Here is a 57,671-nt window from a genome sequence, read left to right as displayed (position 1 = left end):
GCTCGCCCAGGGATTCTCCGCCGGTGGCGAGCAGGCCGGTGCCAATTCGCTCACCCTGGAACACGCGCCACCGAACCGCCGTGCCTTCTACACCAGCTGGACCCTGACCGGGACCCAGGCCGGGTTCATCCTCGCGAGCCTGATGTTCCTGGCGGTGTCCACGCTGCCCGATGAGCAGCTGTTCGCGTGGGGGTGGCGCATTCCGTTCTGGTCCAGCGCCGTGGTGGTCGTGGTGGCGTACTGGGTGCGGCGGCGCCTGGAGGAGCCCCGGGAGTTCACGGAGAAGAAGGCGCACGATCGCACCGCGCGCCTGCCGGCGGTCGCCGTCCTGAGGTCACAACCGTGGGACGTGCTGCGGGTGGCGCTGTGCCAGTTCAACTCCGTCGGCGGCAGCATCTTCTCCGTCTTCGCCCTCGCCTACGCGACCGGGGACGACGTCGGGCTCTCGCGGACCACCATGCTGTGGGTGGCCATCTTCGCCAACGTCCTCGCCCTGGTGATGCAGCCCCTCGCCGCGCTGCTGGCGGACCGGATCGGCCGCAAACCGGTGTTCATCGGCGGGGCGCTCGGCTTCGCGGCGACCATGTTCCTGTACCTCCACGCGCTGTCCACCGCGAACCTCGGGTACATCTTCTTCGGCGCGTTCCTCGTCACCTCGTGCTTCTACAGCTGCCTGAACGCCACCTGGCCCTCGATGTACGGGGAGTGGTTCAGCACCCCCGTGCGTTACTCGGGAACGGCGATCGGCACCCAGGTCGGTATCGGCTTCGCGGGCTTCGCGCCCACCATCGCCTACGCGATCCTCGGCGACGGTCCCGGCGGCTGGATCCCGGTCGCCCTCCTGGTCGCCTTCGCCATGGCCGTCGCCGCCACCTCGTGTGCGACCGGCAGGGAGACCTACCGGACCCCCATGTCCGGACTCGGCAAGCCGTCCGCCCCCACGGCCACGCCACAACCCCAGCGGCCGACCGTCACCCGATAGAGCCGTCCGTCACCGCGACAGAGCCCCGCCACCCGACAGACAAGGACCGAGACCGACCATGACCCGGACACTCCGCGTGGGAATCATCGGATGCGGCAGGATCGCGCTGAACCACGCCAAGGCGCTGCTCGCCAACGACAACGCCGAGCTGTACGCCTGCTGCGACATCGACGGCGCACGGGCCGCGGAGTTCGCCACCCGGTTCGGCATCCCCCACGCCTACGACAACACCGCCGACCTCATGCGCTCCGGCGTCGACACCGTCACCGTCTGCACGCCCCACCCCTCCCACGAGGCCACCGTCGTCGCCGCGGCCCGCCACGGCCTCGACGTGCTGTGCGAGAAGCCGATCTCCATCTCGCTCGCCGAAGCGGACCACATGATCGAGGCCACGGAATCCGCCGGTGTGACCTTCGGGGGCCTCTTCCAGCGGCGCTTCTGGGAAGCGTCGCAACGCGCCCATGAGGCCATCCGGAACGGCCGCATCGGCACCCCCGTCTTCGCGAGCGTCGCCCTGCGCCTGGGGCGCGACGCCGCGTACTTCACCTCCGACCCCTGGCGCGGGACATGGGACGCCGACGGCGGCGGCGTCCTCATCAACCAGGCCATCCACTACATCGACCTCATGCAGTGGTGCGTGGGATCGCCCGTCGTGCGGGTGAGCGGGAACATCGCGACCCTCAAGCACGGCGACCACATCGAGGTGGAGGACACCGCCGTGGCCACCCTCGAATTCGCGAACGGCGCCCTCGGCGTCATCCAGGCCGGTACGACCTTCGCCCCCGGCCTCGGCACCCAGGTGCTGGTCACCGGGGACAACGGCGCCACCGTCAGCATCACCGAATTCCCCGAGGGCGAACCGGCGTTCAACGACATCTGGACCGTCGCCGGAGAGGAGAGCTACCGGCCCGTCCACTCCACCGAGATCGACTCCGATCCGTCCCTCGCCACGATCCACGAGGGGCTCACGCCCTACCACGCCCTACAGATCGACGACTTCATCGACGCCGTCGCCCAACGCCGCGAGCCGCTCGTCACGGGGCGTGAGGCCAGGAAGGCCCTGGAGATCGTCCTCGCGATCTACGAATCCGCCCGGACCGGCGGGCCCGTGGACCTCGGCGCGGCCCGCCCGGCACAGCTGACGCACCGGTGAAGGGCGGCCGCACCATGACATCTGACCAACTCGCCCTGGGGGCCATGACCTTCCGTGGCCGGGACTTCGAAGCCTCCTTGGACGCGGCCCGGCGCAGCGGATTCCCCGCGGTCGGCATCTCGGTGGCCCAGTGCGTGGCGTGCCTGGAGCGCGGCATCCCGCCCGAAGCCATGGCCGAGGCCCTCCGCGGCCACGGGCTGCGGGTCGCGGAACTCGAACTGATCCGCCTCGGCGAACGCGGCATCGCCCGGCACCTCAACGCCCTCGTCATCGACCTGATCGGCATCCTGAACCCGGACCGGGTCCATGTGGCCGCGTTCTCGGGGACGGTGGAGGACGTGAGGCGGGAGTTCGCCACCCTGTGCGAGGAGATCACCACCGCCGACGTGGCCTTCGAGTTCATGCCCTACAGCACCGTCCGCGATCTGCCCACCGCCGTGGACCTCGTACGCGCCACAGGCTCCCCGAGGGCGAAGCTGGTGCTCGACGTCGTGCACTTCTTCCGCTCGGGCGCGGAGGTCACCGATCTCACGCCCGACGTCCTCGACCTCACCGCCGGTCTCCAGGTGTCCGATCTCGTGCCCAGGCCGGGCAAGAGCCTGGCCGAGGAATCCCGCCACCTGAGGGCGTTCCCGGGTGACGGCGTACTCCCGCTGGCCGACTTCCTCCGCGCGGCTCTCGCCGCCGGTGGCGACACGCCACCGCCGGTCACGGTCGAACCCGTTTCGGACGCGCTGGAGACCCTGCCCGTGGCGTGGGTCGCCGAGCGCGCGATGCAGTCGACCGCGCGCCTGCTCACCGCGGCGAACTGGCCGCGCTAGGCGGTCGGCGACCCAGACCGACCCTCCTCCCCCCCCCCGACGACGGAGAACCCGATGATGCGAGCCGCAGTACTCCACGGCCCGAACCTGAACCGGCTCGGCAAGCGCCGCCCCGACAAATACGGGCACGCCACCCTGGCCGACATCGAGCGCGACATCGATGACACCGCCGCCCGTATCGGTGTCGCCGCGCAGCACTTCCAGTCCAACCACGAGGGCGCACTGATCGACTGGCTCCATGAGCGTCAGGACGCCCTCGACCTCATCGTCGTGAACCCCGCCGGACTCACGCCCTACGGCTACTCGCTGCTGGACGCCCTCAACGACACCGGCCTGCCCTTCGCCGTCGTCCACATCTCGGCCTTCGCCGCCGTGGACGGCAGGACGCGCGAGGACATCTTCGCCGCGTCCGCGGCCGTCTACGCCTCGGGAATGGGATGGCGCGGCTACGCCCACGCCCTCGAGGCGCTCACCGCCAAGATCACGGGTGCGCCCGCTCCCGGATCAGACGGGCCCCGGGAGCGGCCCCAGGCGCTCGATGAGGCGCTCACGTAGCAGCAGGTACTCCGCCCAGCGGCGGCGCAGCGGACCCGGCGGGCGCGGGACGACACGGGCGGCCGTGATGGTCTGCCCGTCCTGGAACTGCTCCCGGGTCAGGTCGAGTTCGACGCCGCTGGGCAGCCGGACCCACCAGTGGGAGCCGCGCCGGGAACCGTCCTTGAGATACACCTCGCCGACCACGAGGTCGCCGCCGAAGACATCGGTGACGACCAGGGACGTGATGTCGCAGTGCCCGCGGGCCGGGTTGCCCGGCTGCCATTCGGCCAGGTCATCAGGTGAACAGGTGTCGGCGGCCCAGCTTGCCCGCAGCGCCTTGTCGAGGTCGAGCAGATTCCAAGGGGTCATGACGGCAGCATCGCAGCCGGCACTGACAACGCCCCCTGGGCAGCTATCCGGCCGACCGCACCGGGATCCTCAGTCCGGGTGCGGCCTGCCGGACAGGGCCGGAGAACTCGCTCGTGGCGGTCTTGGCCAGATGCGCGAGCCATTCCGGCTCGTTGGAGGCGAAGTGGGTGAGCACCAGCTCGCCGACGCCCGCGGCGTGCGCCGTGCGGCCCGCGTCCGTACCGGAGAGGTGGCCGTGGTCGCTGTCGTCGGGCTCGGAAAGGGTCGCCTCGGCGAGCAGGAGGTCCACTCCGGCGGCCAGTTCTGTCAGCGCCGGGGTGACACCGGTGTCCCCGGTGTACGCCAGGGAGCCGGACGGGGCCTCCACCCGCAGCCCGCAGTTCGGCAGGACATGCCGCAACTCCCGGGGCGTGACGGTGCAGTCGCCGACCCGGAAGCTTGTCCCGGGGGTGTACTCGCGCACGTCGAACGCCACCTCGAAGGCCCGGTCCAGCAGCGGCAGCGTGGCCACCGGAAACAGCGCGCCCCACCTGGCGAACAACTCCCGGGCGTCCGAGGGGACGTACAGCGGTACGGGGCGGAATTCGCCCGTGCGGCGCGGCGGGCCGCCCTGCACCTCGACCAGGCCGTTCAGCAGCGATTTGCCGATCGGCAGCAGGTCGTAGCAGTGGTCGGAATGGAAATGCGTGATCACCACCGCGTCCAGGGAGGTCGGCGCCGCGACCGCGCCCAGGGCGACGGCCGTACCCGGTCCGCAGTCGAGCAGCAGTCGCGCCCCGGCGGTTTCCACCAGGTACCCGGAACTCGGCTGTCCGTCCGCGGGCATCCCGGCCCGGCATCCAAGAACGGTGAGCTGCATGTGATGTCCGATCTAGTCGATGGTCAGAGATCCAGCACCAGGTGCGGGGAAGCGGCCCGGGACACGCAGAGCATCATGGTGGTGCCGTTCTCCCGCTCGTCCTCGGTCAGCACCGAGTCGCGATGTTCCACGTCGCCGTCGAGCACGGTGGTCTCGCAACTGGCGCAGGTCCCCTCGCGGCAGGACGACGGAACGTCGACGCCCGCCGCGCCGAGGGCGTCCATGATGGACTGCCCGGGGCCGACCCGGACGGTTCCGCCCGTGGTGGCGAGGCGGACCTCGAATTCCCGGTCGGGGACGGTGGAGGGCTCCTGGGCGCGGGCCTGGAAGCGTTCGATGTGCAGGGTGCCCGTGCGCCGCTCGCCCCACAGCCGTTCGACGGCGGCGAGCAGCGGTTCGGGGCCGCAAGCGTAGACGGCGGTGTCCGGCCGGGCGGTGTCCAGGATTCCGGCCAGCGGCAGCAGCCCGTGTTCGTCCTCCGGCAGCGCCCGCACCCGCTCGCCGTGGCCGCCGAGTTCGGCGAGGAACGCCATCCGCTCGCGCCGCCGCCCCCCGTAGTGCAGCTCCCACTCCGCGCCCCGGGCCGCCGCCGCGTCGAGCATCGGCAGCAGCGGCGTGATGCCGATGCCGCCCGCGATGAACAGATAGCGGGGGGAGGCGACGAGCGGGAAATTGTTGCGCGGAGTGCCCACCAGCAGCCGTGCACCGGCCTCGATACGGTCGTGCAGAAAGCGCGAGACGCCGCGGCCGTTCTCCTCGCGCAATACCGCGATCCGGTAGCGGCGGCGGTCATCGGGATTTCCGCACAGTGAATACTGGCGTACCGATTCGGGATCGGCGTCCGGGGCGAGCACGTCGATATGCGCGCCCGGTGCCCATTCCGGCAGAAGCCCGCCGTCCGGATCGACCAGTTCGAATGAGCGCACTTCCGCCGCCTCGTCGCGGACGGCCACGACCTCCAGGGCCGTCCGGTCAGCCAAAGTCGCCACGGTATTCGTCCTCCTGATATCGGCGCGGAATCGGCGGGCACCGGAAGTCTCTCCGAAGGAGAGCGGCGGAGAACGCGCGGCATTCGGTCTCCATTCGGCCGATTGGTTCTGGCAATGGCACGTATCCCGCGCGCGGAGGTCTGGCGGAATGGTCGCGACATACCGATGGCCACGACACACCGATGGTCGCGACACACCGATGGTCGCGACATACCGATGCTCGCCCAGCCGAGGAGGAGTCCGCGGTGCCCAGTCCACAGGAACTCGCCGCCCGTACCCGCGCCTTCGTTCACGACCGCGTCCTCCCCGTCGAGCGGGAGGTGGTGGTGGACGGCCGCCCCATGGACGACGCCCTGCGCCTGGAACTCCAGAAGGCGGCCAAGGATGCGGGCGTCTTCGGGCCGATGTCCGCCGTGGAACACGGGGGTCTTGGCCTGGACATGCGTGGGGCGGCGCTGGTGATGGAGGCGGCGGGTACCAGCCTGATCGGCCCGCTCGCCGTCAACTGCTCGGCGCCCGACGACGGCAACATCCATCTGCTGGCGCACGCCTGCGACGAGGAGCAGAACCGCCGCTATCTCGCCCCGCTGGCCGCGGGCGAGGTGCGCTCGGCCATTGCCATGACGGAGCCCGCCCCCGGCGCAGGGTCCGATCCGCGCATGCTGATGACCGTCGCCGAGGAGACCGACGACGGCTGGGTGATCAACGGCAGGAAGCACTTCACCACCGGGGCCGAGGGCGCCGCGTTCACCATATGCGTGGCCAACACCGACGACGGCGTCACCCTGTTCCTGGTCGACCAGGACAACCCCGGCATGAAGGTGGGCCGCCGGATGCCGACCCTGGACCACAGCAACCCCGGCGGCCACAGCGAGGTGGCGTTCGAGGACTGCGTCGTCCCTGACAGCGCGGTGCTCGGCGAGGTCGGCCGGGGCCTGGACCACGCCCAGGCGCGGCTGGCCCCCTCCCGGCTGACCCTGTGCATGAACTGGCTGGGCCTCGCCACCCGCGCCCATGAGCTGTCCGCCCGCCACATCGGGGGCCGCTCCGCCTTCGGCGTGCCCATCTCCGAACACGGCATGGCACAGGGGCTGGTCGCGGACAACGAGATCGACATCGCCGCCTCCCGGGCCCTGATCCACTCCACCGCCACCGTCCTCGACGAGCGGGGCCCGCTCAGTTCGGACGCCCGCCACGCCGCATCCGTCGCCAAGACCTTCGTGGCCGAGGCGGTCTGGCGGGTCTTCGACCGGGCGGTGCAGCTGCACGGCGGGCTCGGGGTGTGCGAGGACCATCTGGTGGCCCGCTTCCTGGTGGAGGCCCGGGCGGTACGGATCTACGAAGGGGCGTCCGAGGTGCTGCGCTGGTCCATCGGCCGCCGGGTGCTGCGCACCGTCCAGCGCGATGCGTGAACCGAACACTCAGCGGCCGATCACACAGGCACCCATCACTCAGCCACCGATCAAGCAGGGGATGACGAGCGTGACCACCGACGTGAAGACCCAGCCCGGCGGCGCCTACTCGGCGGCGTTCGGCCACATCGACCCGGCCGATCCGGACTACGACGAGATCCGGCGCGTGTGCACCACCCTCGTGCCGTTCGGCAACCACGCCGGAGTGCGGGTCACCGAGATCGGCCCCGAGCGCGCCGTCGTGGAGGTGCCCGACGCGGAGCATCTGACGAACCACATGGGCACCGTGCACGCGGGCGCCCTGTTCCTCGCCGCCGACATCGCCGGTGCCGCCGCGTTCCTCGGCGCCGCCGCCACCCGGCTGCACACCATCCGCCGCTTCGTGCTGCGGGACAGCAGGACCGCCTTCCGCAAGCCCGCCATCGGCCGTATCCGCGCCCTCGGGCTGATCGACGAGCGGGCGATCCGCGAGGTGCTGGCCGCCGAGGGCGAGCTGCGGATGGACGTGGACGGCAAGGCGCTGATGTACGACGACGCCGACGTCCTCGTCGCCAAGGCCACCTTCGACTACGTCGTGGACGTGGCCACCGGCGCGGACCAGGAGCGCTGATGACCACGCCGAGCAAGAGCGAGGAGCGCCCCTCGGAGTTCGGCGCGCTCGAAGAGCTGCGGCCGACCACACCGGACGGCGCGGGCTTCGTCATCCGGCTGCTGCCGCACCAGGACCCCGCCGCGCCGGTGGTGCTGATGCTGCCCGCGATGGCGATGAAGGCCAAGTTCTACCTGCCGATGGCCAAGGCTCTGGCCGCAGCGGGCTGTTCCGTCGCCACCGTCGATCTGCGCGCCCAGGGCGAGTCCACCCCGAAGCTGGGCGACGCGCCGAACTTCGGCTACCGCGAGCTGCTCGAGGTCGACATGCCCGCGATCGTCGACGCCGTGGTGGAGCGCTTTCCGCAGGCGCCGCTGCATCTGTTCGGGCACAGCCTCGGCGGCCAGGTGGCGCTGCTGTTCAGTGCCACCGCGCCGCACCGGATCTCCAGCGTCACCATCATCGGCACCGGCAGCGTGTACTGGAAGGCGTTCGAACGCAGGCGCTGGTTCGAGGCGCTGTGGAAGATCCAGTGGATCGGCCTGGTCGCCCGGATCACCGGGCGGTGGCCCGGCGGAGTGCTCATCCCCGGCGCCATGCAGGGCCGGGTGATGGCCGACTGGTCCCGCCACTCGCTGACCAGCCACTACCGGCCCCGGGGCGGGTCGTACGACTACGACCGCAAGCTGGCAGCGCTGAAGCTGCCGGTGCTCGCCATCTCCCTGGACGAGGACCCGCTGGGCCCGAAGTCCAACGTGGACTTCCTGTGCGGCCGGACCGCGACGGCCGACATCACGCGCTGGCACATCGACGCGTCGTCGGCCGTCGTCCACCGCGACCACTTCCAGTGGATCAAGGACAGTACGGTCATCGGACCCCGGATCGCCGCATGGCTCCGGGACGGACAGCCCCCGCGATGAAGCTCTACACGGGGGCGTGAGCCCGCTCGGCATCGCCACCGGGGCCGCCGCCTACCGTCACGGCGACGCCTGGCTGGCCGGGGTGCTCCGCACCCTGGACACCAACCGGCGGCTGCTCGCCGACCTGCTGGGCGAGCTGCTGCCCGCCGTCCGCTACCGCCTCCCAGAGGGCACGTATCTGGCCTGGCTGGACTTCCGGGGCCTGCAACTTCCCGCCGAACCAGCGGAGTTCTGGCTGCGCGAGGCCAGGGTCGCGCTCAGCGCGGGCCGTCTCTTCGGCGCGTCCGGCGCGGGCCACGCCCGCCTCAACCTCGCCACCTCGCCGCACATCCTCGACCGGCTCGTACGGGCCATGGCCGACGCAAGGGGACACCGAGCGTGGAACTGAGCCTGGTCCGGTACGCCTGGCACACCGCCGAACCGGTGCACGCCGTCCTGTACTACGCGCCGGAGACCCAGGCGGCCACCGGGCCGCTGGGGCTGCCCGGCCGGTGGATGTGGTACTTCGGCTGCCGCGCCGCACCGCTGGGCGCCATCGGCGCCGCCGCCGCGACCTCGGTGTTCTACCACCTGGCGCCCGCCATGGTGTCCCGTTCCGTGCCCGCCCTGTGGGACCACGCCACCCCGCACGACGTCCTCCGCGCCAGGCTCGCGGCCATGGACGCGGCGCTGCGACGGCTGGCCGGGCCGGTGCTGGACGCCCCGGGCCTGGTCCGGGCGGCCGAACTCGCCACGGCCGCCGCCACCGTCGCGGACGGCGCGGGCGGGCGTCCGCTGGGCGCGGCCAACGCCGCGCTGCCGGTGCCCGACGCGCCGCACCTGGCGCTGTGGCAGGCGCTGACCACGCTGCGCGAGTACCGGGGCGATGGCCATGTCGCGGTGCTGGCCGGGCAGGAGATCGATCCGTGCGCGGCGCATGTGCTCTCCGCCGCGTCCGGCCGCTCACCGCGGTCCGACGCGGAGAAGTACCACAAGTGGACGGAAGCCCATTGGTCCGGCGCGCTCGGCGAACTCGTCCGCCGCGGCTGGCTGCGCGAGGACGGAACGCTGACGGCGGCCGGTGCCGGCGTCCGCGAGCGGATCGAGACGGACACCGACCGCCTGGCGGCGCGCCCCTACCGGGCGCTGGGGCAGGCGCGCACCGAGGAACTAGTCGCGTGTGTGCGCCCGTTCGCCGACCTCGTCATGACCGCGGGCGCCGTTCCGGTCCCCAACCCCGTCGGCTTCGACTGGCCGCCGCGCCGCTGACCCGGGCAGCACCACCGCCGTCAGCGCGGCGGCCAGGGCCGCGGCCACCGCGGTGGCCAGGAAGGTCAGATGCATCGCGTGGACCGTGCCACCGCGCTCCGGCGACAGGATCCCCGCCAGCGCGACCCCGTGGACGGCGCCGAACTGCCGGAAGGTGTTCACCGTGCCCGAAGCGGTCCCGGCCAGACGCGGGGATACGTCGCCCATCATGGCCTGGATCGCCACCACCCCGCTCGACAGCGGTACGCCCGCCCCGAGCAGCACCAGCGCCCAGGCGTAACCGGGGTAGCCGACACCGGTCTCCACCAGGGTCAGCCCCGCGAGCCCCGCCGCCACGCACACCAGGCCGGTCACCATCGTGCGGCGGGTGCCCCAGCGCGCCACCACGGACGAGGCGGCGACCGCCGCCACCGCCAGACAGCCGAACAGGGTGACGAAGCGCAGCCCGGTCTGGAGGGCCGACAGCCCGAGCGCACCCTGGAGATGGGTGGTGAGCAGGAACAGCACCGCGTACAGCCCCAGCAGCCCGAGGAAGTTGACGGCGCAGGCGATCGCCACGGTCGGGATGCGCAGCAGCGTCGGCGGCAGCATCGGCTCCGGCGTACGCGACTCCCACCAGCCGAACACCGCCAGCGCCGCCACCGCCACCGCAGCCAGCGCGAGGACCGTCGCGGACAGCCAGCCGAGGGCGCGCCCCTCGATGGCCACGAAGGTGAGCGCGGCGCCGCCGCCGGTGAACAGCAGCTGCCCGAGGGCGTCCACCCGCCGCCCGGCACCGGACGGCGCGGCGGGCGGCATGGTGGCGAGCAGCCCGGCCAGGGCGACCACACCGATGGGGATGTTGATCCAGAACATGCTGCGCCAGCCCGCGGCGTCCACCAGCAGCCCGCCCAGCAGCGGTCCGAGCGCCAGCGCCACCCCGCTGGTGCCGCCCCAGATGCCGATGGCCCGGGCGCGCTGCCGTGCGTCGTCGTACAGGCCCGAGGTCACCGCCAGCGACAGGGGCACGATCGCCGCGGCGAACACACCCTGCGCGGCGCGCGCGGCGATCAGCGTGCCGGTGTCCGGGGCCAGCGCGCAGCCCGCCGAGGCCGCGGTGAACCCCGCGATGCCGAGGGCCAGGACGTTCCGGCGGCCCAGCCGGTCACCCAGCGAGCCCGCCGTCAGCAGCAGACACGCGAACGACAGCGTGTACGCGTCGAGCAGCCATGGCCCGGCGGTCGTGCCGCCGCCCAGGTCGGCACGGATATCGGGCAGGGCGACCGGGGTGATGCTGGTGTCGAGATAGACCAGAAATGTGGCGGCACAAATGAATGCGAGGAGGGGCCGAGAGCGCATGGGTTCCATGCTGACCGGCCTCCCCTGTCCTCTTTCTTGTCAATTCCCTTCGCCACTCGGCTGATCGAAGAAATCAATCACCGCCCGGTGAGCGCATATCGTCAGGACTGGTTTACCTCGAATACATCTGTGGCTGTTGTGGTTCTCCCGCACGATAACCCGGCGGGAAAGGAATTGACTCGTGAGCCGATTGGGCATCGAAGGCGTGACCAAAAGCTTCGGCCGGACCGTCGCCGTCGACGGGGTCAGCCTGGATGTCGGGCACGGCGAGTTCCTGGTCCTGCTCGGGCCGAGCGGCTGCGGCAAGTCGACCCTGCTGCGCATGATCGCGGGGCTCACTCCGCTGTCCGCGGGCCGCATCCGCCTCGACGACACCGACATCACCCACACCCCGCCGCGCGACCGCGACCTCGCCATGGTCTTCCAGAGCTACGCCCTCTACCCGCATCTGAGCGTCGCGCGGAACATCGGCTTCCCGCTGCGCGCCCGCCGCCGGACGCGACCCGAGATCCGCAGCCGGGTCGCGGAGGTCGCCGAGGTGCTCGACCTCGGCGAACTGCTGGAGCGCCGCCCGCGCGAACTGTCCGGCGGCCAGCGCCAGCGCGTCGCGCTCGGCCGGGCGCTGGTGCGCGACCCCGGCGCGTTCCTGATGGACGAGCCGCTGTCCAACCTCGACGCCAAGCTGCGGTCCTCCACCCGCGCCGAGCTGACCGGCCTGCACCGCAGACTCGGTTCGACCTTCGTGTACGTTACGCACGACCAGGTCGAGGCCATGACCATGGCGACCCGGATCGCCCTGCTGAACGCGGGCCGCCTGGAGCAGGTGGGCACGCCTGCCGAGGTCTACGACGAGCCCGCCTCGGTGTTCGTCGCGGGCTTCCTCGGCTCACCCCCGATGAACCTGATGGACGCGCGGATCGTCAGCCGGAACGGCGAACTGCGGGCGGTGGCCCAGGACATCGACGTCCCCCTGGGCATCGCCGGTGAACTGCCCCCGCGCGACGTGGTGCTGGGGGTACGGCCCGAACATCTCGCCCCGGCCGCGACGCCGATGCTGCGCGCGCAGGTGAAGATGGTGGAGAACCTGGGCAGCGACGAGGTCGCCCACTGCACCGTCGGCTCCGCCGCGGTGGCCCTGCGCGGACCGCGCCCGCTCGGCATGTCCACCGGCGACGCGCTGGGACTCGGCGTGGCGCCGCACCACATCCATCTCTTCGACCGGAGCAGCGGACGCCGGCTGACCTGGAACGCCGATCCGGTATCAGAACCATTCGCCGCAGCGCCTGCGCCGAAATCCCCGTATCAGCAAGCCCATACGCTTCACTAGGAGCATTCCGTGCATTCCGTGAGAACTTCTCGCTTCCGTTTCGGTGCCGCCCTGGGCGCCGTCGCCATCCTGTTCGGCGCCTCGGCCTGCGGCGGTCTCGGCGCCGCCGAGGACAAGAAATCGGGCTCCTCCCCGGTGCCCGAACTCGGCTCCGACCAGAAGGTGTCGATCACCTTCGAGAGCTACAACTTCGGGCAGGCGGGCCCGTGGACCGAAACGTTCACCGCACTTATCAAGAAATTCGAACAGGCCCACCCGAATATCAAGGTGACCGCACAGAAGCCGCAGGGGAACAGCCCCAACCCGGCCGCCGACGCCGTCTCCAGCGTGCAGAACGAGACCGCCTCCGGAAACCCGCCGGACGTCGCCCAGCTCGGCTTCGGCGACCTGGACTACGCCGTCAACGGCCTCGGTGCCCAGCCGCTGGACGACCTGGTGGGCAAGGCCGAGGTGCGGAAGAACTTCGGCGGCGCCCACCCGTACGCCACCCGGGCCCAGACCCTCGGCGACTGGTCCGGCAAGACCTACGGCGTCCCGTTCGTGTTCTCCACGCCGGTCCTCTACTACAACGCCGACCTGTTCAAGAAGGCCGGTCTCGACCCGGCCGAGCCGCCGAAGACCTGGGACGAGGTGGCCAAGGCCGCCCTGGCCATCAAGAAGAAGACCGGCAAGGACGGCCACTACAGCGACTGCCTGACCAAGATCGCCACCGACTGGTGCTTCCAGTCCATGGTCCGCTCCAACGGCGGCCGGGTCATCTCGGAGGACCGATCCGAGCTGACCTTCGACCAGCCCCCGGCCGTCGAGGCGGTCGAGCAGGCCCGGGCCATGGTGAAGTCCGGGGCCACGCCCAAGCTGAACCAGGAGCAGGCGTACACCGAGTTCGCCCGCGGCGACATGGGAATGATCCTGGAGACCAGCGCGGTCCAGGGGCTCTTCATGAAGGGCTCCAAGGACAAGTGGGACCTGCGGGCCACCACCTCGCCCGGCTTCGGGGACAAGCCCGTCGTCCCCACCAACTCCGGCTCCGCGCTGTTCGTCTACGCCAAGGACCAGGCCAAGCAGCGCGCCGCCTGGGAGCTGATCAAGTTCCTCACCAGCGACCAGGCGTACACCATGATCTCCAGCAAGATCGGCTACCTGCCGCTGCGCACCGGTCTGGTCGACGACCCGAAGGGCCTCAAGACCTGGGCCCAGCAGAACCCGCTGATCAAGCCCAACCTGGACCAGCTCACCCGCATGGAGCCGTGGCAGTCCTTCCCCGGCAAGAACTACATCCAGGCCCGCAACGAGATGCTGGACGCGGTGGAGAAGGCCGTCTACCAGGGCGCCGACCCGAAGACCACGCTCCAGGCCGCCCGCAAGCAGGCCGACAAGCTGCTGCCGAAGAAATGACCGAGCCCGAACTGACCCTGGTGCAGTTCAGCGACACCCACATCCTCCCCGAGGGTGAGCTGATGCACGGCCAGGTCGACACCCTCGCCAACCTGGAGGCCGCCATCGAGCTGGTGGCGGCCTCCGGGGCCCGGGTGTCCGCGCTGCTGCTGACCGGTGACCTGACGGACAGCGGCGCCCCCGAGGCGTACCGGCGGCTGCGCGGTGTGATCGCCCCGTTCGTGGAGCGGCTCGGCGCCGAGGTGGTGTACGTGCCGGGCAACCACGACGAACGCACCGCGTTCCGGGCCGCGTTGCTCGACGGCGGACAGGCCGCCGACCGGGTGCACTGGGTGGGGGGCCTGCGGATCGTCGTACTGGACAGCAGCGTGCCCGGACGCCACGACGGCCATCTGCACGACGCCCAGCTGCGCTGGCTGGCCGAGGAGCTGGCCCGGCCCGCGCCCCGGGGCACGGTGCTGGTCCTGCACCACCCGCCGCTGCCGTCCCCGGTGCCCACCGTCCATCTGCTGCGGCTGCGCGGCGCCGAGCGGCTGGGTGCCGTCGTCGCCGGAAGCGATGTCCGCCTGATCGTCACCGGGCACGCCCACCACACCAGCTCCGGTGTGCTCGGCACCGTCCCGGTGTGGGTGTCGCCCGCGCTGGCGTACCGGGTGGACGCGATGTCCCCGAGCGGCAGGCTGCGCGGCGCCGAGGGCGCCGGATTCACCCGGATCGACCTCATCGACGGAACCCTGGTGACCACCGCGGTGCCCGTCGAGCCGGGCCCCGCCGTGTACGACAGCGAGCGCGACGCGATGGTGCGCTTCATCCAGGACCTGACGCCCGAAGTGGACCTGACGCCCGAAACGGAGTGAGAGATGTTCATGGAGGTTGCCGCGCCGCCCCGGCCGATGGACACGGCCATCAAGGCGGCGCGGCCCTCGCTGCCGCGCGCGATCCGGCGCGCGGCGCCGCCGTATCTGTACCTCGCCCCGGCCCTGATCCTGCTGGGCATCTGGGTGTACCGGCCGCTGGCGCAGACCGCCCAGCTGTCGTTCTACTCCTGGAACCTGCTGCCCACCACGCCCATGGAGCCGGTCGGGCTCGACAACTACCGGCGGCTGATGGACTCCCCGCAGCTCGGCGACGCGCTGTGGCGCACCCTCGAGGTGATCCTCGGCCTGCTGCCGTTCTCGATCGTCATCCCCGTGGTCGTCGGGCTGCTCACCCGGCGGCTCGGCGGCCGGTCCCGGGCCGTCTACCAGGCCTTGGTGTTCTCGCCCATGCTGGTCGCCCCGGTGGCCGGCGCCGCGGTCTGGGGGTGGCTGCTCTATCCGCGCGGCGGCGTGGTGGACCGGGCGACGGGCACCTCGGTGAACTGGCTCCAGGAGAGCGGCTACGCCCAGGTCGCGATCATCATGATCACCGGCTGGCACGTGCTCGGCTTCGCCGTGCTCGTGGTGGCCGCCGCGCTGTCCGGCATCAACGGCGACTACGCGGACGCGGCGGCCCTCGACGGCGCGTCGCGCGGGCAGATCACCCGCTGGATCACCCTGCCGCTGCTCTCCCCGACGCTGGTCTTCCTGATGCTGATGACCGTGCTGCTGTCCGCGCAGTGGACGTTCCCGCTGATCGACTCGCTCACGCAGGGCGGACCGGCCGACTCCACCACCAACGTCTACTACCTGCTGTGGGACTACGGCTTCCGCAGCTACGACGCGGGCATGGGCGCGGCCGCCGGGATGCTGCTCTTCGTCGGCTTCGGACTGGTCGCCGCCGCGCTGGTGTGGCTGTCCGAGCGCCTGGCCTTCCACGACAACTGAGAGACACCACAGAGGAGTCCACCCACCGTGTCCGAACAGGCCGTCGGCGACCGCGGCCGCCTGCGCACCGTGCGCGCCCATGGGGTGCTCGCGGTGCTCAGCGCGCTCTGCGTCTTCCCGATCTACTGGCTGTACGCCACGTCCCTGCGCCGCTCCGGCGACGTCTACTCGCTCTCCCCGCTGCCCTGGCCGCTGTCCGTCCAGAGCTACAGGGACGCCGCCCGCCAGGTCGAGGTGGCGCATCTGCTGTTCAACACCCTGGCGATGGCCGGGCTCATCGCCGTCGGCCAGCTGCTCACCGGGCTGCTCGCCGCGTACGCCTTCGCCGCGTGGAACTTCCCGCTGAAGCGGCTGCTGTACATCGCGTTCGTCGGGACCTGGCTGGTGCCCTTCCAGGTCACCATGCTGCCCAACTACGTGCTGCTGATGCAGCTCGGGCTGCTCAACACCCTCATGGGCGTCGTCGTCCCGACCCTCTGCTCGGCGCTCGGTGTGCTGCTCCTGCGCCAGCACCTGGAGAGCTTCCCCCGCGAGCTGCTGGAGGCCTCCGCGATGGACGGGCGCTCCTCGTGGACGACGCTGTGGACCGTCGTGGTGCCCAACATGCGCTCCGCCCTGTCGGCGCTCGCCGTCGTGCTGTTCGTCAACGCGTGGAACGAGTACTTCTGGCCCGCCATGGTGATGCAGCGCAGCAACGCCGTCCTCCAGCTGGGCCTGCGCAGCTTCATGGGCACCGAGGGCACCGACTGGGGGCCGCTGATGGCCGTATCGGGGCTCGCCTGCCTGCCGGTGTTCGCGCTGTACCTGGTGCTCCAGCGCAACATCGTCAACGCCTTCGTCCGCTCCGGGATCAAGTAACCCCACGACGTGGAACGGGCCGGGACTTCGTACCTCGAAGTCCCGGCCCGTCCGTGGTGCGGGGCTCAGCCCGTGAGCGGCACCGGCAGGTACGTGGCGCACCGCGCGGGCAGCCGCACCCCCGCCAGCCGCAGCTGTCCCGCCCGGGCGGCGAAGGCCGCGCCGCGCAGGATATGCGTGGCCACCTCCGCGACCCCGCGGTGGGCGGGCGCGGCGAGATGGGTGCCCGCGACCCACTGGTTGAACGCGCCCATCGCCGGGCCGCACCAGATCTGGTAGTCCGCCGCCCGCTCGGGCACCCCGCGGATGGACCACCCCGAGGACAGCCCCAGATACCAGCGGAACACCAGGGCCATCCGGCGCTTGGGACTGTCCCGTGCGCGCTCGATCTGCTCCGGGTCCCGCTCGGCGAAGAACCGGGTGCAGTCCTCCCACACGTCCTCCAGCGGCCGCTGGAAGACACGCTTCTCCAGTTCGGCCCGCTCGGTGTCCCCGAGGGACTCGAGCGAGTCGTGCGTCCGGTACGCCTCGTACAGCCGGCGCGCCCGGCCGGGGAACATCGTGCCGCGCTGGAGCACCTGGACGTCGACGCCCATCTCGAACATGTCGGCCGACGGAGCCATCACACAGTCCGCCACCCCGGCGGACGCGAGCAGCTCCTTCGCCGCGGGCGACTGGTCGCTCTCCACGCACGCCTGGTTGATCGAGCCGGTGACGACGTACGCGGCACCGAGCGCGAACGCGGCCGCCGCGGCGGCCGGGGTGCCGATGCCACCCGCAGCGCCGACCCGCACCGGTCGCGCGTACCCCAGCTCGCGCTGGATCCGGTCGCGCACCGCGATCAGCTCGGGCAGCAGCACGACCAGCGGGCGCCGGTCGGTGTGCCCGCCGGAGTCCGCCTCGGCGGTGATGTCGTCCGCCATCGGCACCTGCCGCGCCAGCTCGGCCTGTTCGGCGCTGATCGCGCCGGACTCCACCAGGGAGCGCAGCATCGCCTCGGGGGCCGGGTGCAGGAAGCGCTCCGCCACCTCGGCCCGGGACACCTTGGCGATGATCCGGTTGGCCACCGTGATCCGGCCCTCGGCGTCCCGGGACAGCCCCGCGGCACGGTAGTGCACCACCTGCGGGGTGAGGTCCAGGAACGCCGACGCCTCGACGCAGCGCACCTGGTGGCGCAGGCACAGCTCCACCACGGCCCGCTCCATGGCCAGTTCGTTGGGCGAGTGGATCAGGTTGACGGCGAACGGCGCGCCCGGTGCCTCGGCGGTGATACGGCGGATCGCCGTGTCCACCTTCTCCGTCAGCACCCCGGCCGCGCCGAACGAGCCCAGGAAACCGGCCCGGGCCAGGGCGATGACCATGTCGGCCGACGCGATGCCATTGGCCATCGCCCCGCCGTGGTAGGCGTGGCCGACGCCATGGGCGGCCCGGAAGGCCGGATCGCCGAGCGAGGCGGGCGGCAGGGACGGCACGGCGGCCAGCACCTGGGCCCGGCGGGCGAGCCCGGCGTCGGTGGTGACCCCGACGCCCAGCTCGTCCCGTACGACGAAACACGGCCGGTCCAGCAGATTCAGCTCGCGGTAGATTGCCTCGGGCTCCCGGGCAGGGCCCGCCGCCCGGTCGGTCGGTGTCACCACGGTGCGGCTCCCTGCTCGCGCAGTTCGATGGCGATGTCGATGAGTTCGTAGATGCGCAGGCCCGGCTTCCACATGCTGGCGTCCGCGATGACCCGCAGCCGCCCGGACTTGCGCTGGATCTCCTTGATGTGGACTTCCAGCGTCACGGTGCCGTCGGTGGGCAGGAACTGCCCCCGGTACTTCCAGGTGAACGGCACACCGACCGGCAGCACGAAGCCGGGGTCGCGCATGCCGTCGCCGAGGCCGGAGTCGAGCAGCCACTCCTGCATCGCCTGGATGACGGTCTCGACCCCGAGCGACCCGGGGATCACCGGGTCGAGGTGGAAGTGGCGGGCGAAGAACCAGTCGTCCGGGTCGATGTTCCGCGTCGAGTGCAGATAGCCCTTGCCGTAGCGGCCACCGCCGTCCACCACGGTCAGCTCGTCGAGCAGCGTGAGCTTGTCGCGGGAGCACAGCGGTGCGGCCGGGTCGGCGCGGCGGGCGGCCACGTCGATGGTGCGGCCCTCCGCGGTGGGGTTCTCGTCCCGCCAGGTGGGCACGTCGCGGCCCGCGTCGAGGCCGGTCTGGTTGCGCAGCGCCTCCTCGCTGAAGTAGCCGAACAGGGTCTCCCCGGAGTAGAAGGGCACCCCGTTCGCGGCGAGGGTGTACGTGAAGCTCTGGAGCGTCGAGCCGGGCATCGGCGTGGTGGACTCCAGCGCGGAGTCCTGCCGGATGGTGGTGTCCCGCAGGTCGACCTCGTGCAGCACGGTGGCCGTGCCGCCCAGGTTGCGCAGGCACTGCGTCTCGTGCGGCCTGCTCAGCGTGGCGCCGAGGTGATAGCCGATGAGCAGCGCCGACTGGAGGGAGGTCTCCATGTAGACGCAGTTGGGCATGGACGCGTTGGCGGTGTCCGCGTAGTACCAGGAGTCGGCGGGGGAGTCGTACTCGGTCTGGTACGTGGCGCCGTCGAGCCGCCCGCGCTCGCCCTGGATGTCCACGACCCGGTCGACGAGCAGCAGCCCCCCGGTGGGGATGCGCGTTGCTTTGATCCCCGTGTAGTGGGCGAACTCCGGGCCCAGCGCGACGCCTTGGTCGCCCCGGGCGAGATGGGCGAGCTGGAACTCGCTGAGCAGGACCCGTTCGCCCTGCGCGCTCTTGCGGCCGAGCCACCGCGCGGGGAAGCCGCCGCGCTCGGGGCCGACCGGCACCCCGGGCTTCTCGTGGACGGCCACCTCGACCCCGGACACCACGGCGCCGCCACTGCGGGCGCGCACCCGCAGCCCGGGCCGCGGCACCAGGTCGATCCACTCCACCTCGACATCGAGCCCGGTGCCGGCTTCGGTACCGGGCTCGACCCGGGTGTGCTCCGGGCCGACGCGCACGAACCGCGCGTCGGCGAGGCACAGATGCAACCCGGTGAACAGCGCGAACACCTGGGCGGCCTGCACGGTCGCCTCGACGGGGTCGGCGCCCGGCACCGTACGCGCCACCACCCGGCCGTGGCCCCCGGAGCCGCCGCGCAGCTCCAGGGCGGTCACCTCGGTCAGCGCCGGGTCGGCACCGGCCGCGAGGCGCACATCCGGGTTGCGGTCCTCCTGGTCGTAACCGGCGCCGAACACCCCGGCGACGTCGCCCGCGGCCAGCCGCCGCAGCTCGGTGACGCCCAGCCGCGTCACCACCGAGCGGGCCAGGGGCTTGAACGCGCCCTCGGCGGCCGCCCGGGCCGGACCGGCCGCCACGGCGGTCCGGCCCGGAAGGCCGAGCAGTCGGCGCTGGAGCGCCACCTGCGCGCGGAGCGCCCCCGAGTGGGCGCTGACCAGGGCGGTACGCAGCTCGACGAGGGTGGAGCCGGGCTGCGGCGCCCCACCGGCCGGAACGGCCGGAACGGAGGGTTCGGGGGGTGTGGTCGGTTCGGGCGGGGGAGCGGTCCAGGCGACCGCGTCGAACGGCTCGCCCTCGAACTCCAGGACTTCGGTCATGACGCGGTCGTCTCCTCCTGGTCGGCCGACCGGTGCTGCCACCGCCGTACCGACTCCTGGAACTTGTCCGTCATGTCCGGGGTGGACACGACGGTGACATCGGCGAAGCGGCACAGCACGCGCCCGTCGGCCGTGGCCGCGGTGGCGGTCACCGTGACCCCGCCCGCCGCCTGGCGCGCCTCGTCCAGCACCAGGAGATACGGCTCGTCGTCGGGCAGCGGCGCGTACCACTCGGCCCGGCCGATGCCCAGCGGCAGACAGGCCCCGCCGAGCAGCTCCTTGCCCAGCACCGGCGGGCCCTGGAGCAGCACGTCCGCCAGGACCGGGCTGTGCAGCCGCCCGGCGTACGCGCCACCGGCCACGTCCGCGTCGGCGAGACGGCACAGCAGCACCATGCGGTCCGCCGAACGGTCGAGCACACGGCGCATGCCCTGGAGGCGCGGGGCGTGGAACTGGGTGGCCTCGCGGTAGATGTCCAGACCGTCCTCCGGCCCCTCGGTGACCGGCGGTACGTCGATCACGGGCGCCTCCGGCGGCTCGGGCGCGAGGAGGAACGTACCGGCGTAGTGCGAGACCAGCGCCCCGGCGGCCGACCGGCTGCGCACCGCGGCGCGGACGATCACCTCGTCCCCGTGGCCCTCCTCGGCTTCGGCCTGGACCCGGAAGCCGTCGGGCCGGGTGCCGTCGAAGACGATGCCCTTGTGTACCTGGAAGTCCAGGGCGCGCACCACCCGCAGGCCCGGGTGGGCCCGCTCCGCGACGCTGACCAGCCAGCCGAGGCCGAACGTGGCGGGCAGCACGGCGTGTTCGCCGATCCGGTGCGCCTGGATGACCTCGTCGGCGTCGATGCCGGTGATGTCCCGGTGGGCCGAGAACGCCGGGGCCACGGCCGACCGGCCCCCACCGAGCGCGGTGTTCTCGCCGACCAGGACGCACACCTCGGAGGTGGGTGGCCCGGCGAACTCGCCGACGAACGCCCGCGCGCCGACCCGCGGGTCGAGCAGCGGGATGCCACGGGCGGTGAACAGCTCCCGCAGCTCGGGGGTGACCATCCCGGCGTCCCAGGCGCCCCAGTCGATCGCGGTGACCCGCGCCCCGGGGTGGGCGTGCCGCCATCCGGCCGCGAACCGGCACAGGGCCTCGTTCGCCGCCGCGTAGTCGGCCTGGCCCGGGTTGCCGAGCAGGCCCGCCACCGAGGTGAACAGCACCAGATGGCGCAGCGCCGCGCCGTCCAGCGCGTCCAGCACATGGCGCAGCCCGTGGAGTTTGGGCGCGAGGACCCGGGCGATCTGCTCGGGCGTCTTGTCCGGCAGCAGCGCGTCGGCGAGCACCCCGGCACCGTGCACCACGCCCGTGATCCGGTCGCGGTGTTCGGCCAGGGCCGCCTGCACGGCGGCCCGGTCGGTGGTGTCGACGGCCACGTACTCTCCGCGGTCGCCCAGCGCGGCCAGCGTGGCGCGGATCTCTCGCTGGGCGAGCAGGCTGCCGTGCACCCGGCGCACCTCGCGCGGGGTGGGGCGGGCCCCGTCCGCGGCGAGACCGGCGATCACGGCGGGCTGGAGGTCGGCGTCGGCGACCCCGGCCGCCCACGACGGCTCCGGCTCCAGCTCGGTGCGGCCGAGCAGCAGGAAGCGGGCGGGCGCGTGGTCGGCGAGCGCGCGGACGCACTCGGCGGTCACGCCGCGGGCGCCACCGGTGACCAGCAGCAGGTCCGCGTCGGTCAGGGCGGTGGCGGGCGGTTCGCCGTCGAGGTCCACGGTGGTGACCCGGTGGGCCTCGCCATGGCTGCCGGGCACCACGGTCCAGCGGGCGCCGTGCTCGTCGACGGCCACTTCGAGGGTGTCGCGGGCCGCGTCACGGATCTCGGCGAGCACCGCAGCGGTGAACTCCGCCTCGGACAACGTCGGTTCGATGTCGAGCGCGCGGCAGAACAGTGCGGGCCGCTCGGCCGCCAGGGTCTTCACGACCCCGCCGATGCCGCCCACCAGGGACGCGACCGCACCGCGGCGGCCGTGCAGCCCGAGGCCGCCGTCGAGCCGGGTGACGGTGACGAATCCTGCCCGCCCGGTGGCCGGGTCGAGCGTGTCGGCGGCCCGTCCGGCGGTCAGGATCGTCCCGGTCAGCCACTGCTGGGCGTCCGGCCAGTCCTGGGCGGCGTCCACCAGCGTGACGTACAGGTCGACGCGGCCGGTGTGTGCGGCGTCGTCCCGCGGTGTCGTCCGGCGGACCGTCCAGCCCTCGTCCTTCAGCGCGGTGGCGAGCGCGTCGCCGTCGGCGCCGCCCCCGTCCAGGAGGACCGCCACCGGCTCCGCCGGGTACGGCCGCTCGATCACGTCGACCGCGGGCAGCCCCACGAGTTCGACGGCCTGCCGGGGCGCGCTCGCCCCGGCATCACGGCCTTTTGGGTCGACATCACCCTCTCCGGTGGCCAGGTAGTCGGCGATCTGATCGACCGTGCGCAACTCTCCGAGCTGTTCCAGCCGGATTTCCGGGAGGTCCGGCATCCGCTCCTGGATGGACCCCAGCACCTGGACGCGCTTGATGGAGTCGACGCCGAGGTCGGCCTCGAGGTCCATGGTCGGGTCGATCATGTTCGCGGGGTAGCCGGTCTTCTCGGCGATGACGTCGACGAGCACGCTGCGGACGTCGTCGTCGGTGGCGGCGCCGCCGTTCGCCGACGGCTCGGCGGCGGGTGCGGGCGTCGGGACGGGCGCGGGGACCGCCACCGGCGCGGGGACGGGCGCGGGGGCCGGTGCGGGCGCGGGGACCGCCACCGGCGCGGGGGCGGGCGCGGCGGCCGGGGCGGGCGCCGGGGCCGGGACGGCGAGTTCGGGCCGTACGGGCGCGCTGACCAGCTCGGGGACGTCCGCATCGGCCGTACCCGGGGCGAAGGAGCGGGGCGCGCCGGTGTAACCGCCGTTGGGGAAGCCCGCGTCCAGCTCCGCCAGGGTGGCCAGGATCTCGCTCGCCCGGGCGTGGGCGCGGCCGATGGCGACGCTCTGCTGCGCGACGGCGTTGATGGCCTCGGAGGTGTGCGGCTGCGCGGGCTGCCGCAGGGCGTCCGCGACCTGGTCGGCCACCTGCAACTGGCTCTCCAGGTACTGGCTGTGCAAGGCGAGGTGTTGTTCCACTGGGCTGCGCACGGGGTCCTCCACGGGGGCGCTGATCTGGTGAGCGGGAGCGGGAGCGGGGGCGGGGGCGGGAACAGAGACGGGGGCGGGTGCCGGGACGGCGGGAGCCGGGGCGGCCCCGGCCACCGGCTCCGGCGCGGGCGGCCGCACCTGGTAGCCGTTGTCCAGCGCCTCCCGGTACGCGGCGGCCCGCTCCTCGGGTACGTATTCCGGCGCCGACAGCGCGATGGTCATGCCGCCGGACTCGGCGGGCTCGACGGCCGGTTCGGCGTACCGGTTGATGCCGGAGAGCGGGACGCCGAGCACCGCGAGCCGCACCGCGGCCTGCTTCAGCGCGGTGTCGCTGTCACCGAGCGGGCCGCCGTCGGTGGGGATGGCGTGGACGTCGTCGCCGAGGGTGCGGCGCACCAGCTGGGTGAGCACCTGCTTGGGCCCGAATTCCACGAACACGGTGACCCCGGACTCGTGCATCGACCGCAGCGCGGCCACGAAGTCCACCGGCTCCAGGAGCTGGCGCACCAGGGTCCGCGCGTTGGCGCCCGTGTCGGCCCCGTACGCGGCGCCGGGGGTGTTGGCGTGCACCGGGACGGTGGGCTCCCCGACCCGGACGGCCTCGACCGCCGGGCGGAACGCCTCCACCGCGTGGCCGACGTAGCGGGTGTGGAAGGCCGCGGACACCGGCAGCAGCCGCGCGTTGATCTCCTGCTCCGCGCACACCTCGATGAGCCGCTCGACGTCCTCGGTGGGGCCGCCGACGACCACCTGGTCGGGGGCGTTGAGGTTGCAGATCACCACGTCGGGGAAGTCCGCGAGGAGTTCGGTGACCCGCTCCTCGCCCGCCTGCACGGCCGCCATGGTGCCGGTGTCGCCGTCGCCGGTGGGCGCCATGGCCGCGCCCCGCGCCCGGGCGAGCGTGAAGTAGTCCTCGTCGGACAGCGCACCGGCCGCCCACAGCGCGGTCAGTTCGCCGAAGCTGTGCCCGGCCAGCGCCGCGCAGGACAGCCCGAGCTCGCCCAGGTAGCGGAACTGGCCGACCGACAGCGCGCCGATCGCGGGCTGCGCGTGCTCGGTGCGGCGCAGCGCGGCCTCCTGCTCCTGTCGCTGCTCCGGGGCGAACACCGGCGGCGGGAAGACGACCTTGCCGAGCCGGGTGTCCGCGCCGGAGAAGTGTCCGTTGGCCTCGTCGAAGGCGGCGGCGACGACGGGGACGTTCAGCGCCGCGTCCAGGCCCATGTCGAGGTACTGGCTGCCCTGCCCGGCGAACAGCGCGCCGACCTTGAGGTTCTCGGCGGCCCTGCGGCGGAAGTACACACCGCGCGGATGGGTCCACTCCTCGGCGTCCTGGTCGGCCGCCAGCTGCTGTACGGCGATTTCGCGCAGGTCGGCCGCGGTCTCGTCGTCCGAGGCGGCGAAGCCGGCCCGGGCGTGGTCGGCCGGGATGTCCCCCGCGTCGGACGCGGGCGCGCCGGACCGCAGCAGGTCGAGCAGGGCGGCCGGGTCCGGTGCGTGCCACAGGTGGGCCTGCGCGGTGCGGTGGGCGACGCGCCGTTCGGTCGGCTCCGACGCCCGCTCCTCCAGCACGATGTGGAAGTTGGTGCCGCCGAAGCCCATCGCGGACACCCCGGCCCGGCGCAGGGGCCGGTGCGGGTCGCGGATCCACGGCCGGGTCTTGACGTTGACGTAGAAGGGGGCGTCGGCGAAGTCGATGGCGGCGTTCGGCGCATCCACGTTGATGGTGCTCGGCAGCACCTTGTTGTGCAGCGCGAACGCGAGCTTCATCAGGCTGGCCGTGCCCGCCGCGCCCTTGGTGTGGCCGATCTGCGACTTCACGCTGCCCAGCGCGGCGAAGTGCGGTTCGTCGGAGGCGTCGCGCAGCAGGTCGCCCAAGGCGCTGAGTTCGGTGCGGTCGCCGACGGACGTCCCCGTGGCGTGCGCCTCGAACAGCTCGACCGTGGCGGGGGAGACCTCCGCGTCGGCGTACGCGCGGTCCAGGGCGACCCGCTGGCCCTCGGCGCGCGGGGCGTAGATGCTCTTGGAGCGGCCGTCGCTGGAGGAGCCGATGCCGCGGATCACCGCGTAGATCCGGTTGCCGTCGCGCAGCGCGTCGTCCAGGCGGCGCAGGGCGACCATGCCGATGCCCTCGCCGAGCAGGGTGCCGTCCGCGGCGTCGGAGAACGGGCTGATGGTGTCCGTCTTCGACAGCGCCCCGACCTTGGAGAAGCACATGTAGATGAAGATGGTGTTCTCGGTGTCCACGCCGCCGGTGAGCATCATGTCGGCCCGGCCGTCGACGAGTTCCGCCACCGCCAGCCGGATCGCGGACAGCGAGGCGGCGCAGGCGGCGTCGACCGTGGTGTTCATACCGCCCAGCCCCAGCCGGTTGGCGACCCGTCCCGCCACCACGTTCGCCAGCAGACCGGGGAAGGAGTTCTCCTGCCAGGGCGCGAACGCCTTGACGTACTTCTCGGCGATCTCGGAGGCGTCCCTGGCGGTCAGCCCGCAGCTGCGCACCACCTCCTTGAGCACGGGGGTGGAGAGCCGGGCGGCCAGCGGATGCATCAGCGGCACCGGGCCCGTGGTGCCCAGCACGACACCGGTGCGGGAGGCGTCGTACCAGCCGGACTCGGGGGCGCCCGCGTCGAGCAGCAGGTCGCGCGCCACGCCGAGGCTGAGGGTCTGCATGGTGCTGGTGACTTCGAGCTGGTTGGGCGGCAGCCCGAACTCCAGCGGGTTGAAGTCCACGTCGGGCAGGAACGCGCCGCGCCGCGAGTAGGTCTTGTCCGGTGCGTCCGGGTCGGCGTCGTAGTAGTCGTCGAGACGCCAGCGGGACTCGGGCACCTCCTGGGTGCAGTCGGTCCCGTCCACGACGTTCTGCCAGTACTCGCGGTGGTTGCGGGCCATCGGGAACAGCCCCGACGTGCCGACGATGGCGATCGGGGTGCGGGCCAGCCTGCGGTCGGCCAACTCCTCGCTCATGTCTTTCCTCTCGAGAACACTGAGTACGGCCGCGGTCAGGCGGCGTTCAGGCCGGTCATGCCGGTGGTGCGGGAGAACAGTTCGGCCATGGAGTCGGCGAACCGCTGGTGTCCGATCGGGCTGGGGTGCAGACCGTCCTCGGACCAGAGCGCGGGGTTGCGCCACTCCGGCAGCCTGCCGATGTCCAGGCAGAGGGTGCCGGTGGCGCGCGTGATGTCGTACAGCGCCGCGTTCGCCTCGGCGAAGCGCTCGCGCATCTGGGCGCGGAAGCGCTCGGGGAGCGGCAGGTTTCCGGGGATGTCGGGGTAGCTCGCGGTCAGGACGGTGGTGTCCGCGCCCGTGAGGGAGCTGAAGATGGTGTGCAGGTTGCGCCGGAAGCGCAGCCGGTCGTAGTCGCCGATCAGGTCGTTGACCCCGACGACGACCCCGGTCAGCGGGGCCTTGTTGACCAGCGCGCGGCGCAGCTGGCCGTCCACGACCGCCTGGGTGGTGGCGCCGTGCACACCGAGGTTCAGCACGGTCTTCCGCGGCAGGTGCAGCCCGCCCGCGAACCGGGAGACCCAGCCGCGGAAACCGTCACCGGGCGCCGGGTCGCCCCTGCCCTCCACGAAGCTGTCGCCGAGCACGGTGAGCCGGATCGTCGGCACGGGAGATGTCCTCTCGGTCATTCCGGCCGGCGGTCCGGCCGGGGGTGGGTGGGGTCAGGACTGCGTGAGCAGGCGCTTGTCCTGCGGGAAGCCGACTTCTTCGTAGAGGGCTTCGAGGGCCTGGGGGGCGAAGAACTCGTCTCCGTGGATGCCGCCCGCGATGAGGCCGAAGAACTTCGCGGTGTACGAGGGGCTCTGGCCGGCCGCGCGGAACACCGAGTCGTAGTACGGGGTCAGGGACAGCTCGGCCAGGCTGCACGTCAGCTCGAAGGTGCCGTTGCTCTGCTCGTCGCGCAGCTTGACGTACTCCGCCAGCGCGGCGTCCATCGGGCGCTGTCCGGACAGCCCGAGGTGGAGCTGCTCGGCGAGGAGTTCGCCGTACTTGAAGGCGTCGGTGATGCCCCAGCCGGTGAAGGGGTCCTTGTGGTAACCGGCGTCGCCGACCAGCGCCCAGCCCGGGCCGTACGAGGTGCGGTAGTAGTTGTCCGGGTAGCGCATCGGCCGGAAGTTCTCGGTGCGCACCCCGCTGTCCCGCAGCTCCTCGCCGAGTTCGGGGGCGACCTGGTCGTACACCTCCTGGAAGCTTCCCTCCACATCGCGCCGGAACGCGCCGAACCGGTCGTTCTTGCGCATGACGGCCAGCAGGTTCTGCCCGTCGTTGGTCGGCCAGGTGCCGATCTGCTGCTGGCCGGAGGCGGTGCGGTGGTGCATGCCCCAGTCCAGGCCGTCGTAGTACGAGTAGTAGACGAAGCAGGCGGCCGGGACGCGGCGGTAGATCTCGGCGCCCACCTTGTCCGCGACCACCGAGTTGCGGCCGTCGGCGCCGACCGTGACGGTGGCGCGGAACTCCCGCTCCGGGCCCTCGCCCTCGCGGCCCCTGACCCCGGTCACCCGGTCGCCGTCGAACAGCACATCGGTGACCGTGAACCCCTCGATCACCTCGGCGCCGGCCTCCCGGGCGGCGTCGACGAGGATGGCGTCCAGCACCGTTCGGCGCGGGCAGTACACGGCGTCGATGCCGTCGATCGGGTCGGCGAACCCGGCGATCTCGATCCCGGTGTACTCGAAGTTGAGCTGCCGGATCGGCGGGACCCCGCTGGCGATGACGCGGTCCAGCAGCCCCCACGCCTGGAGCCGGGACAGCCCCGCCTGGTGGATGTAGTGGGTGGAAACGGTGTCGCTGGGGAACGTGGACCGCTCCAGCACCAGGACCCGGTGACCCTGCCGGGCGAGCAGCATGGCCAGCGGCGAACCGGCGCAGCGTCCACCCACAACAATGACGTCATACATATGAGATCGCTCCAGTGGTGATGTCGACACAAGCGATTCTGTCGACCGCCGGAAAATGCGGTCAACGTCAACAGCGGGAACCCATCATTCGATTAGCCGGGGCAATGAAGACGGGAAGCCGGAAGGGGCGCAGAAAAGAAGGGGAAACGCCGGGGAAATGAATGCGTCGCATAAAGAGGTTTATTGTTGCGGCGCGGTTCACCCGGCGGTCGGTTCAGCTCTGGTGCAGCGCTCGGTAGAGCGCGTCGACATCGTCGGCGAAGGCTTTCTCGATCGCCGCCCGGCGCAGTTTCATCGACGGCGTCAGCAGTCCCGCCTCCACGGTGAAGTCGCCCTCGACCACCCGGAAGCGCCGGATCGACTCGGCCCGGGACACCAGGGAGTTGGCGTCGGCCACGGCGGTCTCGATCTCGGCGAGCAGCGCGGGGTGCTCGGTCCACCCGGCGCCGTCGGGCGCGGGCTCCCGGTCGGCGGTCCACTTCGCCAGCGCCGCCCCGTCCACGGTGACCAGCGCGGTGACGTAACTGCGGCCCTCGCCGATGACCATGCAGTTGCTCACCAGCGGGTGCAGCCGCACGCGGTCCTCCAGCGGGGTGGGGGAGACGTTCTTGCCGCCGCTGGTCACCAGGATCTCCTTGGCCCGCCCGGTGATGATCAGGTGGCCGTCGTCGTCCAGCCGCCCGAGGTCGCCGGTGCGCAGCCACGGCCGCTCGCCGCGGGCGGCCGGGGCGCCCGTCCGCCTCCGGCCCTTCGGCCAGTAGCCGGGCGACACGTTGGCGCCGCGCACCAGCACCTCACCGTCCTCGGCGATGCCCACGGTGGTGCCCGGGATCGGCCGCCCGACCGTGCCCATCCGGTTGGTGTCCGGCGCGTTGACGGTGACCGCGGTCGCCGCCTCGGTGAGCCCGTAGCAGTTGAGAATGGTGACGCCGACCCCGGCGTAGAAGGCCGCGGTGGTCTCGTCCAACGACGCCCCGCCCGCGATCACATACCGGAAGCGGCCACCGAAGCTCTCCCGCAGCCGCTCGTACACGTCCTGGTCCAGGGCCTGGTACGTCATGGCCAGCGCGGGGTCGACGGCCTCCCCGCGGGCCTCCGCCAGGCCCATCGCAATGGCGGTCTCCTCCGCCACGGGGTCGACCAGGGCGCGGCTGCGCTTGCGGATCTTCTCCAGCGCGTACGGCACCAGGGCGAGGAACGTCGGCCGGAGCACCGGAAGTTCGGCCAGCAGCTCCGGGACGCCGGGCACCAGCGCGGTCCGGGTGCCGCCGCACAGACACGACAGCATCAGGGTCCGGCCGAACACATGGGACAGCGGCAGCGCGAGCAGCGTGGTCGCCTGCCCGGCCGACGGGTCCTCGTCCGCGCGCCGGAACAGCCAGCCGGTCTGCTCCACGGTGTTGGCCGAGGAGGCGTACATGTTGCGGTGGGTGAGCATGCAGCCCTTGGGCAGGCCGGTGGTGCCGCTGGTGTAGACGATCGTCGCCAGGTCGTCTGCGGTGACCTGGCGACGGCGCTCCCGCAGCTCCTCCTCGCGGCCGGTGACCTTCCACCGGTCCACCTCGGCCAGCAGCCACACCCCCTCGGCCCCGGCCGCCTCCAGCCGCTCCCGGTCCTCCGGGGTCTCGGCGAAGGCCCAGGCCGCGCCCGAGTCGGTGAGGACGTGGCGGATCTGGTGGCCGGAGGCGGTGGGGTAGACCGGGACGGTGACCGCGCCGATGCTGAGGATGGCGTAGTCGGCCAGCACCCATTCGTAAGCGTTGCGGCCGAGTATCGCGACGCGGTCACCGAAACGCACGCCTTGCGCGAGCAGGGCCCGGGCCGCGGAATTCACCTGTTCGGTGAATTCCAGGAGACTGATGTCCTGCCATTCGGTTTCGGTTTTGCGGACCAGTGCGATACGGTCCGGGTCGGTGGCGGCGGCGCCGTCCAGAACGTGGAACAGGCCGTGTGTGTCGGGGAGGTCGAGACCATTCCTGGAATGCGAAATTGTCGTCACATGAAAAAATTCTCGATGACCCGCCGGGGGTCGGCAACGCGTATTTTCTGAACGGGCAGTTGAGGTTTCCTATCGCAGCAGCTTGGACTCCCCGCGGACCAGGCCCGGGGCGTCGAAAGGACGGACCGCCTCGACGCAGTCCAGGAACCCCTCGACCAACGGGTTGTCGTCCGAGGCGCGCCACACCGCGCACAGGTCGATCATCGGCACCGGGTCGTACAGCTGGACCACCGCCGGACGGATGCCGCCGGTGCCCGAACCGACCGACAGCCCGCGCGACATCGACGCGAACCCCACCAGCGGTTTGATGGACACCACGATGGCCGTCGCCCCCGGGTCGTTCAGGGTGTGCGCGACATTGAGGGTGATCCCGCAGCGCTGGGCCGCCGCCAGGATCGCGTCGTACATGGCCGGACACTGGTCGCGGGCGAAGAGGATGCACGCGTGGTGCGCCACTTCGGCGAACGGCACTCCCGGCCGCCCGGCCCACCGGTGCCCCTGGCCGACCACCGCGACCAGCGGCACCTGGAGCAGCCGCCGGTAGCGGAACTCGGAGGTGACGGGGTGTCCGTACACCAGCGCCACATCCAGATCGCCCGCGGCCAGGGCGCGGAGCTGCGGCCCGGTCCGCTTCTCGCACAGCCCGACGGTGACATCGGGGAACTCGATGCTCATCTTGGCCAGGGTCGAGGGCAGGACATGCTGCCCGGCCGGGAAGTTGTAGCCGATGTTGATCGAGCCGGTCCGACCGGCCGCCGCCTCCCGGGCGGTGTGGGTCGCCTTGTCGACCTGGGCGACGATCGTCCGGGCCTGCACCTCGAACGCCCGCCCGGCCTCGGTGAGTCGCACCTCGTGCGACGTCCGGGCGACCAGTTCGACGCCCAGGGACTTCTCCAGTCGCTGTAGTTGCTGGCTGAGCGAGGGTTGGGTGAGGTGCAGCTTCGCTGCCGCACGCCCGAAATGCAGCTCCTCAGTAATCGCCAGGAAGGACACCAGGTGTCTGAATTCCATCGCGGCCTCCGCACGCAAGGTATGGCCGACATGCTGATGGTCCTGGACGAACCTGCGGTGAATCGTACTTGGCAGTATCCGGGCGACATGGTACGAGCTTGACCGCCTCACCCCCGAGCAGCGCGCCCAGCTCCGCCAGTGTGCTCCCGTTGTCCCGGTGCCGGACGGCCCGCCAGCCGCGCGCCTCGGCGGCAGAGCAGTTGGCCTCCGTGTCGTCGATCAGCAGACACTCCGGCGGGGCGGCGCCGAACGCCTCCTCGGCGAGCCGGTAGATCTCCGGATCCGGCTTGCGCTGCCCCGTCTCATGGGATTTGATCACCCGCTCGAACACGGTCTGATCAGGAAGCATCGCGGCGCGATGGACCTCCCACTCGCGCACGCTGTTGGTCAGCATGCCCAGCCGGAACCCCCGTCCGCGCAACGCCACCAGCGCGTCGTGGAGGTCCCGGTTGAGCGGTCGGCCCGCGTACCAGTAGTCGCCGAAATCGCCCAGATCGACGCGTGGTACATACGCCGGGGCCAGCTCGGCGGTGAGTCGGCGGCCCCACTCCCGCTGCGAGATCAGCCCGCGCTCCAGCGGCTCCAGCAGGTCCGTACCGTCCCGGGCGGCCAACCGTCGTATTCCGGCCAGCAGCTCGGTCACCGGGATCCCGGCCGCGTCGGCCACCTGCCGCAGCGCGTCGCCGACCGGCGGGGTCAGCACCCCGCCGAAGTCGGCCCACACCACCGTCACCCCTGGCCTCGCCCCGCGCATCAGCCGAAGGACTGCACCAGACAGGTGCAGTTGCCGTGTGCGACCAGCTTGTCGTCCGCGTTGTACACCCGCGCCTCGGCGGTGGCGATACGCCGCCCCACGTGCACCGTCCGCGCCTCGCAGCGCAGCTCGCCGTCGTCCAGTGCGACCGGGCGGACGAAGTTCACCTTGAGTTCAAGGGTGGTGTAGAGCGTGGCGTCCGGCAGCCGGGTGAACACCGAACTGCCCATCGCGGTGTCCATCAGGGTCGACAGCACCCCGCCGTGCACGGTCAGCATGGCGTTCGCCTGCGCGGGGCCCGGCTCGAGCGTGTACACCGCCCGTCCCTCGCCCAGCTCGGCGCACATCACACCGAGCGAGTCACCGACCCCGATGCCCTGGGCCATTCCCTTCTCCAGCAGCGTGGTCAGCTCACTGATACGGCGCTCCACCGAGGTGGCGGCGGGCTCCTGCGTCGCGGATGTCACTGCGTACCTCCTGAAAGATCCTTCGGTCACGTGGCCAGCCGGACCGGCAGCCGGGCCGGTCCCCGCATCGAGACGCCGGGCCGGTAGTCGGGCTCCTCGACCAGTACGGCGAACTCCGGGGCGCGTTCGCACAGCCGCCGCAGGGTGATCTCGCTCTCCAGCCGGGCCATCGGGGCGCCCAGACAGAAGTGCGGCCCATGGCTGAACGCGAGCTGCCGCCGCTGAGCACCGCCCTCGGCGAACCGGCGCACCTCCAGGGCGTCCGGGGCGGCGAACACCTCCGGGGCGCGGTTGGCCGACCCCAGCAGCAGCACCACCCCGGTCCCGCACGGCATCTCCCGCCCCGCCAGCGTGGTGTCGCGCAGGGCCACCCGGGTCGGGAACGGCACCGGGGTGTCGTAGCGCAGGAACTCCTCGACCGCGTCCGCCACCCGCCCCGGGTCCCCGCACAACAGCGCGCGCTGCGCCGGGTTGCGGTGCAGGGACAGGGCCGCGCTCGCGATCAGGTTCATCGTCGTCTCGTGTCCGGCGATCAGCAGCAGGACGCCGATGTCCGCGATCTCCTTCGCGGTCAGCCGGTTGCCGCTCTCCTCGACGGCCACCAGCTCGCTCAGCAGATCGTCGCCCGGCGCGGTGCGCCGCGCCTCGATGAGGTCGTGGAAGTAGTCGTCGAACGCGCGCACCGCCACCTGCCGCGCCGCCTTCTCCTCCGCGCTGAGCACCGCGTCCGGGTCGAGCCCCCGGCTGATGTCGCCGGTCCACGCGCCGAACAGGTCCCGGTCGGCGGCGGGCACGCCCAGCAGCTCACAGATCGTGATCAGCGGAACGGGATACGCCAGCGCCTGCACCAGGTCGACCTCACCGGCCTCCAGCGCCGCGTCCAGCAGCTCGTCCACGGTGCGGGTGATGCGCGGGCGCAGCCCCGCCACCGCACGGCTGGTGAACGCCTTGGCCACCAGCGAGCGCAACCGGCCGTGCTCCGGTGGGTCGAGCAGCAGAAACGAACCGGGCAGCTGGGAGACGTCCACACCGGGCCGGAACGGATTGATGCCCGCGGTGTAGCCGTGCCCCCAGTCCGGGTCCGCCAGCACGGCCGAACAGTCCTCGTAGCGCGGCACCAGATGGATGCCGAAGCCGGTGTCGTGCACCCGCCCCGTCTCCCGCAGCCGCCGGTACGCGTCGAAGGGGTTCGCGCGCAGCTCCGGCCGGAACACGTCCAGCCCGGCGGGGAGCGCCCCGGTGGCCTCCGTGGTCCCGGTCACGACGACGCCCCGAACCGGACCGGCAGCGCCGAGAGTCCCCGTACGACCAGGTTCGGCTTGTACGGCGGCTCGTCCGTCAACGGCTCCATGGTGACGGCCCGGCGGATCAGCTCGTGCAACAGGATCTCCATCTCCAGCATCGCCAGCGGTGCGCCCAGGCAGTAGTGGATGCCGAGGCTGAAGCCGAGGTGGCGGGGCGGCGGCGCGGTGCGGTCGTGGAAGCGGGCCACGTCCAGCCGGTCCGGGTCGCGGTACGCCTCCGGGTCGCGGTTGGCCGCGGCGATGTGCACGACGACGCCCTCGCCCTCCTCGATCCGCTGCCCGCCCAGCGTCATCGGGCGCTTGGCGGACCGGGTGGTCAGCTGCACCGGAGGCTCGTACCGCAGCAGTTCGTCCACCGCGCTCGGCACGTACTCCGGGTGCTCGCGCAGCCGCGCCATCTGGTCCGGGTTGCGCATCAGGGCCAGCAGCCCGCTGCCGACCAGGTTGACGGTCGTCTCATGACCGGCCACCAGCGTGGTGACACACGTGGTGAGCAGCTCCGTCCCGGTCAGCACATCGCCACGGTCCTCCACCGCGGCCAGCGCGCTGAGCAGGTCGTCGGCGGGCTCGGCCCGGCGCCGGTCGATCAGCTCCCGGAAGTAGCGCATGAATTCACGCGACGCGGTGCTCCGCGCGGCGTGCGCCTCCGGCGTCATCAGCACGTCCGGGTCGAAGCCGCGCGCCAGGTCCTGTGACCACAGCTGCGCCGCCTTGTGGTCCGCCGCCGGTACGCCGACCAGCTCGCACACCACGGTGAGCGGCAGCGGATACGCGATCAGGTCGATCAGGTCGAACTCCCCGGCCTCCAGCGCCGCGTCCACCAGCTCGGCGGCCAGCTGCTCGATCCGCGGGCGCAGCGCCGCCACGGTACGCGGCGTGAACGCCTTGGACACCAGGGTGCGCAGCCGGGTGTGGTCCGGCGGGTCCATCCACAGGAACGAGGTCGGCAGCTCCTCCGCCGCCTCCTCGGCCGACACGCTCGGATGCAGCTGGCCCGCCTCGTCGGCGTGGCTCCAGTCGTTGCTCTGGAGCACCGAGGCGCACTCCGCGTAGCGCGTCAGCAGATGCAGACCCAGCGGAGTGCGGTGCACCGGACCGGCTTCCCGCAGTTTCCGGGCCGGGGTATAGGGGTCGGCGCGATGGGTGGGCAGAAAGAGATCGGCCATCGCGACATCGGTCGCGGACGGCTCGGCCGGTGTCTCGCCGCTGTCGGTCGCAGTGTCCACTGAGGAGTCATCTCCCGCCGGTTGCCGCAAAAGCCCGGCCGGTTCCGCGGAACGTATCCCTGGAACGGCGGGCCGATCGATGCGCGACACACTCGTGGCGCCAGGTGAATTCGCCCTGAATCCACGCCGACAAATGAACTTTGCGGGCACCTGCCAATGACGCGATAGGCACATACCCGAGTGCATTGCTTCTCCGCCGCGTATCCGGCGAGATTTGTTTCGCCCCCACCGGAGAACTGAGGACGAGAAAGGGGCGGAGCATGTCGGAACGCCGTGCGGTGGTGATCGGCGCGAGCGTCGCCGGGCTGCTGGCCGCCCGGGTGCTCGCGGACTCCTTCGACCGCGTCGTGCTCGTCGAGCGCGACGACAGCCCCGGCACCGGCTGGCGCAGGGGCGCCCCGCAGAGCAGGCATCTGCACGGGCTGATGGAGCGCGGCCGCCAGATCATGGAGGAGCTGTACCCGGGCCTGACCGGGCAGCTCGCGGCGGCGGGCGCGCCCACCACCGAGGTGCTGCGCGAGTCGCGCTGGTACCTCTCCGGGCTGCGGGTGCACCCGGCCTCCACCGGGCTGACCACGCTGCTCGCCAGCAGGCCCATGCTGGAGGGCGCCATCCGGGAGCGGACGGTGCGGCTGCCTGGCGTCCACCTGCTGACCGGCCGCACCGCGACCGGCCTGGTGACGGCGGAGCATGAGGCTCCGGCGGGAGCGGCCGGAGGAGGGCGGCCCGGCCGGATCACCGGCGTCCGCCTCGCGCTGCCCACGGCGGGCCAGGGCCGCACCGGACCGGTGGACCCCGATTCCGGCGGGGAGGATGTCCTCCGCGCCGACCTGGTCGTGGACGCCACCGGACGCGCCTCCCGGGCCCCCGACTGGCTCGTCGCGCTCGGCCATGAACGCCCCGCCGAGGAGCGCGTCGACGTCGACCTCGGCTACGCCTCCCGGACGTACCGGCGCCGCCCCGGCCATCTCGACGGTGACCTCGCCGTCGTCGTCTCCACCATGCCCGGGTGGCGCGGCGGCGGCGCCATCACCCTGGAGGGCGACCGCTGGCACGTCACCCTCGCCGGCATGCTCGGCGACCATCCGCCCACCGACCACGCCGGGTTCGAGGCGTTCGCCGCCACCCTCCCGGTCAGCGACGTCCATGACATCGTCCGGGACGCGGAGCCGCTGGACGACCCGGTGCCGCACCGCTTCCGCGGCTCGCTGCGCCGCCGATACGACCGTATCGCCGCGCCGCCCGCCGGATTCGCCGTCCTCGGCGACGCCGTCAGCAGCTTCAACCCGCTCTACGCACAGGGCATGACCGTCGCCGCGCAGCAGGCCCTCGTCCTCCGTGACCGGCTGCGCGCCGACGGCGCCGACGGGCTCGACCCGGCCCGCTTCCACCGCGAGGTCGCCGCCGTGGTCGACGTCGCCTGGCAGATGTCCACCGGCTCCGATCTGCGCTACCCCGGCGTCGTCGGGCCGCGCACCCCGCGCTCCCGCCTCGTCAGCGCCTACGCCGCCCGCGCCCAGGTGGCCGCGCACCGGGACCCGGCGGTCGCCCGCACCTTCATGCGCGTCGCCAACCTCACCCTCCCCCCGACCGCGCTGCTCGCCCCGCCCACCCTGCTGCGGGTGCTGCGGTCGGGGGCGCACCCCGCCCCGACACGAGGTGATCGCAGTGACGTTTGACGGGTTTCCCGGCCTGACCGCGGCGTTCGACGAGGCCGCCGCCCGCAACCCCGGCCAGACCCTCTCCTTCCCCAGCGAGAACGAACGCCTCACCTACGCCGAACTGGCCGACTCCTCCCGGCGGATGGCCGCCGCGCTGCTCGCCGACGGTGCCACCGAGGGCGACACCATCGGCATCCTCTGCCCGAACGGGGCCGCGTTCCTCCAGGGCGTGCTCGCCTCGGCACGGATCGGCGCCGCGGCCTGCCCGCTCCCGCTGCCGATCGTCCTGCGCGACATCGAGGGCTATCTGCGGCGCACCCAGCGGATCGTCGACACCGCCGGGCTGAGCCATGTGGTGACGGTCCCGGCGATGCGTGCCGTCACCGACCACCTCACCGGCCCCCGCATCCATGACGCCGCCGGGCTCATCGCCGCGGGCGGCCCCGGCCCGCTGCCCCGGCCGGGCACCGGACACCCGGCCGTCATCCAGTTCACCTCGGGCAGCACCTTCGCCCCCAAGGGCGTCGTCCTCAGCCATGCCAACGTGCTCTCCTGCGCCGACTCGATCACCTCGGCGATCGCCATCGGGCACGGCGACGGCTGGGGCAGCTGGCTGCCGCTCTTCCACGACATGGGCCTGTTCGGCACGCTCACCGGCCTGTTCCACGGACTGCCGGTCACGGTCTGGTCCCCGACGGCCTTCGTCCGCAGCCCCCGGCGCTGGCTGAAGGAGTTCCTCCGTACGCCCTCCACGATCAACGCCATGCCGAACTTCGGCTTCGACCACCTCGTGGAGGCGATCCCCGCCGAGGAGGTGCCGTCCCTGGACATGTCGCGCTGGCGCGTGGCGTTCAACGGCGCCGAGTGCATCTCCGTCGCGTCCGTACGGGACTTCCTCGGCCACTTCGCCCCGGCCGGGTTCCGCCCCGCCGCGATGACCCCGGCCTACGGGATGGCCGAGGCCACCCTGCTGGTCACCCTTCCGCCCCTGGAGCGGGAGCCGTTGGCCGAGTGGGTCGACCGCGCCGCCCTCGCCGACGACCGGACGGCGGTGCCGGTGTCCGAGGGCGACCCCGGCGCACGCGGGATCGTCGCGCTCGGCCGGGCCGCGCCCGGGATGAGCTTCCGCGTGGTCGCGCAGGACGCCCAGGATGACGGCGGGCGGGTGCTGCCCGACGGCATGGTCGGCGAGATCCAGGTCCGCGGCCCCTCCGTGACCAGTGGATATCTCGGCGGCCTGGACGACCCGTTCACCGCCGACGGCTGGCTGCGCACTGGAGACCTCGGCTACCGGCGCGACGGCGAGCTGTATTTCACCGGCCGCACAAAGGAGATGATCACCGTTCGCGGGGCCAACATCTATCCGCTCGACATCGAATCCGTCGCCCGCACGGTACCCGGCCTCTACAAGGGGCGCTGTGTCGCGTTCGCGCTCACCGAGGACAGCGAACACGAACAGATCGTGCTGTGCGCAGAAACCCGGCTGACCGACCTCGCGGAAAGGGACCGGCTCTCCGGGGAAATCCTCGCCCGCTGCACCTCGGTACTCGGTCTGCCCCAGCTGAATGTCCACCTCGTCGCCGCACGGTCGATTCCCCGCACCACCAGCGGAAAGCTCCAACGGCTCGGCATGCGGGACCAGATCATCGCGAAGGCGAATTCATGACCATTCACGCGCCGGACATGGACCGGATGCACAGCCTCGGAGTCTTCCGGCACTACGACAAAAGCCATTGGCGGCTGGCGGAACTTCCGCTAGGCGATGTGGACCGCTCCCTGGCCAAGCCGGAGTACATCACCCTGGTGAAGAGCGCCGTGATGGGTGAGTCCAATGTCATCGCCGCGGTGCACGGCTTCCTCAACGAGTTCGCCGACGACTACGACTTCTCGGCGTTCGCCGTGATCTGGGGCTATCAGGAGGTCCAGCACCACTTCGCGTTCACCTCCTGGCTCCAGGCCGTCGGCGAACACGTCGACAACCGGGCGGTGGCCGCGATGCGGGCGCCCTACGACCCCGGCTCGACCCCGTCCGCGACGCTCGCCACCAACATCATCTCCGAGCTGACCGTCAACCACGTCTACCGGGCCGTCTCCGCGTGGGTCGAAGAGCCCGCGCTGAAGGACCTGCTGCTGCGCGCCAGCCGCGACGAGGCCGGACACGCCAAGGAGTTCCGCCACTTCGCGGCCAAGCGCCTCGAACAGCACCCGCAGGAGACCGCCTCCGTCCTGGAGACGCTGTATTTCTACACCGCCGACGACCGCATCAAGCACCCGGTCGGGGTGTTCAAGTCCGGACTCGCCGAACTCGGCGACACCGAAACCATCGACACCGGCTTCGAGCTCTTCCTCGACACGGTCGCCGACCAGGGCGAACTGGACGCGCTCCAGGGGAAGATCCGCCGTACGTTCTCCTCCCTGACCGGCTACGACCTCTCCTCCAACCGCGCCGTTCGGCGCGCCATCGCGACGGCCCTGGGATGAGCGGACCGCCCTGGGACGAGCGGACGAGCGGATGAGCGCGCCCGCGCGGGACACCGACGCTGTACCGCTGCCGTGGACCGGCCGCGCCGACCACCACTGCTTCGGTTGCGCACCGGCCGACGCCAACCCCCGCGGCCTGTCCCTCACCTTCGAGCGGACCGGCGACCGGCTCGGCACCGCGTTCGTGCTGGACCACCACTACGAGTCCTACCCCGGCGTCGTCCACGGCGGGATCCTCGGCCTCATCTGCGACGAGACGATGGGCAACCTCGTCGTCCTGCGGCTGGGCGTCCCGGCCCTGACCACCTCGATGCGGATGCGCTACCTCGGCGTCGTCTCCGTCGGCCACCGCTACCGGTGCACCGCCGAGGCCACCGAGGGCGCGGGCGGACTTCTCACCGCCCGCGCCGAGGTGCTCGACCAGCACGGCACCCCGGTGGCCACCGCCACCGCGCACTACCAACCACACCAGCACGCCGTGGAGGCATGACATGACCAGCAGCACCAGCACCGCCACCGTCGCCGACATCACCCGTACGGTCACCGAGGTCGTCGCCGAGATCCTCGACCGCCCCGTGGGCGCGCTGAGCCCCGACGCCGATCTGCGCGGCGTCGAGGGCGCTGATTCCATCAAGGTCGTGCGCATCATCGCCAAGATCGAGCAGACCTTCGACATCGAGCTGGAGGACGACGAGATCTTCGGCATCAACACCATCGGCGAGGTCGTGGCGCTGGTCGAGAGGGCGACCGCGCGGGAGCGGTCATGACCGTCGCCGCCACCAACCAGCACTACGACCTCGACCCCGAGATCTTCGCGCGGTTCCTCGACCCGCTGCGCAAGTACTCCTCCGCGCTGTTCGCCTCCGACGACGACACCCTGGAGCGGGCCCAGCGGCGCAAGCTGGCGTGGGTCGCCGAACAGCTCGGGCTGACCGGGGGCGAGCGGATCCTGGACGCGGGCTGCGGCTGGGGCGCCCTGCCGCTGTTCATGGCGGAGGAGTACGGCTGCCGGACGGTGGGCCTCAGCCCGGCGCCCCGCCAGCACGCCTACATCCGCGAGTGCGTCGCGGCACGCGGCCTCGGCGCCCTGGTGCACACCGAAACCACGTCCTTCGAGGGGTACGAGCCCGAGCCCGGCGCGTTCGATGCCGTCACCCTGCTCGGGTCCGTCGTGCACATGGACGGCCTGGACGAGGTGTTCGCCACCATCCGCCGCGCGCTGCGGCGCGGCGGCACGCTGTACTTGTCCGAGAGCTGCTTCCGCAGCGAGGCCATCCGCCGGGCGTTCGACGAACGCCCCGGCACCGACTTCATCCGCCACGGCATCTTCGGCTCCGGCGATCTGCGCCCGCTGTCCGAACTCGTCGCCGCCGCCGAGGGAGCGGGCCTGTCGATCCGCGCGGTGCACGACCTCACCGCCGACTACCACCGCACCATCGAGTGCTGGATGGCGAACGTACGGGCCGCTTCCCCGGCCCTGGAAGAGCACGGCGCGGGCCTGACCGACCAGCTGCTGCGGTACCTGGAGACCGCCAACTCCGGCTGGGGATACACCACCAAGCACTACGCCCTGGTATGCCGCAAGTCGCGCTGACCGCTCCCTGCGCGAGGAGGGACGACATGACCGCCACCCCCACCGGCACCGCCTGCGCCGAAGCGGGCGTACTGCCCGCCGAGGACATCGCCCGCGCCGTCGGCCACTACTTCACCGGCGCCGCCCAGGCCCGCCCGTGGAGCGTCGAGACCGGCCTGGACTGGGACCTCGCCGACGCGAACCGGCTCTCCGCGGGCCAGCGCTCCGCGGTCGAGTTCATCACCCTCATCGAGGACCACCTCCCGGGCTACTTCTCGCTCTACACCGAGCACTTCCCCGTCGACGGCTCGGTGCCTCCGGAGGTCTACGCCCACAACCGCGAGCTGTACCACTTCACCATCCGCTGGGCCTCCGAGGAGGACACCCACGCCCGCGCCCTCACCCGCTACCAGGAAGCCTCCGGCATGGGCGACGCCGCGTCGGTGCGCGAACAGCTCATCGTCCCCGGCCAGGCCCGCTTCGAGCTGCCCTACACCCACCCCGTGCAGTTCTTCGCGTACGCCCTCGTCCAGGAGAAGGCCACCCAGATCTACTACCAGCAGCTGCGCGCGGTGGTGGACGACCCGGTGCTCGCCCAGGTCCTGACCCGTCTCAGCCGCGACGAGGCCCGCCACTTCACCTTCATGGCCGACGTCGTCACGTCCTACCTGCGCGCCTACGGCGACGCCGTGGCCGAGCCGATCAGAGAGGTCGTCGCGGGCTTCCGCATGCCCCTCTCCGACACCATCCGCGGCTACTGGCGCTGGGCCCTGAAGATCGCCGACACCGCCTCCTACGACCACACGGACGCCTATGAGCACCTGATCAAGGTCATCCACCGAGCCGTCGACACCCCCTTCAGCGAACGCGTCGACCACCTGCTCGACTTCATCGCCTCCTGCCGCACCCTGCGCCCGGCCACCGGCTGACGGTCGGCTCGCCCGGTGTCCGTCAGGGCAAAGGCACGCGGATCACCGGATCGAAGGGGTGCTTTTGGAAACCGGTCCGCAGGTTGCGGCAGCCCGGGGCCGTGCACATGAAGAATTCCTCGACGGCCTTGCGGCCGGTGCGGTTCTTCAGCCAGGCCTTTTCCTCGGCAGTGAGACGCCGGTGCTGTTCGTCGGATTGGCAGGTGTAGCAGTACATCTTCTGCTCTCGCACGACACCTCCGAAAACGGGCAGACAGGCGGAACGTGAGCCTATGAGGCATGCTAGGGCAACGAGTAGTACGTAACAGGACAACTCGCCCCAGACCCGCGAGGACAGCTACTTCGTGGAGGACTTCGAGTCCGGGGCGGAGTAGTCCGAGGCGGTGGCGTGCTGCATGGCGAGTTCGTACGACCGCAGGCGGGCCGCCAGTGCGTAGACGGGCGTGACCAGCATCAGTTCGTCCGCTCCGGTCGCCTCCGCCACCTGCGCCAGACGGCCTACGGCGGTCTCGGGCGTGCCGTGCGCCTGATGGGCCAGGAAGCCCGCCAGCGCCTGGCGCTCCTCCGCCGTGAAGGGGTGGGCGGCCGCCTCGGCGGGTGAGGGGAAGGGGACCTCGCTCCGGCCCTTGAGGAGCCCGGCCTTGACGACGTTCATCGGTCCGGCCAGCCGCTCCACCTCCTCCTGCGTTTCGGCGCAGATCGTTTCCACGCACACCAGCACCCGGGGGTGTTCACACCATGCGGAGGGCGAGAAGCGGGCTCGGTAGTGGTCCAGCGCGGCGAGGGTGTTGTCGGGGCGGATGTGGTGGGCGAAGGCGAGGGGCAGGCCGAGTTCCGCGGCGAGCGCGGCACCGGCGGTGCTGGAGGCCAGCAGCCACGGTTCCGGGAGGGTACCGAGCGCCACTTCGTCCACCAGGAACTGCAGCGTCGCCGCCACATCGTCCCGGTACGCGTCGTCCGTCGTCGGCCCGGCGCCGCGCCGCAGCGCCCGGGCGGTGGACTCGTCGAAGGTGCCGGGACCGCGGCCGATGCCCAGGTCGATCCGGTCGGGGTGCAGCGCGGCGAGGGTGCCGAACTGTTCGGCCAGCATGATGGGGGCGTGGTTGGGGGCGAGCACGCCCCCGGAACCCAGGCGGATGGCCGACGTCGACGCGGCGGCATGGGCGGTCAGGACGACGGGCGGGAAGGCGCCGATGGCGGGGGAGTGGTGGTGTTCGGCGTACCAGAGCCGCCGGTAGCCGAGGGCGTCGAGACGCCGGGCGAAGGCGGTGGTGTCACGTAACGTGTCCACGGCTCGCGTACCGGTCTGGACCATGGCGACTTCCAGTGCGGAGAGCGGCAGGGTGATCATGCGGCCAGCATAGGGAGTTTCCGGCGGTCTCGGACGGCTGTTCTGCCCGCCGGTCCGTCGCTTTCCCGCGGCCCGCGGCCCTTCACCACGGTACGGGCGTCCCGTCCCAGGAGAAGAACCCACCGGTGGGACCGTCGTCCGGCACAAGGGCCAGCCGCACGGCTCCTCGGGCGGGCGTCGGCTTCGGCCGGTGCGGCGGACGACACCGAGATGCCCGCGTCGTGGACCAGGATGTCCAGGCGGCCCACCCGGGCCGCGGCCCCGGCGACGCTGTCGGCCGGTGCTCCGACCACGACCGCTCTGCCGGGTGGAACTTGTACCAGGCTGCGGGGAGCGCTCCCGCCAGTCCGTAACGGACGGTCCGGCGGAGGCCCGGTGAGGCACCGCGGGGGGCGGGCGACGGCAGGGGGGTCGGCGACCAGGCGGGTTGCGGCGGCACCTCGGGCAGCGGCCAGGGCGGGTCGGGTGCGGGGTCGTATGCGGATGGTGTGGGCGTCGGTTCGTACGGCGGCGGCGCGGGCTCGGGCGCGGGTGTCGGCAGCGGTTCGTGGTCGTACGGTGGCGGCGGCGGGCCGAAGCCGGGTGCTGCCCAGGCCACGTTGCGGGCCAGGGCCAGGCCGCCCGCCGTGTTGCGGTCGCGCTTCTGCGGCAGGGGCCGTCCCTTCGCCCGCAGCGCCGTGTACACCTGTGCGTAGACCGTGTCCAGGTCCAGCAGCTCCGGCCCGCCCGGTGCCCCGTCGCGCAAGAGCCGTAGCAGTTCACCGGTGAAGGCCGTGTGGGGCTCACCGGGCGGGGCGAGGGCGAAGCTGGTGTCGGGCACGGAGGCCAGCAGATAGGTGCCCTCGACTTCCACCTGGTCGATCACCGCGTCGGCGCCCGGCGCGCTCATGAAGCCGAGCACCCGTCCGCTGAAGCAGCAGTCGAGGAGCATCACTTGGCGGCCGGTCCGCCCGTCGAGCACGACGTCGCGCAGCGTGCCGTAGGGGAGCCCGGTGTAGGAGCGGTGCGGTATCGATCCGGTCAGCCCGAGGAAGAGTTCGCCGCGGCGCGGTTCCACGAGGCCGTGTCCGGCGAAGTACACCAGCAGGGTGTCGGTGGCTTCCTCGGCCGCGGTCCGCACGGCGTCGAGGACCTCGACCGCGGTGGCGGGATCCTCGATCACCGTGCAGTGCTCGGGCGGCAGCCCCCACGAGTGCGGGGCGCGTAAGGCCGCGGCCAGCGCGCTCAGGTTGTTCGCCACCGCCGGGATCTGCTCCAGATGGGCATACCGGCTGGCGCCGATGAGCACGGCGCGGGTGGCGGCCGGGTCGGGCAGGACGGCCACGGCTACCGCCCTTCCCCGGCGTCTTCTCCCTCTGGTGCGGGTCCGGTCGGGGACTCCAGCGCATCGATCAGACGCCGCAACTCCTCGTCGTCGCCGCCGTCGAGGGAGACCGTGAGGTCACCGCGGCGCACGGTGATCCGGTGGGTATGCGGTCGCGTCTGCCGCCAGGTGGACAGCGCCAGCGCGAAGGAGGCCGCGCTCCAGGCGTTGTCGGTGACCAACTGCAAGACATCGGTGAGCAGGCCCATCTGGCCCGGCGACGGCGGGGCTTGGACCAGTTCCACCCGGGCGCCGCGGCGCATGGCCGGGTCCCGCCCCAGCCAGTCGTGGAGCGATCGCAGCTCCTCCTCGCCGCCGCTCACCGTTACGTCGATCCGCACCAAGCCCCCCTTGTGACGACAGACTTCTCAATTCTGTCGTACTCGGGTCGTCTGCGTAGGACGAACGCGGGACAGGATGAACGCGGGGAAGGATCAACGATCAGACGGCGCCGGGGGCGGCTGCGGGATGTTCCGGGCAGCCGGGGCATCACCCACTCCTCGCCACTCTCAACGTATAGCGCACCGGGGGCCTTGCGGCAAGGCCCCCATTGTGCCGCAGAATTTCCGGCCGAAGCCAGGACCTGCGGAAACGGAGTCGCGACGTGCGTGTGTTGTTGTCGGAGCACGGGGTGAGCGAGCCCACCGGCGCGTTCGATCTTCCCGACCGCCTCTCGCCCAAGGCCGACCCGGCGCTGATCGCCGGGGACGAGCGGCACTTCGCGGCCATCGCGGAGTGCCTCGAACAGTCGATCGCCGAGCTGTCCGACAGCCTCGAAGCCGCGCGCAAGGCGCCCGGTGGCGTCGGCAGGCAGGCGATGGACCGGGACACCGAGATCCACCGGCTGACCGCCCGCCTGCGCGCGCTGCGCCGCTTCGGCCTGGACCTGTGCCTCGGGCACATGGTCGGCGAGGACGGCGCCGAGCCCGTGTACGTCGGACGGCTCGGCCTCAAGGACAGCACGGGCCGTCAGCTGCTGCTGGACTGGCGTTCCCCCGCGGCCGAGCCGTTCTTCGGGGCCACCCACGCCAACCCGATGGGGCTGGCGAGCCGCCGCAGATACCGCTGGACCCTCGGCCGCATCAGCGACTACTGGGACGAGGTGTTCACCTCGGACGGATTCGCCGGACACGCCGCGCTGGACGACCAGTCCGCCTTCATCGCCAGTCTGGGCAGCAACCGGTCGCCACGGATGCGCGACGTGCTCGGCACCATCCAGGCCGACCAGGACGCCATCATCCGGGCGGGCTCCCGGGGCGCCCTCGTCGTGGACGGCGGTCCGGGCACGGGGAAGACCGTCGTCGCCCTGCACCGCTCCGCCTACCTCCTCTACTCCGACCCGCGCCTCGCACACCGCCGCGGCGGTGTGCTGTTCGTCGGCCCGCACCAGCCCTATCTGGCCTACGTCGCCGACGTCCTGCCCAGCCTCGGGGAGGAGGGCGTGCAGACCTGCACCCTGCGGGACCTCGTCGCCGAGGGGGCCGGAGCGGCGGTCGAGGCCGACCCGGAGGTGGCCCGCCTGAAGTCGTCCGCGGACATGGTGGCGGCGATCGAGAAGGCCGTCAGGTTCTACGAGGAGCCGCCCGCCGAGGGCATGACGGTCACGACCGAATGGGCCGACATCTGGCTGAGCGCCGACGACTGGGCGGAGGCGTTCGACGCACCGGAGCCGGGCACCCCGCACAACGAGGCGCGCGAGCAGATCTGGGCGGAGCTGGCCGCGATCCTGCTGGACAAGCTCGGCGAGCTCGACGACGAGATCTCGCCCGATGCCTTCCGGAGGTCGCTGCTGCACGACGAGGAGCTGGTCACCACGCTCAACCGCGCGTGGCCGCTGATCGACGCGGCCGACCTCGTGGGCGACCTGTGGTCCGTACCCGCCTACCTGCGGATGTGCGCCCCGTGGCTCGGCCCCGACGAGGCGCGGAAGCTGCGCCGCAAGGAGGCTCCCCAGGCCTGGACGGTGTCCGATCTGCCGCTGCTGGACGCGGCGCGGCAGCGGCTCGGCGACCCGGAGACGGCGCGGCGCACGCTCCGGCACCGGGCCGCCGTCGACGCCGAACGCCGCCGCATGGCCGACGTCATCGACAACGTCCTCGCGGCCGATGACGACGGGGAAGGCGCGGTGACGATGCTGCGCGGACGGGACCTCCAGGACAGCCTGATCGACGAGACCGCACTGCCCGGTGCCTCCCCGGACCCGCTCGCCGGTCCGTTCGCGCACATCGTCGTGGACGAGGCGCAGGAACTGACCGACGCGGAGTGGCAGATGCTGCTGCTGCGGTGCCCGTCCCGGAGCTTCACCATCGTCGGGGACCGCGCCCAGGCCAGGCACGGGTTCACGGAGTCGTGGCGGGAACGGCTGGAGCGGGTCGGGCTCGACCGGATCAACCTGGCCTCGCTGAGCATCAACTACCGGACGCCGGAAGAGATCATGGCGGAGGCCGAGCCGGTCATCCGGGCCGAACTCCCGGACGCCAACGTGCCGACCTCCATCCGCAGCGGCAACGTCCCCGTCGAACACGGCTCCGTCGCGGACCTGACCACGATCCTCGACACCTGGCTCGCCGCACACGACGAGGGGACCGCGTGCGTCATCAGTACCGGAGCCGACGCCTTCCGGGCGACGTCCCGCGTTAGCTCGTTGACCCCGGAGTTGTCGAAGGGGCTCGAATTCGACCTGGTCGTGCTCGTCGACCCGGAGGACTTCGGCGAGGGCATCGAGGGAGCGGTCGACCGCTATGTGGCGATGACCCGGGCGACGCGGCAGCTCGTCGTCCTCACCAGCTAGCCGGGCATCGGCTGGTGTGTTCCCGGTGTGTGTCCGAACGTACGGCGGAACACGTCGATGAACGTGCTGGCGGACGACCAGCCGCACCGGTGCGCCACGGTGGTCACCGGAAGGTTCTCGGCCAGCAGGATCAACGCGTGGTACAGGCGCAGTTGGGTGCGCCACTGCGGGAAGGTCATGCCGAGGTCGGCCTTGAAGTGGCGGGAGAGCGTACGGTCGCTGGCGCCGACCTCCCTGCCCAGCTCGGCCAGGGTGCGGCCGTCGGCCGGATCGTCGCGCAGGATCTCGCACACCGCGTTCAGCAGCGGGGCGGTGGGCGTGGGCAGGTGCAGCGGCTGCTGGGGTGAGGCCCGCAACTGGTCGAGCAGTACGGCCCGCAGCCGCCCGCGCTCGGGGCTGTCGTCGTGCGGGGTGCGGGTGTAGACGAGGATGAGTTCACGCAGGAGGGGGCCGACGGCCAGCACGGTCGGCTCGTCCAGGCCGAGCGGGTTGTCGCTCGCGTCCAGGCCGACCAGGTGGAGTTCGAGTTCGCCGTGGGCCTGGTGGGCGTGCACGGTGCCGGCCGGCACCCAGATGGCGCGTGTGCCGGGGGCGATCCAGGTGCCGGTGCCGGTCGTCACGGCCAGCACTCCGCGGCCCGCGTAGACGATCTGGTGGTCGTCGTGGCGGTGGGCGTCGATGGCGGCCCCGGGCGCCAGCCACTGGGTGCGGGTCGGCGCCACCGGCTCATGGCGGGCCACCGGCTCCTGGCGGACTTTCGGCATGGGTTGGCAGTTTATCGGAAGCCCGACAGGGTGTCCGGTGACGACGATGGCGAGGTGACCAGGAAGAAATCCATCGTCATGCTGTCGGTCGGCCACGCCTGCGTGGACGTCTACCAAGGCGCCGTCGCGTCGCTCGTCCCGTTCTTCGTGGCCGAGCGCGCGTACAGCTACGCCGCGGTCTCGGGCATCGTGCTCGCCGCGTCGCTGCTGTCCTCGGTGGCCCAGCCGGTGTTCGGCGCGCTCACCGACCGCTGGCCGATGCCGTGGCTGCTGCCGGTGAGCACGGTCCTCGGCGGGCTGGGGATCGCCCTGAGCGGGGTGAGTGGTTCGTACACCTGGACGCTGGCGTTCGTGGCCGTGTCCGGTATCGGGGTCGCCGCCTACCACCCCGAGTCCGCGCGCGTCGCGCGGCGCGTGAGCGAGGGCAGCCACAGCGCGATGGCGTGGTTCTCCCTCGGCGGCAACCTCGGCTTCGCCACCGCGCCGCTCATGGTCGGCGCCGTCGTCGCCACCGGCGGTCTGCGCCTGACGCCGCTGCTCGTGGTACCGGCGCTCGTCGGCAGCGTGCTGTGCCTGCCCGTCCTGCGCGCACTGGGCGGGCCGGTGCGCGGCGACTCCGGTGCGGCGGCGGCGACGGGATCCGATGACGTCGCCTCGTTCGTGAAGCTGTCGCTGGCCGTGGTCTGCCGGTCCATCGTCTTCACCGGACTGAGCACGTTCATCTCGCTGTACGCGCAAGCGCGCCCGGGTGGCAGCACGGCGGCGGGCACGGCGGCGCTGTTCGTGCTCTACCTCGGCGGCGCGGTGGGCTCCGTGCTGGGCGGCCATCTGGCGGGCCGCTGGGACCGGGTCACCGTCGCCCGCTGGTCGTACCTCGTCACGGTCGCCGCCGTCGCGGGGATCGTGTGGGTGCCCGGCCCGGCGATCTACGTGTTCACGGCGCTGACCTCCGTCGGCCTGTACGTCCCCTTCTCCCTCCAGGTCACCCTCGGCCAGGACTATCTGCCCACCCGCACCGGCACCGCCGGCGGGATCACCCTCGGGCTCACCGTCAGCGTCGGCGGCCTGGTCACCCCGCTGATCGGCAGCGTGGCCCACGCGACCTCCCTGCGCACGGCCCTGACCCCGCTGATCCTGATGCCCGCCCTGAGCTGGCTGCTGTTCCGCACGCTGCCCGAACCCACCGCGCCGGGCGCCGCCGGCCGTCGCCCGGAGCCTCGTACGGACGCTGGTCCGGACCCTCGCCCGGGCGGTCGTCGGGTACATGGCGCAGCACGTCGCCGGGCCGACAGCTGAGGGTGCGGCAGATCGCGTCGCCGAGGCATCATCTACCGGCCCGCCGGGAAGGAATCACCTTATTCAGCGCAGAACGCCCCAGGGGAGTCGTCGTGCCCGCAGCCAGAAGCGATGCCACCGATGCGCCGGGGAGCGGGGAGGAGACCCCGCTGAAGCGGGCCATCGGCCCCGGACTGCTGGTCCTCTTCGTGATCGGCGACATCCTCGGCACCGGGATCTACGCCACCACCGGTCAGGTCGCGGGCAAGGTCGGCGGGGCGCTGTGGCTGCCGTTCGTCATCGGGTTCGTCGTGGCCATCCTGACGGCGGCCTCGTACGTCGAACTGGTCGGCAAGTATCCGCAGGCGGCCGGTGCCGCGCTGTACACGCAGAAGGCGTTCAAGGTGCCGTTCGTGACGTTCATCGTCGCCTTCATGGTCATGTGCTCGGGTCTGTCCTCGGCGAGCGCGGCGGCCCGGGCCTTCAGCGGCGACTACCTCGCCGAGTTCACGGACGCCCTCCCGCCCACCTTCGTCGCGATCCTGTTCATCCTCGCCCTGGCCTCCCTCAACCTGCGGGGTGTGTCGGAGTCGGTGAAGACCAACGTGGTGCTCACGCTCGTCGAGCTGACCGGCCTGCTCATCATCCTGGTGACCGGCGCCTGGGCGGTCCTGTCCGGGGAGGGCGATCCGTCGCGGCTCGGCGAGTTCCGGGCGGAGGGCAGCGGTTACGCACTGCTCACCAGCGTGCTGGGGGCGACCGCTCTCGGCTTCTTCGCCTTCGTCGGCTTCGAGGACTCCGTCAACATGGCCGAGGAGACCAAGGACCCCCGGCGCACCTTCCCGCGCGCCATCTTCACCGGCGTCGCCGTCACCGGCACCCTCTACGTCCTCGTCGCCCTGGTGTCCTCCCTGCTCGTGGACTACCGGGTGCTGGAGGAGTCGAGCGGCCCCCTGCTGGAGGTCGTCGAGGTCGGCGGGCTCGACTTCCCGCCCAAGCTGTTCGCGCTGATCGCCCTGTTCGCGGTCACCAACTCGGCCCTGATCAACATCATGATGGCGTCCCGCCTCTGCTACGGCATGGCGAACGAGCGCATCCTGCCGCGCGCCATGGGCCGCGTGCTCGCCGGGCGCCGCACCCCGGTCGTCGGGATCGTGTTCGTCTCCCTCCTCGCCATCGGACTGGTGTCCACCGGCGAGATCGCCGGGCTCGGCGACACCACGGCGTTCCTGCTGCTGTGCGTGTTCGTCATCGTCAACGTCGCCGTGCTCGTGCTGCGCCGCGACCGCGTCGAACACCGGCACTTCCGCACCCCGACCCCGCTGCCGGTGCTGGGCGCGATCACGGCCCTGGTGCTGGCCAGTCCGCTGGCGGACCGGCCCGCCCACGTGTACATCAGGGCGGGGGTGCTGCTGGCCGTCGGCATCGGGCTGTGGGTGCTCAACAAGGTGGTGATGACGGTTCGCGGCGAGGCGGGAACCGGTGAAGTACGGTCTGCGGAGTGACGAACCAGCGAAAGCCACGGGGCCCGTACCGCAAGAGCGCGGAGCGGCGGGAGCAGATCCTCCAGGCCGCCTACGAGGCCATCGACGAGCACGGGGAACGAGCCTCCCTCCAGGACATCGCCGACCGGTCGGGGTGACCCAGCCCGCGCTGGCGTACTACTTCCCGACGCGCGACGACCTGCTCCTCGCGGTCCTGGAGCGGCGCGACGTCCTGGGCAAGGCGTTCGCCCGTGCCGCCGGAGACGGCGAAACCGTGATCGACAGCATCGTGGCGGGCACGCGCCTGATCACCGATCACCCCGGGGTGGCCAAGCTGGGCGTCGCGCTCTCGGCGGCGGCCACCGACCCGGAGAGCCCCGTGCACCGCCACTTCGCCGAGCGCTACCGCGGCCTCGCGGCCGAGACCGCGCAGGACTTCGAGGAGGGGCAGCGGACCGGTGAGATCCGGGCCGACGCACCGGCCGACCACCTGGCCAGGGCGGTGCTGGCGGTGATGGACGGCCTGCGGTGGACGACCTGGGGCTCCAGCCGGGCCAGCGGCTGGCCCAGGCATTGGTGGACGCCGAAGCCGAACGCCATGTGGCGGCGGGCGTCGCGGTGGACGTCGAGCCGTTCGGGGTCGGGGAAGACGTCGTGGTCCCAGTTGCCGGTGGTGCCGGGGATGATGACGCCCTCCCCGGCGCCTGGTCCTGCGCACCGTCAAGCACATGGGGCGGCTGCTCGACGACGACGGCCGCTCCGTGGGCATCGTCCCGCTGCCCGGTGGTGTGCCACCAGCTGTGGGAGCGCTTCCATGACGGTTGTGTTCATGCCACGATGCTGCGCGGGCAGGCCGCGTACGGGGGCGCTCTTCGGCGGCATGTCCTGGTCACGATTGATCCGCAACCGCGATCAGGAAGGGATGAGGACGTGTCCCCATCGACCCGTACCACCCCGCGCAGGCCCCGGCGTTCGGTGCTCGTCGCCCTCGTCGGAGCGCTGGTCTCGTTACTCGCGGTCATGCTGCTGGGCGCGCCCGCGGCCTCGGCCCGTACGGCCTCCGGCGAGGCGCCTACCACCGCCGCGGTCAAGGCCCCCACCGCGGCCCTGACCGAGATCAAGAACTTCGGCACCAACCCCAGCAATCTTCAGATGTACCTGTACGTTCCGGACAACGTCGCCCCGAACCCGGCCGTGGTGGTGGTCGTGCACTACTGCACGGGATCCGGGCCCGCGATGTACTCCGGCACCGAGTTCGCCTCCCTGGCCGACCGGTACGGCTTCATCGCCGTGTACCCGTCCGTCACCCGCGCCAGCAAGTGTTTCGACGTCTCCTCACCGCAGGCGCTGCGCCGCGGCGGGGGAAGCGACCCGGTGGGCATCAAGTCCATGGTCGACTGGACGGTCCGTACCTATGGCGCCGACACCAGCAGGGTCTTCGCCACCGGTACCTCCTCCGGCGCGATGATGACCAACGTCCTGCTGGGGGACTACCCCGATGTGTTCGCGGCCGGGTCCGCGTTCGCGGGGGTGCCGTTCGCCTGCTTCGCCACCACCAACGGGTCGGAGTGGAACAGCGACTGCGCCAACGGCACCATCACCCGCACCCCGCAGCAGTGGGGCGATCTGGTCCGCGGCGCCTACCCGGGGTACAGCGGGCCCCGGCCGCGTATGCAGCTCTGGCACGGCACGCAGGACGACATCCTGCGCTACCCCAACTTCGGGGAGGAGATCAAGCAGTGGACGAACGTGCAGGGAGTCGGTCAGACCCCGGCGCGCACCGACTCCCCCCAGTCCGGCTGGACCCGCACCCGGTACGGCTCCACCGGTGACCGGGCCCCCGTCGAGGCCATCAGCCTCCAGGGCGTCGGCCACAACCTGGTCACCGGCGGCATGGCCGCCCGGGTGATCACGTTCTTCGGCCTGGACGCCAACGGCCCCGCGCCGCAGCCCCAGCCGGGCGCCTGCCGGGTGTCGGCCACCACCAGCGCCTGGAGCACCGGGCTGACCGCCTCCGTGGCCGTCACCAACACCGGTACGACCACGCTGAACGGCTGGCAGCTGGGCTTCACCCTGCCCTCCGGCCAGACCATCACCGGCGGCTGGGGCGCCACGTACAGCCCCGCGAGCGGAGCCGTGACCGCCACCAACGCCGCCTACAACGCCACGCTCGCCCCGGGCGCGAGCGTCACCATCGGCTATCAGGCCAGCCACACCGGGACGACGGGCGCTCCGGGTGCCTTCACGCTCAACGGAAAGACCTGTACCTGACGTCCTCGGGGCGGGCGAGGGGGCGGGCCGCGGCCCCGGAACTGGCCCCCCGCGATGTCGTCCACCGTAAGATCACCGAGAGCTGCGACGCCGTCGACCCGGTGGCCGTGTTCGAGCCGCACGCGCGGCTCGTCCACGACGCGGTGAGCCGCCTGGCAACGAGGAGCACGGGATGACCCTGACCGACGCACAGCGCGAGGAAGCCGGACGGCTGCTGCGGGAGGCCGAGCGCACCGTGGCGGCGGTCGACCCGCTGTCGGAGCTGACGCCGGGCCTGGAATTGGCCGACGCCTACGCCGTCCAGCAGGACAACATCGCCCGGCGCCTGGCCGCCGGTGCCACGGTCGTCGGCCACAAGGTCGGGCTCACCGCGGTCGCGATGCAGCAGCTCCTCGGCGTGGACGAGCCGGACTTCGGCCATCTGCTGGACGACATGGTCCACCCCGACGGCGGTTCCGTACCCGCGGCGCGCTACTGCGCCCCGCGCATCGAACCGGAGATCTGCTTCCGGTTCGCCGAGCCGCTGCGCGGGCCCGGTGTCACCGTCGAGGACGTTCTCGCGGCCACCGAAGCGGTCGCCCCCGCCCTGGAGATCGTCGACAGCCGGATCCGCGACTGGAAGATCACCCTGGCAGATACGGTGGCCGACAACGCCAGCTCCGCCGGTCTGGTCCACGGCGCCTGGACACCCCTGGCCGAGGCGCCCGACCTGGCCGCCGTGGTGGCCGAGCTGGTGGTCGACGGCGAGCGGATCGCCTCGGGCAGCGGCAGCGAGGTGCTGGGCCACCCCGCGGCCGCGGTCGCCTGGCTGGCCAACACCCTCGCCGAGTTCGGCACCGCTCTGGAGCCCGGACACCTGGTGCTGCCCGGCACCATGACCGGCGCCCCGTTCGTCAGCGCCGGCCAGCGGATCGAGGCACGCTTCAGCGGCCTCGGGCCGGTGTCGGTGACCTTCACCTGAGGCCGCCGGGGCGACCGCCCGCTCTGGGATCGACGCCCGGAGCCTGCCGGCCGAGGTCGGACGTACGCCCCCACCCATGGGCGGGGGTGCGGGCCGCAGGCCCCGGGGAGCCCGGGGCCTGTGTGCGACTCAGATACCGAACTCGGTGGGCGGGATCCCGAGGGCGGCGCACGCCTCGTGGATGACCTGCTGCTCGGACGGCTCGATGTAACCGTCGGCCCCGGCGATGACGATGCCGGTCTGGATGACCGCGCGGGCCTCCGTCGGCTTCTTGGCCGCCTTGGCGATCTCCTGCATCACCTCGGTCTTGCCCAGCTGGAAGTTGGCCATGAGCCGGTCCAGGTTCTTGTTGAACCGCTGGCGCAGTTGGTCCGCCGGGAAGTTCTGGAGGACGTCGTTGGTGGTGATCAGCTCTTCGACGCGCTGCCGCTCCGCGGGCTCGACGCGCCCGTCCGCCGCGGCCACCAGCGCGCACATCGCCATCGAGGCATCGCGGTAGGCGCCGCTCTTCAGCTCGGTCTTCACCGACGCGAGCTGGGACTTGAGCAGCCCGACCAGCTGGGCCTTGGAGCCGCCGGAGGACGAGCCGGACCCGTGGCCGCCGTGCTGTCCTTGCCCGAAGGATCCGTGCCCCTGCCCGGACCCGCCCCTTCCTCGGCCGCTCTGGGCCTGCTGGAGGTTCTTGGCCTGGTCCTTGAGCCGGTCCCACATTGCCATTGGTGCCACCTCGGCTTCTTGTTGCTGCTTGTCCGGTTCTGCTCGTCGGTCGCGTTGCTCAGCGCTCTGTTCAAGGTGAACGCTCCCGACGGTGACCGGGTTCCCGAAAAGCAAAGCACACGTAAAAGGAGACGGATCACACGCCGGTCGGCGACGCTGGCCGCATGAGTGGAGCTATCTCGTACGCATGGCGTGACCCCATCGCCGACGAGGAGATGGTCGACCTCGTCCGCTCTCACGGCGGCAAGGCCGTCGCCGGTTGGTGGCGCAGGGTCAAGGAACACAGTCTCGGCTGGGTGGGGGCCCGCGACGGCGAGGGAACCCTGGTCGGCTTCGTGAACGTGGCGTGGGACGGCGGCGCCCATGCCTTCTTGATCGACACGAAGACCCGCGGCTCGCACCAGCACCGCGGAATCGGAACGGCCGTCGTCCGTCTGGCGGCGACCCATGCGCGCGCCGCGGGCTGCGAGTGGCTGCACGTCGACTTCGAGCCCGGGTTGCGGGGCTTCTACGTCGACGCCTGTGGCTTCCGCCCCACGGACGCGGGACTGATCCATCTGCCACCCCCGGCAGCCGAACGGGGTCCGGAACAGGCGTCGGCGCGGCGGCGGGCGGCGGGCGGAGAGGCGTGACGAGGTTAGGGGCGATCAGGGGTTGGGGGGTCTTTTCACCCTGCGTAGCGTTCCCGGCAAGCGCGCGTCGCAGTGTCGGGCGCCTTTTCGACCCGGGGTGGCTGTGGTGGGCAACCAGGAGAAGCTTCTTGACTACCTCAAGCGCGCGACCACGGATCTGCGCGCTGCCCGCAAACGCATCGCGGAGATCGAACACCGCGACCGGGAGCCGATCGCCATCGTCGGGATGGCGTGCCGCTATCCGGGCGGGGTGGACTCGCCCGAGGGGCTGTGGCGGCTGGTGGACGAGGGCGTGGACGCGATCTCGGAGTTTCCGTCCGACCGCGGCTGGGGCGTCGAGGACATCTACGATCCCGAACCCGGCAAGCCGGGGAAGACCGCCGCTCGCGAGGGCGGATTCCTCCATGACGCGGGCGAGTTCGACGCCCTGCTCTTCGGGATCAGCCCGCGCGAGGCGACCGAGACGGACCCCCAGCAGCGATTACTCCTCGAGGTGTCGTGGGAGGTGCTGGAGCGCGCCGGGATCGATCCGCTGTCGCTGAAGGGCAGCCCGACGGGCGTGTTCGCCGGGGTCATGTACCACGACTACGCGCGGGGCAGCAACGGAGGCAGCATCGTCTCGGGCCGGGTCTCCTACACCCTCGGGCTCGAAGGCCCCGCGGTGACCGTGGACACGGCGTGCTCGTCGTCGCTGGTGGCGATGCACATGGCGATGCAGTCGCTGCGCTCGGGAGAGTGCACGCTCGCCCTCGCGGGCGGCGTGACGGTGATGTCCACCCCCGAGATGTTCATCTACTTCAGCGAGCAACGCGGCCTGGCGACGGACGGCCGCTGCAAGTCGTTCGGCGCGGGCGCCCATGGCGTCGGCTGCTCCGAAGGCGCCGGGGTTCTCCTGCTGGAACGCCTGTCGGACGCCCGCCGCAACGGGCACCCGGTGCTGGCGGTGGTACGGGGGAGCGCGCTCAATCAGGACGGCGCCAGCAATGGCATGTCGGCCCCGAACGGCCCGTCACAGCGGCGCGTGATCCGCCAGGCGCTGGCGAACGCGGGGTTGTCGGCCGGTGAGGTGGATGCGGTCGAGGCGCATGGGACGGGGACGACGCTGGGCGATCCGATCGAGGCGCAGGCGCTGCTGGCGACGTACGGACAGGACCGCGCGGAGCCGCTGTGGCTGGGGTCGATCAAGTCGAACATGGGCCACACCCAGGCCGCTTCGGGCGTGGCCGGGATCATCAAAGTGGTGCAGGCGATGCGGCACGGTGTGCTGCCGAGGACACTGCATGCGGACGAGCCGACGCCGCAGGTGGACTGGTCGGCGGGCAACGTCCGGCTGCTGACCGAGCCGAGGGACTGGCCGCGTGGCGAGCGTCCGCGCCGCGCGGGCGTCTCCTCGTTCGGCATGAGCGGGACGAACGCCCATGTGATCGTCGAAGAGGCGCCACGGGTCGAGGACGAGCCCGAGGAACGCCGCGAGCTGCCCGTGGCCCCCATCGTCGTCTCGGCCGCAACCGCCGAGGCGCTTCAGGCCCAGATCGAGCGGATTCGCGCGTTCGCCGACGACCACGACCACCTTGATGTGGGCTTTTCGGCGGCGACGGGGCGTGCTGCGCTGGAGCATCGTGCGGTGCTGGTCGGGCCGGAGACGATCAGCGATGTGGAGGCGGGCGTCGGCGGCAAGGTGGCGTTCCTGTTCACCGGGCAGGGGAGTCAACGGCTCGGGATGGGGCGGGAGTTGTATGACACCTTCCCGGTCTTCGCGGCGGCGTTCGACGCGGTGTGTGAGGCGTCGGGGCCTGCGCTGAAGGAGGTGATGTGGGGCGACGATGAAGCGGCGTTGCAGCGTACGGAGTTCACCCAGCCCGCGATCTTCGCGCTGGAAGTGGCGCTGTATCGGCTCCTCGAATCCTGGGGTCTTCGTCCGGACTTCCTGGCCGGTCACTCCATCGGTGAGATGGCGGCGGCGCATGTGGCGGGTGTGCTGAGCCTGGAGGATGCGGCGCGGTTGGTGGTGGCGCGGGGGCGGTTGATGCAGGAGTTGCCGTCGGGTGGGGCGATGGTGGCGATCCAGGCCACGGAGGAGGAGGTCGCGCCGCTGCTGGACGGCGAGGTGGGGATCGCGGCGGTCAACGGCCCGTCGTCGGTGGTGGTGTCCGGTGCCGAGGATGCGGTGGAGTCGGTGGCCGGGCGGTTCGCGGACCGTAAGACGAGCCGTCTGTCGGTCTCGCATGCGTTCCATTCGCCGTTGATGGATCCGATGCTGGAGGACTTCCGGAAGGTGGCGGAGGCCGCCACCTACGGTCGGCCGACCATCCGTCTGACGAAGGACATGGCGTCGGCGGGGTACTGGGTGCGGCATGTGCGGGATGCGGTGCGGTTCGCCGACGACGTACGGGCGTTGCGGGACGAGGGTGTGACG

At 71.8% G+C, this 57,671-nt stretch carries 50 protein-coding genes and 2 pseudogenes (1 of these 52 running past the window's edge); 30 read left to right on the top strand and 22 right to left on the bottom strand.

Annotation, left to right across the window (positions count from 1 at the left end; translation table 11 throughout):
- The 4 genes in view from LCH29_RS23050 to LCH29_RS23035 are tightly spaced (at most 58 nt apart) and all read left to right on the top strand, a layout consistent with a single transcriptional unit that may run on beyond the window.
- Positions 1-982: the 3' portion of an MFS transporter gene (locus LCH29_RS23050; protein ID WP_446463635.1), read on the top strand. The gene continues 395 nt to the left of window position 1, outside the view; only the last 982 of its 1,377 coding nucleotides appear in the window; its start codon lies beyond the left edge, outside the window; it ends in the stop codon at positions 980-982.
- Positions 983-1,040: 58 nt separating this feature from the next.
- Complete coding sequence (locus LCH29_RS23045; protein WP_446463634.1) at positions 1,041-2,135, top strand: Gfo/Idh/MocA family protein; 1,095 nt, start codon at positions 1,041-1,043, stop codon at positions 2,133-2,135.
- A gap of 14 nt (positions 2,136-2,149) precedes the next feature.
- Positions 2,150-2,956, top strand: coding sequence for a sugar phosphate isomerase/epimerase family protein (locus LCH29_RS23040; protein ID WP_446463633.1), 807 nt, complete (start codon positions 2,150-2,152; stop codon positions 2,954-2,956).
- A gap of 54 nt (positions 2,957-3,010) precedes the next feature.
- Complete coding sequence (locus LCH29_RS23035) at positions 3,011-3,511, top strand: type II 3-dehydroquinate dehydratase (RefSeq protein ID WP_446463632.1); 501 nt, start codon at positions 3,011-3,013, stop codon at positions 3,509-3,511.
- On the opposite strand, the gene LCH29_RS23030 is transcribed toward LCH29_RS23035, so the two are convergent.
- The 3 genes from LCH29_RS23030 to LCH29_RS23020 are packed head-to-tail and all read right to left on the bottom strand — an operon-like array spanning position 3,461 to position 5,710.
- Entirely contained in the window at positions 3,461-3,862 is a 402-nt protein-coding gene (locus tag LCH29_RS23030) for a YunG family protein (protein WP_446463631.1), read from the bottom strand. The two genes, LCH29_RS23035 and LCH29_RS23030, sit on opposite strands and share 51 nt — an antisense overlap.
- 43 nt (positions 3,863-3,905) lie before the next feature.
- Complete coding sequence (locus tag LCH29_RS23025; RefSeq protein ID WP_446463630.1) at positions 3,906-4,688, bottom strand: MBL fold metallo-hydrolase; 783 nt, start codon at positions 4,686-4,688, stop codon at positions 3,906-3,908.
- 56 nt (positions 4,689-4,744) lie between these two features.
- Positions 4,745-5,710: a PDR/VanB family oxidoreductase gene (locus tag LCH29_RS23020; protein ID WP_446463629.1), complete on the bottom strand. Its 966-nt coding sequence runs from the start codon at positions 5,708-5,710 to the stop codon at positions 4,745-4,747.
- Between the two features lie 245 nt (positions 5,711-5,955).
- Between LCH29_RS23020 and LCH29_RS23015 the strand changes: the two genes are divergently transcribed.
- The 5 genes from LCH29_RS23015 to LCH29_RS22995 all read left to right on the top strand — a co-directional run bounded on the left by LCH29_RS23015 (position 5,956) and on the right by LCH29_RS22995 (position 9,879).
- Entirely contained in the window at positions 5,956-7,122 is a 1,167-nt protein-coding gene (locus LCH29_RS23015) for an acyl-CoA dehydrogenase family protein (RefSeq protein ID WP_446463628.1), read from the top strand.
- A 61-nt stretch (positions 7,123-7,183) separates the two neighbouring features.
- Entirely contained in the window at positions 7,184-7,732 is a 549-nt protein-coding gene (locus tag LCH29_RS23010) for a PaaI family thioesterase (RefSeq protein WP_446463627.1), read from the top strand.
- The gene (locus LCH29_RS23005) at positions 7,732-8,631 is read left to right on the top strand and encodes an alpha/beta hydrolase family protein (protein ID WP_446463626.1); all 900 of its coding nucleotides are present in this window, start codon (positions 7,732-7,734) and stop codon (positions 8,629-8,631) included. The genes LCH29_RS23010 and LCH29_RS23005 overlap by 1 nt, the downstream gene beginning before the upstream one ends.
- A 16-nt stretch (positions 8,632-8,647) precedes the next feature.
- On the top strand, positions 8,648-9,019 hold the full coding sequence (locus LCH29_RS23000) for a hypothetical protein (protein WP_446463625.1): 372 nt from the start codon (positions 8,648-8,650) through the stop codon (positions 9,017-9,019).
- Positions 9,010-9,879: an SCO6745 family protein gene (locus tag LCH29_RS22995; protein ID WP_446463624.1), complete on the top strand. Its 870-nt coding sequence runs from the start codon at positions 9,010-9,012 to the stop codon at positions 9,877-9,879. The genes LCH29_RS23000 and LCH29_RS22995 overlap by 10 nt, the downstream gene beginning before the upstream one ends.
- Here LCH29_RS22995 and LCH29_RS22990 read toward each other — a convergent pair.
- Complete coding sequence (locus LCH29_RS22990) at positions 9,781-11,217, bottom strand: MFS transporter (protein ID WP_446463623.1); 1,437 nt, start codon at positions 11,215-11,217, stop codon at positions 9,781-9,783. The genes LCH29_RS22995 and LCH29_RS22990 overlap by 99 nt on opposite strands.
- A gap of 181 nt (positions 11,218-11,398) precedes the next feature.
- Between LCH29_RS22990 and LCH29_RS22985 the strand changes: the two genes are divergently transcribed.
- The 5 genes from LCH29_RS22985 to LCH29_RS22965 are packed head-to-tail and all read left to right on the top strand — an operon-like array spanning position 11,399 to position 16,602.
- Complete coding sequence (locus LCH29_RS22985) at positions 11,399-12,544, top strand: ABC transporter ATP-binding protein (RefSeq protein WP_446463622.1); 1,146 nt, start codon at positions 11,399-11,401, stop codon at positions 12,542-12,544.
- An 18-nt stretch (positions 12,545-12,562) separates the two neighbouring features.
- Complete coding sequence (locus LCH29_RS22980; RefSeq protein ID WP_446463621.1) at positions 12,563-13,939, top strand: ABC transporter substrate-binding protein; 1,377 nt, start codon at positions 12,563-12,565, stop codon at positions 13,937-13,939.
- On the top strand, positions 13,936-14,796 hold the full coding sequence (locus tag LCH29_RS22975) for a metallophosphoesterase (protein WP_446463620.1): 861 nt from the start codon (positions 13,936-13,938) through the stop codon (positions 14,794-14,796). Before LCH29_RS22980 ends, LCH29_RS22975 begins: the two co-directional genes overlap by 4 nt.
- A 3-nt stretch (positions 14,797-14,799) precedes the next feature.
- Positions 14,800-15,744, top strand: a complete 945-nt coding sequence (locus LCH29_RS22970; protein WP_446463619.1) for a carbohydrate ABC transporter permease — start codon at positions 14,800-14,802, stop codon at positions 15,742-15,744.
- A 27-nt stretch (positions 15,745-15,771) separates the two neighbouring features.
- Positions 15,772-16,602 (top strand): carbohydrate ABC transporter permease, encoded by an 831-nt coding sequence (locus LCH29_RS22965; protein ID WP_446463618.1) that lies wholly within the window; start codon positions 15,772-15,774, stop codon positions 16,600-16,602.
- A 65-nt stretch (positions 16,603-16,667) separates the two neighbouring features.
- Here the strand turns inward: LCH29_RS22965 and LCH29_RS22960 are convergent, their stop codons facing one another.
- From LCH29_RS22960 to LCH29_RS22910, 11 genes are all read right to left on the bottom strand, one after another.
- Positions 16,668-18,239, bottom strand: coding sequence for a PfaD family polyunsaturated fatty acid/polyketide biosynthesis protein (locus tag LCH29_RS22960; protein WP_446463617.1), 1,572 nt, complete (start codon positions 18,237-18,239; stop codon positions 16,668-16,670).
- Positions 18,233-20,197, bottom strand: coding sequence for a beta-hydroxydecanoyl-ACP dehydratase (locus LCH29_RS22955; protein WP_446463616.1), 1,965 nt, complete (start codon positions 20,195-20,197; stop codon positions 18,233-18,235). Before LCH29_RS22955 ends, LCH29_RS22960 begins: the two co-directional genes overlap by 7 nt.
- The gene (locus LCH29_RS22950) at positions 20,194-26,304 is read right to left on the bottom strand and encodes an SDR family NAD(P)-dependent oxidoreductase (protein ID WP_446463615.1); all 6,111 of its coding nucleotides are present in this window, start codon (positions 26,302-26,304) and stop codon (positions 20,194-20,196) included. The genes LCH29_RS22955 and LCH29_RS22950 overlap by 4 nt, the downstream gene beginning before the upstream one ends.
- A gap of 35 nt (positions 26,305-26,339) precedes the next feature.
- The gene (locus LCH29_RS22945) at positions 26,340-26,951 is read right to left on the bottom strand and encodes an SGNH/GDSL hydrolase family protein (protein ID WP_446463614.1); all 612 of its coding nucleotides are present in this window, start codon (positions 26,949-26,951) and stop codon (positions 26,340-26,342) included.
- A 54-nt stretch (positions 26,952-27,005) separates the two neighbouring features.
- Positions 27,006-28,241, bottom strand: coding sequence for an NAD(P)/FAD-dependent oxidoreductase (locus tag LCH29_RS22940; protein ID WP_446463613.1), 1,236 nt, complete (start codon positions 28,239-28,241; stop codon positions 27,006-27,008).
- A 214-nt stretch (positions 28,242-28,455) separates the two neighbouring features.
- On the bottom strand, positions 28,456-30,240 hold the full coding sequence (locus LCH29_RS22935; RefSeq protein ID WP_446463612.1) for an AMP-dependent synthetase/ligase: 1,785 nt from the start codon (positions 30,238-30,240) through the stop codon (positions 28,456-28,458).
- Between the two features lie 69 nt (positions 30,241-30,309).
- On the bottom strand, positions 30,310-31,251 hold the full coding sequence (locus LCH29_RS22930) for a LysR substrate-binding domain-containing protein (protein WP_446463611.1): 942 nt from the start codon (positions 31,249-31,251) through the stop codon (positions 30,310-30,312).
- Entirely contained in the window at positions 31,211-32,005 is a 795-nt protein-coding gene (locus LCH29_RS22925; RefSeq protein WP_446463610.1) for an HAD family hydrolase, read from the bottom strand. Before LCH29_RS22925 ends, LCH29_RS22930 begins: the two co-directional genes overlap by 41 nt.
- Positions 32,005-32,472 (bottom strand): PaaI family thioesterase, encoded by a 468-nt coding sequence (locus tag LCH29_RS22920; RefSeq protein WP_446463609.1) that lies wholly within the window; start codon positions 32,470-32,472, stop codon positions 32,005-32,007. The genes LCH29_RS22925 and LCH29_RS22920 overlap by 1 nt, the downstream gene beginning before the upstream one ends.
- Positions 32,473-32,498: 26 nt before the next feature.
- Entirely contained in the window at positions 32,499-33,734 is a 1,236-nt protein-coding gene (locus tag LCH29_RS22915) for a cytochrome P450 (RefSeq protein WP_446463608.1), read from the bottom strand.
- Complete coding sequence (locus tag LCH29_RS22910; protein WP_446463607.1) at positions 33,731-35,002, bottom strand: cytochrome P450; 1,272 nt, start codon at positions 35,000-35,002, stop codon at positions 33,731-33,733. The genes LCH29_RS22915 and LCH29_RS22910 overlap by 4 nt, the downstream gene beginning before the upstream one ends.
- 260 nt (positions 35,003-35,262) lie before the next feature.
- On the opposite strand from LCH29_RS22910, the gene LCH29_RS22905 reads away from it, so the two are divergent.
- Genes LCH29_RS22905 through LCH29_RS22875 form a run of 7 tightly spaced genes read left to right on the top strand, consistent with a single transcriptional unit; the run spans position 35,263 to position 41,646 of the window.
- Positions 35,263-36,681, top strand: a complete 1,419-nt coding sequence (locus tag LCH29_RS22905) for an FAD-dependent oxidoreductase (protein ID WP_446463606.1) — start codon at positions 35,263-35,265, stop codon at positions 36,679-36,681.
- Entirely contained in the window at positions 36,671-38,329 is a 1,659-nt protein-coding gene (locus LCH29_RS22900) for an AMP-binding protein (RefSeq protein ID WP_446463605.1), read from the top strand. The genes LCH29_RS22905 and LCH29_RS22900 overlap by 11 nt, the downstream gene beginning before the upstream one ends.
- Positions 38,326-39,144, top strand: a complete 819-nt coding sequence (locus LCH29_RS22895) for a ferritin-like domain-containing protein (RefSeq protein WP_446463604.1) — start codon at positions 38,326-38,328, stop codon at positions 39,142-39,144. Before LCH29_RS22900 ends, LCH29_RS22895 begins: the two co-directional genes overlap by 4 nt.
- A 31-nt stretch (positions 39,145-39,175) precedes the next feature.
- Complete coding sequence (locus LCH29_RS22890; protein ID WP_446463603.1) at positions 39,176-39,634, top strand: PaaI family thioesterase; 459 nt, start codon at positions 39,176-39,178, stop codon at positions 39,632-39,634.
- A 1-nt stretch (position 39,635) separates the two neighbouring features.
- Positions 39,636-39,911, top strand: a complete 276-nt coding sequence (locus LCH29_RS22885; RefSeq protein ID WP_446463602.1) for an acyl carrier protein — start codon at positions 39,636-39,638, stop codon at positions 39,909-39,911.
- The gene (locus tag LCH29_RS22880) at positions 39,908-40,738 is read left to right on the top strand and encodes an SAM-dependent methyltransferase (RefSeq protein WP_446463601.1); all 831 of its coding nucleotides are present in this window, start codon (positions 39,908-39,910) and stop codon (positions 40,736-40,738) included. The genes LCH29_RS22885 and LCH29_RS22880 overlap by 4 nt, the downstream gene beginning before the upstream one ends.
- A gap of 26 nt (positions 40,739-40,764) precedes the next feature.
- Positions 40,765-41,646 (top strand): acyl-ACP desaturase, encoded by an 882-nt coding sequence (locus LCH29_RS22875; protein WP_446463600.1) that lies wholly within the window; start codon positions 40,765-40,767, stop codon positions 41,644-41,646.
- 22 nt (positions 41,647-41,668) lie between these two features.
- On the opposite strand, the gene LCH29_RS22870 is transcribed toward LCH29_RS22875, so the two are convergent.
- From LCH29_RS22870 to LCH29_RS22855, 4 genes are all read right to left on the bottom strand, one after another.
- The gene (locus LCH29_RS22870; RefSeq protein WP_446463726.1) at positions 41,669-41,863 is read right to left on the bottom strand and encodes a hypothetical protein; all 195 of its coding nucleotides are present in this window, start codon (positions 41,861-41,863) and stop codon (positions 41,669-41,671) included.
- A 120-nt stretch (positions 41,864-41,983) separates the two neighbouring features.
- Positions 41,984-42,997 carry an MsnO8 family LLM class oxidoreductase gene (locus LCH29_RS22865; RefSeq protein WP_446463599.1) on the bottom strand — a complete coding sequence of 338 codons (1,014 nt, stop codon included), beginning with the start codon at positions 42,995-42,997 and terminating at the stop codon, positions 41,984-41,986.
- Between the two features lie 82 nt (positions 42,998-43,079).
- Positions 43,080-44,321, bottom strand: a complete 1,242-nt coding sequence (locus tag LCH29_RS22860; RefSeq protein WP_446463598.1) for a caspase, EACC1-associated type — start codon at positions 44,319-44,321, stop codon at positions 43,080-43,082.
- 2 nt (positions 44,322-44,323) lie between these two features.
- Entirely contained in the window at positions 44,324-44,701 is a 378-nt protein-coding gene (locus LCH29_RS22855) for an effector-associated constant component EACC1 (protein WP_446463597.1), read from the bottom strand.
- 290 nt (positions 44,702-44,991) lie between these two features.
- On the opposite strand from LCH29_RS22855, the gene helR reads away from it, so the two are divergent.
- Positions 44,992-47,151, top strand: coding sequence for an RNA polymerase recycling motor ATPase HelR (helR, locus tag LCH29_RS22850; protein ID WP_446463596.1), 2,160 nt, complete (start codon positions 44,992-44,994; stop codon positions 47,149-47,151).
- Here helR and LCH29_RS22845 read toward each other — a convergent pair.
- Positions 47,148-47,915, bottom strand: coding sequence for an AraC family transcriptional regulator (locus LCH29_RS22845; RefSeq protein WP_446463595.1), 768 nt, complete (start codon positions 47,913-47,915; stop codon positions 47,148-47,150). The two genes, helR and LCH29_RS22845, sit on opposite strands and share 4 nt — an antisense overlap.
- 54 nt (positions 47,916-47,969) lie before the next feature.
- Between LCH29_RS22845 and LCH29_RS22840 the strand changes: the two genes are divergently transcribed.
- From LCH29_RS22840 to LCH29_RS22825, 4 genes and pseudogenes are all read left to right on the top strand, one after another.
- Positions 47,970-49,211: an MFS transporter gene (locus LCH29_RS22840; protein WP_446463594.1), complete on the top strand. Its 1,242-nt coding sequence runs from the start codon at positions 47,970-47,972 to the stop codon at positions 49,209-49,211.
- Positions 49,212-49,303: 92 nt separating this feature from the next.
- Positions 49,304-50,695: an APC family permease gene (locus tag LCH29_RS22835; RefSeq protein ID WP_446463593.1), complete on the top strand. Its 1,392-nt coding sequence runs from the start codon at positions 49,304-49,306 to the stop codon at positions 50,693-50,695.
- Positions 50,692-50,832 (top strand): hypothetical protein, encoded by a 141-nt coding sequence (locus tag LCH29_RS22830; protein WP_446463592.1) that lies wholly within the window; start codon positions 50,692-50,694, stop codon positions 50,830-50,832. Before LCH29_RS22835 ends, LCH29_RS22830 begins: the two co-directional genes overlap by 4 nt.
- Positions 50,829-51,152, top strand: a pseudogene (locus tag LCH29_RS22825) (TetR/AcrR family transcriptional regulator); the annotation flags it as partial. The gene LCH29_RS22830 and the pseudogene LCH29_RS22825, both read left to right, overlap by 4 nt.
- On the opposite strand, the pseudogene LCH29_RS22820 reads toward LCH29_RS22825, so the two are convergent.
- Positions 51,077-51,376 (bottom strand): annotated as a pseudogene (locus LCH29_RS22820) (cytochrome P450); the annotation flags it as partial. The pseudogenes LCH29_RS22825 and LCH29_RS22820 overlap by 76 nt on opposite strands.
- A gap of 318 nt (positions 51,377-51,694) precedes the next feature.
- Between LCH29_RS22820 and LCH29_RS22815 the strand changes: the two are divergent.
- Both LCH29_RS22815 and LCH29_RS22810 read left to right on the top strand, forming a co-directional pair.
- Positions 51,695-52,945 carry an extracellular catalytic domain type 1 short-chain-length polyhydroxyalkanoate depolymerase gene (locus LCH29_RS22815; RefSeq protein ID WP_446463725.1) on the top strand — a complete coding sequence of 417 codons (1,251 nt, stop codon included), beginning with the start codon at positions 51,695-51,697 and terminating at the stop codon, positions 52,943-52,945.
- Between the two features lie 172 nt (positions 52,946-53,117).
- On the top strand, positions 53,118-53,906 hold the full coding sequence (locus LCH29_RS22810) for a 2-keto-4-pentenoate hydratase (protein ID WP_446463591.1): 789 nt from the start codon (positions 53,118-53,120) through the stop codon (positions 53,904-53,906).
- 129 nt (positions 53,907-54,035) lie between these two features.
- Here the strand turns inward: LCH29_RS22810 and LCH29_RS22805 are convergent, their stop codons facing one another.
- Positions 54,036-54,623, bottom strand: a complete 588-nt coding sequence (locus LCH29_RS22805; protein WP_446463590.1) for a tellurite resistance TerB family protein — start codon at positions 54,621-54,623, stop codon at positions 54,036-54,038.
- A 164-nt stretch (positions 54,624-54,787) separates the two neighbouring features.
- Between LCH29_RS22805 and LCH29_RS22800 the strand changes: the two genes are divergently transcribed.
- A complete protein-coding gene (locus LCH29_RS22800) occupies positions 54,788-55,255 on the top strand; it encodes a GNAT family N-acetyltransferase (protein WP_446463589.1) in 468 nt (155 codons plus the stop codon).
- Positions 55,256-55,361: 106 nt separating this feature from the next.
- The coding region (locus LCH29_RS22795) for a type I polyketide synthase (RefSeq protein ID WP_446463588.1) at positions 55,362-57,671 on the top strand (2,310 nt) is incomplete at its 3' end.

Source organism: Streptomyces sp. BRA346 (assembly GCF_052851135.1).
Note: the sequence above shows the minus strand (reverse complement) of the source record. Positions and strands in the feature narration are given on the sequence as shown.

Excerpts from the sequence above, each read along its gene's own strand:
- LCH29_RS23035 (WP_446463632.1), top strand. The coding sequence starts at position 3,011 with ATGATGCGAGCCGCAGTACTCCACGGCCCGAACCTGAACCGGCTCGGC.
- LCH29_RS23005 (WP_446463626.1), top strand. The coding sequence starts at position 7,732 with ATGACCACGCCGAGCAAGAGCGAGGAGCGCCCCTCGGAGTTCGGCGCG.
- LCH29_RS22885 (WP_446463602.1), top strand. The coding sequence starts at position 39,636 with ATGACCAGCAGCACCAGCACCGCCACCGTCGCCGACATCACCCGTACG.
- LCH29_RS22890 (WP_446463603.1), top strand. The coding sequence starts at position 39,176 with ATGAGCGCGCCCGCGCGGGACACCGACGCTGTACCGCTGCCGTGGACC.
- LCH29_RS22805 (WP_446463590.1), bottom strand. The coding sequence starts at position 54,623 with ATGGCAATGTGGGACCGGCTCAAGGACCAGGCCAAGAACCTCCAGCAG.
- LCH29_RS22970 (WP_446463619.1), top strand. The coding sequence starts at position 14,800 with ATGTTCATGGAGGTTGCCGCGCCGCCCCGGCCGATGGACACGGCCATC.
- LCH29_RS22905 (WP_446463606.1), top strand. The coding sequence starts at position 35,263 with ATGTCGGAACGCCGTGCGGTGGTGATCGGCGCGAGCGTCGCCGGGCTG.
- LCH29_RS22880 (WP_446463601.1), top strand. The coding sequence starts at position 39,908 with ATGACCGTCGCCGCCACCAACCAGCACTACGACCTCGACCCCGAGATC.
- LCH29_RS22865 (WP_446463599.1), bottom strand. The coding sequence starts at position 42,997 with ATGATCACCCTGCCGCTCTCCGCACTGGAAGTCGCCATGGTCCAGACC.
- LCH29_RS23045 (WP_446463634.1), top strand. The coding sequence starts at position 1,041 with ATGACCCGGACACTCCGCGTGGGAATCATCGGATGCGGCAGGATCGCG.
- LCH29_RS22845 (WP_446463595.1), bottom strand. The coding sequence starts at position 47,915 with ATGCCGAAAGTCCGCCAGGAGCCGGTGGCCCGCCATGAGCCGGTGGCG.
- LCH29_RS22815 (WP_446463725.1), top strand. The coding sequence starts at position 51,695 with ATGCTGCTGGGCGCGCCCGCGGCCTCGGCCCGTACGGCCTCCGGCGAG.
- LCH29_RS22930 (WP_446463611.1), bottom strand. The coding sequence starts at position 31,251 with ATGGAATTCAGACACCTGGTGTCCTTCCTGGCGATTACTGAGGAGCTG.
- LCH29_RS23010 (WP_446463627.1), top strand. The coding sequence starts at position 7,184 with ATGACGAGCGTGACCACCGACGTGAAGACCCAGCCCGGCGGCGCCTAC.
- LCH29_RS22800 (WP_446463589.1), top strand. The coding sequence starts at position 54,788 with ATGAGTGGAGCTATCTCGTACGCATGGCGTGACCCCATCGCCGACGAG.
- LCH29_RS22975 (WP_446463620.1), top strand. The coding sequence starts at position 13,936 with ATGACCGAGCCCGAACTGACCCTGGTGCAGTTCAGCGACACCCACATC.
- LCH29_RS23030 (WP_446463631.1), bottom strand. The coding sequence starts at position 3,862 with ATGACCCCTTGGAATCTGCTCGACCTCGACAAGGCGCTGCGGGCAAGC.
- LCH29_RS22875 (WP_446463600.1), top strand. The coding sequence starts at position 40,765 with ATGACCGCCACCCCCACCGGCACCGCCTGCGCCGAAGCGGGCGTACTG.
- LCH29_RS22925 (WP_446463610.1), bottom strand. The coding sequence starts at position 32,005 with ATGCGCGGGGCGAGGCCAGGGGTGACGGTGGTGTGGGCCGACTTCGGC.
- LCH29_RS22955 (WP_446463616.1), bottom strand. The coding sequence starts at position 20,197 with ATGACCGAAGTCCTGGAGTTCGAGGGCGAGCCGTTCGACGCGGTCGCC.
- LCH29_RS22950 (WP_446463615.1), bottom strand. The coding sequence starts at position 26,304 with ATGAGCGAGGAGTTGGCCGACCGCAGGCTGGCCCGCACCCCGATCGCC.
- LCH29_RS23025 (WP_446463630.1), bottom strand. The coding sequence starts at position 4,688 with ATGCCCGCGGACGGACAGCCGAGTTCCGGGTACCTGGTGGAAACCGCC.
- LCH29_RS22895 (WP_446463604.1), top strand. The coding sequence starts at position 38,326 with ATGACCATTCACGCGCCGGACATGGACCGGATGCACAGCCTCGGAGTC.
- LCH29_RS22990 (WP_446463623.1), bottom strand. The coding sequence starts at position 11,217 with ATGCGCTCTCGGCCCCTCCTCGCATTCATTTGTGCCGCCACATTTCTG.
- LCH29_RS22870 (WP_446463726.1), bottom strand. The coding sequence starts at position 41,863 with ATGTACTGCTACACCTGCCAATCCGACGAACAGCACCGGCGTCTCACT.
- LCH29_RS23040 (WP_446463633.1), top strand. The coding sequence starts at position 2,150 with ATGACATCTGACCAACTCGCCCTGGGGGCCATGACCTTCCGTGGCCGG.
- LCH29_RS22810 (WP_446463591.1), top strand. The coding sequence starts at position 53,118 with ATGACCCTGACCGACGCACAGCGCGAGGAAGCCGGACGGCTGCTGCGG.
- LCH29_RS22940 (WP_446463613.1), bottom strand. The coding sequence starts at position 28,241 with ATGTATGACGTCATTGTTGTGGGTGGACGCTGCGCCGGTTCGCCGCTG.